The following is a 57,671-nucleotide window of genomic DNA, read 5'->3' as shown; positions in this document are numbered from 1 at the left end:
TAATGAACTGATTGATGACCTGATGGAGCACATCAGTCTGGAAAACAATGTACTATTCCCGCGCGCGCTGGCGGGTGAGTGATTTGTTCGACCAACGCACCTGGTTTACACAATCAGGTGCGTTTTCATATTACATTGCGTTATTCACCACTCTGGAGCAATCTTTTATATCTACTGGTCTGGAAAAATTCATTATTCAGCCAATAATAAGTTCCTTCAACGGTCATTAAGTCGCCATGCTCACTAATATAAGCCTTATTCATCTCCTGGGTTTCATTACGCCGCCGCCCACCATTTACCAAAGCATCATCAAGAAAATAGATATATTTATCATCATGTGCAAAAGTATCAGACACCTTCCCTCCGGGCGTTTTAAACCATGTTAATTTTCCTTTAAGCTCAAAGGTTGTAATCGTACCACCACCGATAAAGTACATATATTTATCGTCATACGCTAAACGTTTCGACAATTCACCATCAGCATTTTTAAACCACGTCCAATGTCCATTAATATCAAAAATAGTCACATCATCGCGCGCGATGAAATAAACTTTATTACCTATAATATTAACGCCTTCCTGTAATTCTTGTTGCGGGTCCGGTAAATGAATAACCGACAGTGTTTTTTCGACCGCAGAAACATACTTCACCAGATAGAGCGAATCTTGATATTGCGCCACATTCCCCGTCAGCGGGCGAAAATATTCCGGATCAACATCAGGAATGGTCGCTACCCGGCAGTCATTGCCGCGCCGGGAAGCATCTCGCGTCAACCATGTTACTTTATCCCGCTGTAGGTCAAACGTACTCCGGCAATCTTTACCGAACGCATAACGTTTCTCCCCGTCTTTATCGCGATAAATCAGCAGTGAACCGGCTATCCAGCGCACAATATGAAAGGTATCCGGATCGGCGTTAATGGCATCTCCGTTCACAAAGACCTGCGATTTTGTCCGCCAGATTGTATCCCAGGGTCCAGGATTACTTTTGCTTTCGCAGCTATTAGGTGAATAAATAATGGGACGACGTGTCCAGGGTTTAATGTCAAGAATAGAATACCCTTGCGCACTACCTAACCAGCGCCCCTGAAAGTAAATATTACGGCGATCTTTGAGCACATCTGCGGAATCACCTGAACGAACGCGTCCGCCAACTTGTTGCAGCGAATCCATATCGACCTGCTTTTCGCCGTGATTATCATCCGTGCGTTCGCCATCAAAATAGAGGCTGTCTTTATCGGCAGCAAAACGCCCCCATGCGCGGAATGTTGCGGCATCGACTTTCGGTGTTCCCGGCGGGTTCTGAACTATTTTCCCTGCCCATAAAATATGGCGGCCATCAGTCAGCCAGTCGAAACGCCAGCCACCGTTGGTTCTGATATAAGCGCCACCATCTACCCGCACAAAATCATTATTGATATCATCAGGAGAATCATATTCATCATCAGTGCCGTTGGGTACGCGGCGAAGTTGCTTAAACTTCACCTGCGGCAAATGAATATCCGGGAAATAGAGTCCGTAACCGTCACTATCTTCAACGATATATTTTGTTCCTTGCCCCCACGGTTGGTAGTAAAACGCAGCAGAAGGCACACCGGAACAGGCTAGTGAAGTGGTTGAAAATAAAGCCAGTGCGAGACAAACGGGTTTAATTGGCAACATAGCGTCATCCTGAAGCTGTTAGTGTGAAGAGGTTATTTAAATAAGGGTTTAAGCCCGCTCGGGGGTTGCTTCACCGATGACCATCCTCCCACACCCAGGTTATAACGCAGCCATTCACCTTGTTGGGCGTGCTCTTTCCCAATTCCAGTCGCTTGTTGAGTGTAAAGCTGCCCGTCTGTTGATATAAACGTGTTAGTTAATCCCCAACTACCACCTGCTTCAAGTGAGTCGGAGAGGTCCTCTGGCTTGAGATTAATCAACTCGCCTTCTCCCAGGGCATTGGTTGTGACTTTATAAATTTGGTTCTTATATAAACCAGTATTCCGAACAAACAGATAAAAATATTCCGGATCAACTCCCGCCAGTGTTTCATAAATACACTCACTGCCCGCTGGAGTGGCTTCATGTTTGAGCCAGGAAACATTATTCAGACCAATATTAAAAGGTGCACAGCGATAGCCAATATCCTCAAGCTCATAGTCATGCTCGCCGCTTTTATCGCGATAAATCAACCGTTCGCCAGGCATCCAACGTTTAATCTGAAAGGTTTTGCGATCGGTAGACAGTGGCTTGCCATTAACAAGCACCTGCGAATTTGTCAGCACAACAAATTGCAGGGAGGAATCATGCCGCAGGATTTGAAATCCATCGGCATGGCCCAGCCAGCGACCTTTATGCCAGAGGCTATTTTTATCACGCAGTAAATTCCAGATTTCTGTCTCTTCCAGCGTAGACATATCCACCTGCTTATCACCGCTATTATCATCGGTACGCTGGCCATCAAAATAGATACTGCGTTTATCGGCAGCAAAAGCGCCAAATGCCTGAAAAGTGGCGGCATCGACATTAGGTTTACCGGATGGATTTTTCAGGACTTTGCCAGCCCAAAGAACAGAGCGTCCATCGGTGAGCCAGGTATGCTGGCAATCCCCCTCATCATCGCAATCGAACTTATCGGGATTAAAATCAGACAGTAACCGGGTTTCGTTTTTATTAGCTAAATTGGCAATACGCCAAAGGCGGGAAAAATTAATATCCGGTAATTTGGAGAAGATCTCATCTTTTTTCCCCTTCTGTTCGGCAACGTAAACCGTGCCTTTATTCTGCTGGCGGTAATAAAAATCTGCGCCCCAGGAAGGTGAAATGGAGAGCGGTAATACGGCGATTAATAACCAACTGCGCTTAACCATAGTGAACTCTGCAACAAGCGGCAAAGATTCACGGTAAGCCCGCGCCTGAAGGCTGTCTATGACGGTAGTTTTTTTTAGGAATGTATAAAGACAAAGGAGATGCTGACAACGTGTGATTTGTTCATGCCGGATGCGGCGTAAACGCCTTATCCGGCCTACAAAAACACGCAAATTCAATATATTGCAGAGATCCCGTAGGCCTGATAAGCGTAGCACATCAGGCAATTTTACAGCCTGAAAGGCCCCCGTAGGAGCCTTACTTCGCCATGCGTTTTTTACCAATAAACAGCCAGCCCAGCCCCAGTACAATAAACCACAACGGGGTAACCAGCAGCGCCTGGCGGGTGTCATCTTCCAGCGTCAGCAGTACGATGACGAATACAAAGAACGCCATACATACCCAGCACATCAGTTTGCCGAGCGGCATCTTGTAGATCGACTTCTCATGCAGGTGCGGACGCTGTTTGCGATACACCAGGTACGAACAAAGGATAATCGTCCAGACGAACATAAACAGAATCGCGGAAACAGTCGTGATCATCGTGAACGCGCCAATCACGCTTGGATTCACATACAACATCACCACGCCGCCGAGCAGACAGATACAAGAGAAGGTCAGTCCTTTCGCCGGAACCGCGCGCTTAGAGAGTTTCGCGAACGCTTTCGGCGCGACACCTTCCTGCGCCAGACCAAACAACATACGGCTGGTAGAGAATACGCCACTGTTAGCAGAAGAAGCCGCAGAGGTCAGTACCACAAAGTTAATCACGCTTGCCGCCGCAGGCAGCCCCACCAGCACAAACAGTTCAACGAACGGGCTTTTCTCCGCGACCACCGAACTCCACGGCGTCACGGACATAATCACAATCAGCGCGAAGACGTAGAACATAATGATACGGATCGGAATGGAGTTAATTGCGCGCGGCAGTGATTTCTCTGGATCTTTGGTTTCCGCAGCAGTAGTACCTACCAGCTCAATCCCCACGAAAGCGAAAACCGCTATCTGGAATCCGGCAAAGAAGCCGCTTAAACCTTTCGGGAACCAGCCGCCGTCATTCCACAAATGCGCGAACGACGCTTCCACACCGGTCGGAGACTGGAAGTGCATCATCACCATGATCAGACCGACAACAATCAGCGACACGATGGCGACGATTTTGATCATCGCGAACCAGAACTCCATCTCACCGAACATTTTCACGGTAGCGAGGTTTAGAACCAGCAACAGTATGATCACCGACAGCGACGCCACCCAGTCGGAAAGCCCCGGGAACCAGAACTGCGCATAAGCGGTAATAGCGACAACATCCGCCATACCGGTAACTACCCAACAGAACCAATAAGTCCAGCCGGTGAAATATCCTGCCCACGGACCCAGCAGATCGGAAGCGAAGTCACTAAAAGATTTGTATTCCAGATTCGAAAGCAGCAATTCCCCCATTGCCCGCATCACGAAAAAGAGCATAAAACCGATGATCATATAAACGAAAATGATCGACGGCCCAGCAAGACTGATTGTTTTACCGGATCCCATAAACAACCCTGTACCAATGGCGCCGCCAATGGCAATAAGCTGAATATGTCGGTTTGTGAGATTGCGCCGTAGCGACTGTTCAGCCGGAGCCTGATCATCGGCAACGACTTTTACCTGATCTACCATGTTTTTTCTTCCTGTCTGTGTTGTTCAGGCTCTGCGGCCTTTTGTCAGTCTATGATACGACGAATCCGTATCGGGACTCATCGATATTAGGTAACAATACGCGGGATGAATACTAAGATTTAGATCTAATGTTAATTTTATGTTTAAACTGAGTGTCATATCACGGTGATAACGCGAAACAGCTCACAAAAATACACGCTTACGGGGTGTTTGCAACATAAAATATCGCCGATTGGCAAACTGAAGGGTTTATTGCTAAATGCCTGCTCCCCTCTGGCTCGAGGGGAACAGAATACGCTGCTTAGAGGATTTCCAGCAGCTCGACTTCAAACACCAGGGTGCTGAACGGAGGAATGGACGCGCCAGCGCCGCGCTCGCCATAGGCCAGTTCCTGCGGGATAGTCAGTTCCCACTTAGAACCTACCGGCATCAGAGTCAGTGCTTCAATCCAGCCTGGGATCACGCCGTTCACCGGGAATTCAGCCGGTTCGCCACGGGCAACGGAGCTGTCAAATACAGTGCCGTCGATCAATTTACCGGTGTAATGAACGCGAACGCGGTCGGTACGCGCAGGAATTGCGCCTTCGCCCTGGTTAATCACGCGGAATTGCAGGCCGGACTCGGTGCTGTTCACGCCCTCTTTTTTAGCGTTTTCTTCAAGATATTTAACACCTTCAGCAGCCATCGACTGGAAACGCTGACGACGAACAGCATCGGCACGTTCATGGATTTCACGCAGCGCGCGGTGCACCACATCAACCGGAACAGCCGGATGTTTGCCTTCCAGCGCGTCGGCAATACCTGCAACTAGCGCTTCTGGCAGCAGTCCTTCCAGGCCAGATTCACTCAGTTGCTGCCCTACCTGCAAACCAATGCCGTAGCTAGCTTGCGCTTCGATGGTGTCAAAAGTTGGGGTGGTCATCTTATTTCCTTCCTCAGGGTATAAAGTAACGGGCAGCATATCAGCCACACTTCCTTGGGTAAAACTTTGTCGCGAGAGTGATGACAAATCCCGGGGAAAAAGAAACAATAGCAATATCCCGTATGAATATAATAAAGGCGGGTTTACCACGGACATCATAGCGTTAGCTTATTCATAGGCTATGATTGAGGAACAAGACGCGGAGCAGGAGGAAACCATGCCCGGGCGCTTTGAACTAAAACCAACCCTGGAGAAGGTCTGGCACGCGCCGGACAACTTTCGCTTCATGGATCCGCTACCGCCGATGCATCGTCGGGGGATTATTATTGCCGCCATTATTTTGGTGGTCGGTTTTCTGCTTCCGTCTGAGGATGCTACCGACTCCCCCGTCGTGACGCGTGAAGCGCAGCTGGATATTCAGTCGCAATCTCAGCCGCCAACGGAAGAACAACTGCGGGCGCAATTAGTTACCCCACAAAATGATCCTGATCAGGTGGCTCCGGTCGCCCCTGAACCGATACAGGAAGGCCAGCCGGAAGATCAGCCACAAACTTCTCAAACGCAACCTTTCCAGCCAGATAGCGGAATTGATAATCAGTGGCGCTCTTATCGTGTCGAACCGGGTAAAACGATGGCGCAGCTGTTCCGCGACCACGGACTCCCCGCTACCGATGTCTATGCGATGGCGCAGGTAGAAGGCGCGGGCAAGCCGCTAAGTAATTTGCAAAATGGGCAATTAGTACAAATCCGCCAGAACGCCAGCGGCGTAGTGACGGGCTTAACCATTGATACGGGGAATAACCAACAGGTTCTGTTTACCCGCCAGCCAGATGGCAGTTTTATCCGCGCGCGGTAGATGAAGGGTCAACGAGAAGCCAGCTAAGGATCGTCTCTTTGATGACCTTACGTCTGGCTTCCAGCGCCTGGGGTGAAACCATACTGATGTGATAAACCAGGCCAAGCGTATGCTGGTTAATCAAATAATATCCTCCAAGCGCGGCAATATTAATATTCACCTGCAATGGGTCGATGTCTGGCTTAAAAATATTACGCTTCTTCCCTTCAGACAATAACGATTCCATTAACTGCAAATGCGCGTGGTTAATTTCCTGAAGACGCTGTGATTTTGCATAGTGCACACCTTTGCTTTGGTTTTCACTATGCACAACTTTTAAAAACCAGGGGTTAGAAATATAATAATCCCAGGTAAAGTCGATGATTTTTTCAATTGCTTTTTGTGGAGGAAGACCTGAAACATCAAGGGATTTTTCTTTTTGTCGAATATCGCTCCAGGTGTATTCTAGCACTTCGATAAATAAATTTTCTTTATTACCAAAATGGTGATAAACCGTCTGTTTACTACACCCCGCAGCCTTCACAATATTATCGACTCTGGCCCCTTCATAACCATATTCGGCAAATTCATTAACCGCGCATAATAATAGTTTTTCCTTCAGGCTTTGTACGTTGCTGGTATCAAGATACATAACGCTTCCCCATCTCCTCTTCATGATGTCTATCATAACCTGATTTGATTTCAGCTCCAGAAAAAAGGGCAAAAACTCGTACTTTCATCAGGTTATCAAATGTCCTGTGATCATTATCGCAAATCAACCAACCAGATGGTTGATCTTTCTTTCCGCGCATCGCAAGCTAATCGTCACTTAGGGAAATAATATTCAAAAGAGGGTTATTGTATGAAGTCCACTCGTTCTGTTGCCGTCATCACCGGAGCCGCACGTGGTATTGGAAAGGGCTGTGCGCTGGAGCTTGCTCGTAGTGGGTTTAACCTGCTGATTAACGATCGCCCCGATGCCGACAGCGTAGAAAAATTACATGCCACGCAACAGGAATGTATGGCGGAAGGCGTGGAAGTCATTTGCTTCCCTGCCGATGTTGGCGATCTATCCCTGCATGAAGAGATGCTCGATGCAGCGCAAAACCAGTGGGGACGTCTGGACTGCCTGCTCAATAACGCCGGAATTTCGGTGAAAAAGCGTGGTGATATTCTCGACCTGGAGCCAGACAGCTTCGACGACAACATTGCCATCAATACCCGCGCGCCATTCTTCCTCGCCCAGGCATTCAGTAAACGTCTGCTCGCACAACCAAAACCGGAAGCGGAGCTACCACACCGCTCGATTATTTTTGTCAGCTCAATCAACGCCATCATGCTGGCGATGAATCGCGGCGAATACACCATTGCCAAAACGGCAGTATCTGCTGCCGCCCGTCTGTTTGCCGCTCGCCTGTGCAACGAACAAATTGGCGTTTATGAAATCCGCCCAGGTTTAATCAAAACCGATATGACTATTCCGGCAACCGCCTATTACGATGAATTGATTGCCAAAGGGTTGGTACCGTGGGGCCGTTGGGGCTTTCCACAGGATATCGCCTCCACCGTACGCGCAATGGCGGAAGGTAAGCTGATTTATACCTGTGGTCAGGCGGTCGCTATCGACGGCGGCTTAAGTATGCCGCGCTTCTGAGGCTGAACCATGAGAGATCTGTTACAACGCCCTGATTTATTAAGCATTAATACCGCGACGCTAGGTTATAAAACGCCGCTGCCCGCCATTATTGATGCCTGTGCCGCACGCGGTATCGGCGCGATCGCCCCCTGGCGCAGAGAGTTGCAGGGCGAAGATCTCCAGCAGATCGCCTGCCAACTCACCGCCAGTAACATGCGTGTTTCGGGTTTGTGCCGCAGTACGTACTACACCGCGCCAACACTGGCGGAGCGCAAGCTGGCGGTTGACGATAACCGCCGGGCGCTGGACGACGCCGCCGAGCTTAACGCCGCCTGTTATATGCAGGTGGTCGGCGGACTGCCAACGGGTACAAAAGATCTGTATGAAGCGCGAGAACAGGTGAAACAAGGGATCCGCCAGTTGCTGCCACATTCGAAAGAAGTTGGCGTGCCGATTGCACTGGAGCCGCTGCACCCGATGACCGCTGCCGATCGATCCTGTCTGTGCACGTTACGCCAGGCGCTGGACTGGTGCGATGAACTCGATCCCGATGGCGAATTTGGCCTCGGCGTCGCGGTAGATGTCTACCACGTCTGGTGGGACCCGGATCTCGCCAGCCAGATCCGGCGTGCCGGAAAACGCATTCTCGCTTTTCATGTTTCCGACTGGCTGGTGCCGACCACCGATTTAGTCAATGACCGGGGAATGCCGGGAGATGGTGTAATCAATATTCCGTCAATTCGTCGACTGGTTGAAAACGCCGGATTTAATGGTGCTATTGAACTGGAAATATTCTCACCGTACTGGTGGCAGCAAGATATTAACAGCACGCTGGATATTAGCGTCGATCGCATTGCGCATTATTGTTAAGGAATAATCATGAGTGACCAACCCGTTCTGTTCAGCAGAGCGGCGGCTTCTTGCCGCCTGACATTGAACCGTGAAGATAAATGTCATGCTATTAACGAAGAGATGATTGAATCTCTCGACCATTATTTAAATGAAATTGAAAACGACACGGCATTACGATTAGTCGAATTAACCGCTACTGGTGATAAATTCTTTTGTGCAGGCGGCGATATTAAATCGTGGTCAGCCTATTCGCCATTAGATATGGGCAGAAAATGGATTAAACGCGGTAACGAGGTTTTTAATCGCCTGCGCAATTTACCCCAATTAACGGTTGCGAATCTCAACGGTCATACCATCGGAGGTGGGATTGAACTTGCCTTGTGCTGCGATATTCGTATCGCTCGCCCCCACGCGAAATTCTCTAATCCTGAAGTAATCCTCGGCATGGTGCCTGGCTGGATGGGCATTGAACGCGTGCTTAATCAGGTTGGCCCGGTGGTCGGTCGTCAGATGCTGATGCTGGGTAAACGCCTGACGGCGCAGGAAGCTCAGGCAGCGAATTTAATTGATGAAGTGGTGGAAAAAGAACAGGTGGAAAGCTGGATGGCGAACCAGTTCACCCAGCTGGAAAAATGTGGTCCAGTGGCGCTGGCGCACATTAAACAACTGATTCTGGCGCTGGAAAATAAACACGCCGATTACTCACACCAGTTACTGGCAGGGTTAATGTCTGCTACTCAGGATTGCCAGCAGGCGACACGCGCATTTGCCGAAAAAGGTAGTGTTAGCTTTTTAGCTTTCATAATCAATAAGGAAATTGTATGCGTAAGATATCAACCGCCGAGGCACTGGCGGCGCAAATTCAGGACGGGGCAACCATTGCTATTAGCGGTAACGGCGGCGGAATGGTGGAAGCCGACCATATTATGGCTGCCATTGAAGCGCGTTTCCTGCAAACCGGACACCCTCGCGGCCTGACGCTAATCCACTCTCTGGGCATTGGCGATCGCGACAGTAAAGGCACAAACCGCTTCGCTCATGCAGATATGCTCAGACGCATAATTGCCGGACACTTTACCTGGTCGCCCAAAATGCAGGCGCTGGTAAAAAATAACACTATTGAAGCCTACTGCTTTCCTGGTGGCGTAATTCAGGCATTGCTGCGGGAAATCGGTGCCGGACGTCCGGGGCTTTTTACCCACGTTGGGCTGGGATCGTTTGTTGATCCACGCAATGGCGGCGGTAAGTCGAACGAATGCACCACCGAGGATCTGGTAGAACTGATTGAAATTGATGGCGAAACCAAACTCCGCTATCGCCCTTTCAAAGTGGACTATGCCATTTTGCGCGGCACCTATGCCGATCCGCGTGGCAACGTCAGCCTCGAAGAAGAAGCGATTGATATGGATAGCTATTCGATGGCGCTGGCAGCACACAACAGCGGCGGCAAAGTGTTTGTACAGGTGCGCGATGTACTGGAAGCTGGCGCCATTGAACCTCGCATGGTCAAGCTGCCAGGGATTCTGGTCGATGGTATCGTTGAACACCGCGAACAACCACAAACCTATCTTGGCGGTTACGACCTGACCATCAGCGGTCAGCATCGCCGTCTGAGTTCTAACGACGCTATTGAACTGGTTAGCCATCCGGTACGTCGCCTGATTGCTCGCCGGGCAGCACGCGAACTGGTTGCCGGAGCTTCAACCAACTTTGGCTTTGGTATTCCGGGCGGTATTCCTGGCGTTGCGCTGCGCGAAGGCGTGCCTTACCAAAGTTTATGGCTAAGTGTTGAACAAGGCGTACATAACGGAATGATGCTGGATGATGCGTTTTTCGGCTGCGCCCGCAACGCCGATGCCATTATTCCATCACTCGATCAATTTGAGTTCTACAGTGGCGGTGGCATCGATATTACGTTCCTCGGCATGGGTGAGATGGATCAGCACGGCAACGTCAACGTTTCGCATCTCAACGGAAATCTGATCGGCCCCGGCGGCTTCCTCGAAATTGCACAAAACGCCCGTAAAGTGGTGTTCTGCGGTACGTTTGATGCCAAAGGCAGCAAGATTGATGTAACGCCAGATGGCTTGCATATCGCCCAGTCAGGTCAAATCCCTAAACTGGTTACCCAGGTGGAAAAAATCACCTTTAGCGCCGCCTACGCACAGCAAAGCGGTCAGGAAGTGCTGTACATCACCGAACGTGCGGTATTCCAGTTAATGGCAGAAGGCGTTGAATTAATTGAGATTGCTCCGGGCGTGGAGATTGACCGCGACATTCTGCCGTATATGGCCTTCCGTCCGATTATCAGGCAACCACGTCTGATGGAAAGCAGCCTGTTTACGCCGATGGAGGGTGCATGAGCCAGCTTGATGACGCCATCCTCGACACGCTGACGCACGTCACTTTTCCGAAGGGTTTTGCGCAGGCAGAGCCAACCGTGGTTGCTGCGGTGGACGGTGTAGATTATCCACTCTGGCAAGTTGATGCACTGGTCGTTGGTAGTGGCGCGGCTGGACTGCGCGCTGCAGTAGAACTAAAGCGTCGTCAGCAAAATGTGCTGATTGCGACCGCCGGGTTATATATGGGAACGTCAGCGTGTTCTGGTTCCGATAAACAAACACTGTTTACCGCCGCTACTGCGGGCAACGGCGACAACTTCGCCAAACTGGCGGAAGCACTGGCGAGCGGCGGCGCGATGGATCACGACACCGCTTATGTCGAGGCGGTCGGTTCCCTGCACACTCTTGGCGGTCTGCAACATCTTGGTCTGGAATTACCAGAGGACCGCTATGGCGCAATTCTCCGTTATCAGACCGATCATGACGAAGCCGGACGCGCAACCTCGTGTGGGCCGCGTACTTCTCGTCTGATGGTGAAAGTATTGCTGGAGGAAGTGCAGCGTCTTGCAATTCCACTACTGACCAGTGCAACAGTAATTAAGCTGCTGCATCAACGCGGTGAGAATGGCGAAGATCGCGTTGCGGGGGCTATCCTCGCAACCGGTTCCCGCGCCCATAACCCGTGGGGGCTGGCAATTGTGACTGCTCCCAATGTAGTACTGGCAACGGGCGGACCGGGCGAGCTTTATCGCGACAGTGTTTATCCGCATAAATGCTTTGGCTCGCTGGGGCTTGCGCTGGAAGAAGGTTTGACGCTAACCAATCTGACCGAAAGCCAGTTTGGTATTGGCACGCCGCGCAGCACCTTTCCGTGGAATTTATCCGGCACCTATGTGCAGGTGATCCCGTATATCTATTCTGTGGATACAGAAGGCAACGAGTATAACTTCCTTACGGATTACTATCGCACTACCCAGGAACTGGCTTCAAACATCTTCCGTAAGGGCTATCAGTGGCCGTTCCATGCCACGCGGGTGATGGATTTTGGTTCCAGCTTGTTAGATATGGCGGTGGCGCAGGAACAACAACGTGGTCGCCAGGTTTTTATGGATTTCAATCGCAATCCTGAAGCCGTGCCTGGTGATTTGCCGTTCTCATTAGAGCGACTGGATGCCGACGTCCACGCGTATCTGGAAAATAACGGCGCCCTGGTGCCATCGCCCATCGAACGCCTGCAACGGATGAATCCGCTGTCTATCTCGCTGTATAAGATGCACGGTTACGATCTCACTGCGCAGCCTCTGCAGTTCGCCATGAACAATCAGCATATGAATGGCGGTATTGAAGTGGATGTCTGGGGGCAAACCTCCCTGCCCGGTTGCTTTGCGGTGGGAGAAGTGGCCGGAACTCACGGCGTTACCCGACCTGGCGGCGCGGCACTGAATGCCGGACAGGTTTTTGCAGTGCGTCTGGCGCGTTTTATTGGCTGCACACAAAAGCGGTCTGTTGATGGAGATATTGCAAAGCTGGCAGCCTCGCCGTTGTCTACCGTCAGAGAGATCATCACTCAGGCGCTGGCAAACGAAAATGGAATGGCGCTGGTAACGGTGAAAGAAAAAATTCAGGCGCGAATGTCTGATTACGCCGGATTTATTTGTCATGCCGATAAAGTTCGTCACGCCGCCCGTGACGCCCTGCTGTTAAGTGAGTTTGTGCAACAACACGGTTTGACCATCAACCATGTTGGCGAAATTGCCGAGCTATTTATGTGGCGGCATATGGCGCTAACGTCTGCCGCCGTATTGACACAGTTGACACATTATATTGATGCAGGCGGCGGCAGCCGTGGAGCGAGGATGGTTATTGATCCACAAGGCGAATATCTACCACAAACTCGTCGCGGCGCAAAAGAAGAATGGCGTTTTCGCTCTGAACTTGCTGACGATAAAAATCACAAATTAACGATTCATTATTCACAAGACTCTTTTATTACTGAAGTGAAGTCTTTACGTGTGCTACCTCGTATTAATGGTACTTACTTTGAAAAAAACTGGCCAGAGTTTCTAAAGGGAGAGATTTACACACAATAATTTTTAATATGTTCTCTGTACCTGATTTTTATTAACTATTACACGGAATTACCAACAACCAGGGTTTATTAATATAATTAAAAGGTTTAAACATGAATAAAATAAAGAATTACCGGTGGCATATGATTGCCCTCGTATGCTTTATCACTGTAATCAATTATCTGGACAGAACGGCGTTAGGTATTGCGGCTCCAACTATTATGGAGACAACCGGAATAACTAAAGAGCAATATTCATGGATTGTCAGTGCATTCCAGTTGGCCTATACATTGGGTCAACCGATAATGGGTTTCTTTATTGATACCGTGGGTCTGAAGTTAAGTTTTGCGATATGTGCCGCAATCTGGGGCCTAGCGACAATGGGTCATGCACTTACCGGAACATGGTCAGGTCTGGCATTTATGCGCGCCCTGATGGGTTTCAGCGAAGCGTCGGCGATTCCGGCGGGTGTAAAAACCGCATCAACATGGTTCCCGGCAAAAGAGCGGGGCGTGGCGACAGGTGTTTTCAATATGGGCACCTCACTTGGCGCGATGCTTGCGCCACCGCTGATTGCCTGGTGCATTATGTTTCATAGCTGGCAATTTGCGTTTATTGTCTCAGGTAGTCTTGCTTTGCTCGCGGCTTTATTTTGGTTCTTTTGTTATAAAGATCCAAAAGATGCCAAACGCCTTTCTGATGAAGAGCGCCACTATATTGAATCAGGGCAAGAACAGCATCTTAAAACAGATAAGAAAGAAAAAACGTCAATCAAGCATATCCTCAGCCAACGTAATTTCTGGGGGATTGGCATCGCGCGTTTTCTCGCTGACCCGGCATGGGGAACCATTAACTTCTGGGTGCCGATTTTCTTTGTTGAAACGCTGCATTTTAGCCTGAAAGAAATCGCCATGTTCGTCTGGCTGCCTTTCCTGCTGGGCGACCTTGGCTGTTTAGCCAGTGGTTTTGTGGCGAAGTTCTTCCACGATCGCGGCGTGAGTTTAATTAACTCGCGAAGAATTACCTTCACTATCGCTGCCGTCATTATGATGACGATTGGTCTGGTGAGTATTGTCGAAAATCCCTACATTGCCGTGTTACTGATTAGTATTGGCGCGTTCTCGCATCAATGCCTTTCTACCGTTGCAGCAACTCTGGGCGGCGATCTGTTCAAAAAAGACGAAGTGGCTACCGCAGTGGGTATGGCAGGGGCATGTGCGTGGAGCGGTCAGTTGATTTTCAACCTGTTCATCGGGGCATTCGTTCACATTATCGGCTTCGCGCCGTTCTTTATTGCCCTGGCTTTCTTTGACATTATTGGCGCCATTGCGTTGTGGACGCTTATCAAAGTTAAAGATGAAGAACCGCAAGTACAGTTAGCGACAAGCTAATTAATAGATATCAGAGCGTTATACTACCAGTTGTAACGCTTTCGCTATAAAGCAAAACGCCGACCAATGGTCGGCGTTTTTACGTCTCGTTGAATAACGAATTATTCAGCTACTACGTTTACGATCACTTTCGCGAATACTTCGCTGTGAACCTGGAAGCTCACTTCGTGTTCGCCAGTGGTACGCAGAACGCCGTTCGGCAGACGAACTTCGCTCTTAGCCACTTCAACGCCAGCTGCAGTTACAGCGTCAGCGATGTCGCGAGTACCGATGGAACCGAACAGTTTACCTTCGTCGCCAGCTTTGGACGCGATGGTAACAGTTTCCAGTGCATTGATTTTCTCAGCGCGAGCATTAGCTGCTGCCAGAACTTCAGCCAGTTTAGCTTCCAGTTCAGCGCGACGTGCTTCGAAGAATTCAATGTTTTTCTTGGTAGCTGGAACAGCTTTACCCTGCGGTACCAGGAAGTTACGAGCATAGCCCGCTTTAACGTTTACCTGATCACCCAGGCTACCCAGGTTTGCTACTTTATCAAGCAGAATAACTTGCATTACCTTATCCTCTCAAAGTCGTATTAATGGACCGTGACCGATTACTGATGGCGATCAGTGTACGGCAGCAGGGACAGGTAGCGAGCGCGTTTGATAGCGCGAGCCAGCTGACGCTGGTATTTTGCACGGGTACCGGTGATACGGCTTGGGACAATCTTACCGCTTTCGGTGATGTAGTTTTTCAGCGTAGCGATATCTTTATAGTCGATCTCTTGAACGCCTTCCGCGGTGAAACGGCAGAACTTGCGACGACGGAAATAACGTGCCATATGGCTAGTCTCCAGAATCTATCAATTCAATCTGCTCGGCATGCAAAACCATTTTGCTCAGACCGTTCTTTGCCTTGTGGCATGAAATGAACCCCTGAACGGTTATGCGACTGCCGACCGTTATACTGTGAGTAATGGCCTGGTTTTCGTGTCCGCTAACAATAACGGGCATTTGGCACCACGCCTGCCGGTGAAAACCGGCTTCCTCCTGCACAGAACGATGCTCAAGCACGAACTGGCAGTGAGGAATTCCTGATGGACTGACCTTTCGAAGGGGCATCCTGCACACGGTGCCGGACAACACCAGACGGTTGGTCATCAGAAATTACTCTTCAGAATCCCCAGCTTCAGCATCATCAGCGGTTTCGTTTGCGAAATCATCGCGACGCTCACGGCGCTCGTCTTTCGCTTTAACCATCGGAGATGCTTCGGTAACGGCGTGCTTAGTACGCATTACCATGCTACGGATAACGGCGTCGTTGAAGCGGAAGGTAGTTTCCAGCTCATCGATCACTTCCTGCGGCGCTTCAACGTTCATCAGAACGTAGTGAGCTTTGTGCAGTTTGTTGATCGGGTAAGCCAGCTGACGGCGGCCCCAGTCTTCCAGACGGTGGATCTTGCCTTCTGCACCAGTGATGGCAGCAGTATAGCGCTCGATCATGCCCGGAACCTGTTCGCTCTGGTCAGGATGGACCATAAAAACGATTTCGTAATGACGCATCGAATTGCTCCTTACGGATTATTCAGCCTCCTGTCTGGGTCAACCGCAGCCCATGGAGGCAAGGAACGTGTTAAAGGGCGGCTGAAAAATGACGCGTTATAGTACTGGTATACCCCGCTAAACTCAAGGCCAGCCGACAAATAAATCTCATTTTTCGCCAAATCGTACTAACCCGCTGATTTGAAGTTCATCACATTCCATCACGGTGTTTTTTTGAACAACTGCATCAGAAATGGTCACCATCAACTTCTTTATCATTGATTAAAATTAAAGCAGAAGATCATCACAGAGGAGAGCACACAAAGTCAGCCGTTGAGGAGGTATCTATGTTCAGCCGTGTTTTAGCCCTTCTGGCTGTGCTTTTGCTAAGTGCAAATACATGGGCAGCCATTGAAATTAATAACCACCAGGCCAGAAATATGGACGACGTACAGAGCTTAGGCGTGATTTATATCAATCATAACTTCGCCACCGAAAGTGAAGCACGTCAGGCATTAAATGAAGAGACTGATGCGCAGGGCGCAACGTACTACCACGTGATTCTGATGCGGGAACCGGGGAGTAACGGCAACATGCACGCCAGCGCGGATATTTATCGCTAGCACCAGTATAACCAACGAAACATTGCCATAGTTAGCTTTGCCCCCTTCGCAGGGGGCTTTTTTACGCGGACATTCAACGAATAGCGACTTCCGGGTCCGGCTCATGAGTAATGCGATTACGTAAGTCGCGGCGCATTATTTCTATTATCCAGAACCAGAAAATATGCCCAAGAATTTCAGAGGCATATTCGTCAAAAGGCAATTGAGTGAGCGGCGGCGTTAAATTCAGCGCCGGACAAAATATGCCGTGAACTGCCACTGTCACAATAAGCCCTGCTAATATTCCCTGCCATAATTTCACTTTCGGGAAAATTTCCGCGACAACACAATACCCTATCGCAAAAACCAGTGAGAAGATGATGTGCGTTACCATTACCGGGTTGATGATATGTTCCGAAAATGTATACACCGTTTGTGTTGGGTCGATGCCTAAATAATCCCGTAAAAAGATATACGGCGGATTAAATTCATCACGACCACCGGAAAATGTGCGTGGCGGCAACGGAACTTCCGCGCCCCATTTAACAAATGCTGAAATAATTCCTGAAAGTACACCCACAAGTAACGCCACGCCATAGCGGCGACGTTGCGGATCCGTTCTGAAAAACAATCCGTTGATAGCCATAAAAACACCTGCTGTTTATACGATTTTTTAACTGAAGCGGCCCCGGAATCAGACCAATTACATCCCGCAGGAGGTAATAATTCCGGAGCGCACTGCTTACTTCTGCCCGTAATAGGCGTTGGGCCCGTGCTTACGCATGAAGTGTTTATTCATCAGGTAGCTGTCGATGGGATTAAGCTGCGGGTTAATGCCGCGAGCAATCCACGCCATTTTCGCCACTTCTTCCATCACCACCGCGTTATGCACCGCGTCGTGGGCATCTTTACCCCAGGCAAATGGCCCGTGCTGGTACACCACAATACCCGGTGTATGTAGCGGCTCGGCATCACCCAGCGTTTCGATAATCACTTTGCCAGTGTTCAGTTCATACTCGCCCTGTACCTCTTCTTCGCTTAATCCGCGAGTACACGGAATATCGCCAAAGAAGTAGTCGGCGTGCGTGGTGCCTAACGCCGGGATCGCCAGCCCCGCCTGCGCCCATGCGGTGGCATGAGTAGAGTGGGTATGGACAATGCCGCCAAGCGACGGGTAACGACGGTAGAGTTCGAGATGCGTCGCAGTGTCGGAAGACGGACGATACTCCCCTTCCACCACCTTGCCGCTCATATCGACCACCACCATATCGTCTGCTTTCATGGTTTCGTAGGCGACGCCGCTGGGCTTGATCACCACCAGCCCGCGTTCGCGGTCAATGGCGCTGACGTTGCCCCAGGTAAAGGTCACCAGCCCGTAGCGCGGCAGATCCATGTTGGCTTCAAATACCTGCTGTTTCAGCTTTTGCATTATGCCGCCTCCACCATGCCTGCTTTAGCCATGCGCGCTTTCACCCAATCACGCGCTTTCGCCACTTCCGCCGCCGGGTCTTCCGCCGTTTCGCTCCACATCTCAATCAGGTAAGGCCCGCAATAGCCACTCTGTTTGAGCGTTTCGAAGCAACGTTCGAAATCCACCACACCTTCGCCAAACGGTACGTTTTTGAAGACGCCCGGTTTGGTGTCTTTCACATGCACCGCGACGATGTGCCCTATTCCGGCCTGCAATTCCATCTGCACGTCGTTGTCCCACGCCGACAGGTTGCCAATATCCGGGTAGAGCTGGAACCACGGGTTGTTGAGATAGTGCGCGTAACCCAGCGCCTTGCTGATAGAGTTCATCAACGGATAGTCCATGATCTCCATCGCCAGCGTGACCTGCGCCCGGCTTGCCATCTCAACGCTCTCTTTCAGCCCGTCACGGAAACGACGACGCGTTTCGTTATTGGCTTCCTGATAGTAAACGTCATAGCCCGCCAGTTGGATCACGCGAATGCCGACGTCCTGCGCGAACTGGATAGCTTTACGCATGATCTCCAGCCCCTGCGCCCGCACTGCGTCATCTTCACTCCCCAGAGGAAAACGACGATGAGCTGAAAGGCACATGGACGGCACGCGCACACCCGTTTCAACAATCGCGTTGACCAGCGCCAGACGTTGTTCACGGCTCCAGTCAAGGCGCGACAGGCGAGCGTCCGTTTCATCCACCGACATCTCGACAAAATCAAAACCCAACTCTTTCGCCAGTTGCAGCCGTTTCAACCAGCACTCCCCGGCAGGGAGTGCTTTTTCATAAATGCCGAGCGGGATCTGTTTGGACAGCATATCCGCTCCTTAGCCCCACAGTTGGGCGATGGAACGTTTGAACTGACGCGCGGCTTCAACCGGAGACGCGGCGTCACGGATGCTGCGGCCAGCGATGAAGACATGAATCGGAATGCCTTTGAACAGCGGCAGATCTTCCAGCGCCAGGCCCCCGGTTACGGTCACTTTGAAGCCCATATCGGAAAGACGTTTAATTGCGGTGATATCCGCGTCGCCCCACGCCACGCCAGCGGCCTGCGCGTCACGGCTGCGGTGATAAACCACCTGCCCAATGCCTGCGTCACGCCACTGCTGCGCCTGTTCCCAGGTCCAGTAACCGGTCAGTTCGATCTGCACGTCGCCGTTAAACTCTTTTGCCACGTCCAGCGCACCTTTGGCGGTGTTGATATCCGCACAGCAAATCACGGTCACCCAGTCAGCGTTGGCTTCGAAGCACATACGAGAAAGGATTTTGCCCGCATCGGCAATTTTGGCGTCTGCCAGCACGATTTTGTGCGGGTAAAGCGCTTTCAGGTCACGAACCGCACGCACGCCTTCGCCCACGCACAGAATGGTACCCACTTCGATAATGTCGACTTCTTCGGCAATCAGGCGAGTGGTTTCGTAGGCGCTATCCATAGTCTGGTTGTCCAGCGCGACCTGCAACATCGGTAATGACATGTTCAATTCCTTCTTAAGCTGCCGCGTTGGTGCGGTCAATTAAATCCAGTACTTCCTGCTCGGTACGGCAGGCGCGTAAACGGTCGAAATTCTCTTCATCTTCAAACAGGTTGACTATCTGCATGATGCCCACTTCCTGGTGAGTGTTGGCATCGACCGCCGCCATGGTGATGAGGATATCCACCGGATCGTTGTCGTCGTGGTTAAATTCCAGCGGCTTTTTCAGCGTTACCAGAGAGAAACCTGTTTTCTTAACGCCCTCTTCCGGCCGCCCGTGCGGCATCGCCAGCCCCGGAGCGATAACGAAATAGGGGCCAAACTGTTCAACGCCATCCAGAATCGCCTGGTAGTAACGCGGTTCGACAACGTCCGCCGCCACCAGCAGGTCAACGCCGATTTTCACCGCTTCCTGCCAGGTATTTGCTTCGGCCTGCAGACGGATGGATTTATTTTCAGCCAGCGAATCACGTAATTTCATGGCGCGCCCTTACTTCACGTCCTGCGGGAAATGCTCTTTGATCACTTCCAGCAGTTTCGGGCCAAAGTCGGCAGGTGAGAGCATGTTGCGCACGCCAACCACATATTTGTTGCCGGTTACGGTGATTTCGCCCGCGATATGGGTAGAAGCGATGATGATATCCGCGCCGCTCAACTCACTTTTGTACTCGCCAACCGCGCAGCTGTTTACCGTGTGGTCGATGTTCGACTGGGTTAAAAACTGGTCCACTTTCATTTTCATGATCATGGAACTGCCTTGTCCGTTGCCACACACAGCCAGAATACGTACGGTCATAATCAAAACTCCTTATTAAGCAGACTGTTCTGCCAGTTGTTTTTCTGCATCTTCTTCTGCGCGCAGCGCGCGGCCAGCGAAGAACATATAAGCCAGTGCAATTACAATGATGACGGCCATAAAGGCGATACCGATGGAGAAGAAGCCCTGCATCATCGGCGGTGCCAGAATCGACCAGTCCGCCATGCCCATCCAGGCACTCATACCGGTGAGTTTCACCGCCCAGACGCAGCCGAAGATTTCAATCATCCCCATCACCAGACAAATTTTGAGTGCCGCACGCCAGCCGCCGAAGTGGTTAGCGAATACGCCAATAGTGGCGTTGGAGAAGAACATCGGAATAAAGCCTGGAATAATCAGAATGGAAGAGCCGCAGGCGACCAGAATGCCAACCGCAATCAGCTGACCGATGGTGCCCCACATAAAGCCCCAGACCACGGCGTTCGGCGCGAAGCTATAGATAGCCGCACAGTCAATCGCCAGAACCGCACCCGGGATCAGGCGCTGGGAGATACCGTTAAACGCTTCAGAGAGTTCCGCCACAAACATGCGCACGCCCTGAGTGATGATGAAAATCGCCACCGCGAAGGAGAAACCGGTTTGCAGGATGTAGACCGTCCAGTGCACTTTGCCCGCCATCGCCTGCACGGTGTCGATACCGAAGGAGAGCAGAATGGCGCCAAAGAAGATGGTCATTACAATCGCCGTGGAGACGATGTTGTCGTGGAAAATGTTCAGCCAGCCTGGCAGTTTGAGGTCTTCAACGCTCTCTTCTTTTTTGCCCAGGAACGGCGCGACTTTATAGGCAATCCAGGATGCAAACTGTTGCTGGTGACCGATGGAGAAACCGCAGCCGTCCGTCACTTCCTGAGTTGGCTTGTACATCATGTTGGAGGTGATGCCCCAATAGAGCGAAACCAGAATCGCGGTGCAGATAATGGTGGTCCACATGGAGTAGCCGAAAATAAACAGCGTAACGGCAATCAGCCCCGCCTGCTGGAACATAATGTGGCCGGTCAGCATGATGGTGCGAATGCCGGTAATGCGACGCAACAGCACGTAACAGATGTTCAGCGCCAGAGCCAGCAGTACCGCGTACCCCACCCAGCTATAGGCGTCACCCATGCGCTCGATAGTGGCCATCATGGAAGCGTAAGTATCTGAAATCGCACCGTTGATGCCGTAGACTTCAGACATTTTCGCCACCACCGGTTTGAAGGTGCTGGTCAGGATGCCGGACCCTGCCTGCAACAACATGAAACCAATAATGGTTTTTATCGTACCTTTGATAATTACACTGACACTTTTGCGCAGCAGGATGTAGCCCAGACAGGTCACAATACCCAACAACAACGGGGCATTGGTCATGACCTGGTTAAAAAACACGGTAAAGATGTTGTAGAGGATCTCCATAACGATCTCCTGAAGAAGAGGTAACCGAGTATTCCGCACACCCGGAATGTTGTGCACTCACTCTAATTTTCAAAAGTAATCACAACAAGATTATTTATGATTAAATGTGACGCGGCACGCAAATAATTCCATAACGAAAATACGGGATTCACACCAAGAAACATTTACTCATTTAAATTCATATAGTTAATTGAATTACACATTCCATTAAGTCTTTCCATACTCAAAATTCACAACAACTCCCCTGGCAAAAAGTCAAAAAATGGTCATTGCCTTCCTGAAAAAATAGTGTCAGGATTAATCAAAACCAATCACATATTGATTTGAATTGAACTATCATGAAGGTAAATGGCGATGAGTAAAGTGAAAAGTATCACCCGTGAATCCTGGATCCTGAGCACTTTCCCGGAATGGGGTAGCTGGCTGAATGAAGAAATTGAACAAGAGCAGGTCGCTCCTGGCACATTTGCGATGTGGTGGCTCGGTTGTACCGGGATCTGGCTGAAATCGGAAGGCGGCACCAACGTCTGCGTCGATTTTTGGTGCGGTACTGGCAAACAAAGTCACGGTAACCCACTGATGAAACAGGGTCACCAGATGCAGCGCATGGCTGGCGTGAAAAAACTGCAGCCAAACCTGCGCACCACTCCGTTTGTCCTTGATCCATTTGCTATTCGCCAGATCGACGCCGTACTGGCAACTCACGATCACAACGATCATATCGACGTCAACGTCGCTGCTGCCGTGATGCAGAACTGCGCTGATGACGTACCGTTTATCGGACCGAAAACCTGCGTGGATTTATGGATCGGCTGGGGCGTACCGAAAGAACGCTGCATCGTGGTCAAACCGGGCGACGTGGTGAAAGTAAAAGATATCGAAATTCATGCACTTGACGCCTTCGACCGTACTGCACTGATTACCCTGCCTGCGGATCAAAAAGCGGCAGGCGTGCTGCCAGACGGCATGGACGATCGTGCAGTGAACTATCTGTTCAAAACGCCGGGCGGTTCGCTGTATCACAGCGGCGATTCCCACTACTCCAACTACTATGCAAAACATGGTAACGAGCATCAGATTGACGTGGCTTTAGGATCGTATGGTGAGAACCCGCGCGGTATTACCGACAAAATGACCAGCGCCGATATGCTGCGTATGGGCGAAGCCCTGAATGCGAAAGTGGTTATCCCGTTCCACCATGATATCTGGTCAAACTTCCAGGCCGATCCGCAGGAGATCCGCGTGCTATGGGAGATGAAAAAAGATCGTCTGAAATATGGCTTTAAGCCGTTTATCTGGCAGGTGGGCGGCAAGTTCACCTGGCCTCTGGATAAAGACAACTTCGAGTATCACTATCCGCGTGGTTTTGACGATTGCTTCACCATTGAACCGGATCTTCCGTTCAAATCGTTCCTGTAATCTGTCGTTGATACCGGATAGCGTGAAGATGTTCGCGCTATCCGGCGTAGTATTTCCTGGCTATTTCAAATATCATCTAAAAAAATCAAATTTTATCGGAATAGCTCATGACTGAAGCACAAAGACATCAAATCCTCCTGGAAATGCTCGCACAATTGGGCTTTGTGACCGTGGAGAAAGTCGTTGAGCGCCTGGGAATTTCACCTGCTACCGCGCGACGCGATATCAATAAACTCGACGAAAGCGGCAAACTGAAAAAAGTGCGTAATGGCGCAGAAGCTATTACCCAACAGCGCCCACGCTGGACGCCGATGAATCTGCACCAGGCGCAAAATCACGATGAAAAAGTACGTATCGCCAAAGCGGCTTCACAGCTGGTCAACCCGGGCGAGAGCGTGGTCATCAACTGCGGCTCAACCGCGTTTCTGCTCGGGCGGGAAATGTGTGGCAAACCGGTGCAAATCATCACTAATTATCTGCCGTTGGCAAATTACCTGATCGATCAGGAACATGACAGCGTGATCATCATGGGTGGGCAGTACAACAAAAGCCAGTCCATCACCTTAAGCCCACAGGGCAGTGAAAATAGTCTTTATGCCGGACACTGGATGTTTACCAGCGGTAAAGGGCTGACGGCGGAAGGTTTGTATAAAACCGATATGCTGACGGCGATGGCAGAGCAGAAGATGCTGAGTGTGGTGGGGAAACTGGTAGTGCTGGTCGATAGCAGTAAGATTGGTGAACGCGCGGGTATGCTCTTTAGCCGCGCGGATCAAATCGATATGCTGATCACCGGCAAAAATGCTAACCCGGAGATTCTGCAACAGCTGGAAGCACAAGGGGTCAGCATTCTGCGTGTTTAAAGATGCTGGCGGAAAAACGCCACTGCGGCATCTAACGCCTCGGGCGTAATGCGGTGGCGCACACCTGGCTGCCATGAACAGGTTAATTGTTTATCCAGTCCCGCCTGTATTAATGCCTGCTGTAAACGAAGAGATTCATCGGCAGGCACTACGTCATCATCAAGGCCATGCCACAGCAATAAAGGTCTGTCTCCCAGGTCGTCCAGGTGGTTTGTCGCTTCCCACTCAGCCAGTGGCGCGATAATGTTATTAAATTCGTTTTGCTGTGCTGCGGTTTCAGGTATTAGCGGTGGAAACAGTGAACAGGCAAGCGATGTGAAATAGCCCGATCCCATCATGCTGGCGGTACATTTCACCGTTGAGTGGAGAGCGGTAATCCCCAGCGCCGTCATCGCGCCCATCGACGCGCCACCAACCGCCAGACGGTCATCAAGCAGCCAGTTTTCTTCAGCTATTGCCGCACGTAAAGTAGTGAATTCCTGCATACTTTGTAGCAAGATTTGCCAGAATTGATTTAACCGCCGCGCTGCGTCGCCACTAAAACGACTACCGTGTTCGGGCGCATCCGGCATGATCACCCGCAAACCAGCCTGCGCCAGCGCGACGGCAAAATAGCTATAAACCAGGCTGGATGAAGTAAAGCCGTGATAAAAAATCACGCACGGTAACGGGATATCTTTTTGCCCTACGGGGTAAGCGTGAAGAACGGGAATATCTGCCAGCACGCACGATTCTATTTCAATCATTTGTCACTCCTTTTTGTCTGGTATGACATGAAGAAATCCTTAGCACAAGTTTCTGCTGGCGGTATTAGTTCATAATGTTGAGATATGGATTACGCTTTCGTCACGTTTTCATTCGAAAATCGCGTACCAGGTAACAATTCGGGAACATTCCCCTCAAGTTAAATTAATAAGGCACTACACTATGGTTAGCAGGAAACGTAATAGCGTTATTTACCGGTTTGCCAGTTTATTATTGGTGCTGATGTTAAGCGCCTGTAGCGCACTGCAAGGTACGCCACAGCCAGCACCGCCAGTAACGGACCATCCGCAAGAGATTCGCCGCGACCAGACCCAAGGGTTACAGCGAATAGGTAGCGTAAGCACGATGGTACGGGGTTCTCCGGATGACGCATTAGCAGAAATCAGAGCGAAAGCTGTCGCTGCAAAAGCTGATTATTACGTTGTCGTAATGGTGGATGAAACCATCGTGACAGGACAGTGGTATTCACAAGCCATTTTATACTCTAAATAATTCGAGTTGCAGGAAGGCGACAAGCGAGTGAATCCCCAGGAGCTTACATAAGTAAGTGACTGGGGTGAGTGAACGCAGGCGCAGCACATGCAACTTGAAGTATGACGAGTATATACCGTAAATAAATCAGACAACTTATACAGCCAGCTTTACATTGCTTTGCGTCCCTATGCGTTTACCTGTGCACAATAAATTACCGGCGGGAAGCTCGGGCGTTTATTACCGCGATGGAATGCCCTGCCACATGTGGGGAAACGAAAAATGGAGCTGACGATGAAACAATTACTTGCCTCACCCTCGCTGCAATTAGTGACTTGTCCTGCGAGCGCCACGGCACAGTCTGCAGAATTCGCCAGTGCTGACTGCGTGACGGGCCTGAATGAAATAGGTCAGATCTCGGTTAGCAATATTTCAGGGGATCCGCAGGACGTGGAACGTATCGTGGCGTTAAAGGCCGATGAACAAGGGGCGTCATGGTATCGCATTATTACCATGTATGAAGACCAGCAGCCCGATAACTGGCGCGTACAGGCGATACTATATGCGTGAGTGGCATCAACAGCGAATGAACAATGCCGGATGCGGCGCGAGCGCCTTGTCCGGCCTACAATTTTCATATATTTCATTTGGTTAATCGAAACCAGCGTCGCATCAGCCGTATACGCTTACAAACACACACCGCCCGTCGCCCGCAGCAATAAATCATTCTGGATCTGCTCTGACAACCGCACGCTGCCGCGCGTATCTAACATCACCTGACACCACGCCTGCGCCATTGGCGGAGAAGCATATTTCAACATTTGCGCGCCGCAGCCCAGCAAAAATAATTGATGTGTTATCTCCCGTCCCAATTCTTCAGCTGGTTTGCGCAGTTGCTGTTGTAAGCGACGAACCGCACGGTCAAAATAACGATCTTGCCCTTTCACTTCTACAAACGCTTCTGTCAGCAAATCGTATACACCAGCCTGCTTATTGAGAACGCGCAGCACATCGAGGCACATAATATTGCCAGAACCTTCCCAGATGCTGTTTACCGGCATCTCCCGGTAAAGACGCGGTAGCTCGCTCTCCTCACAGTAGCCAATGCCGCCCAGCACCTCCATCGCTTCGGCCACAAACGGCATGCCACTTTTGCAAATCACAAACTTCGCCGTTGGGGTAAATAAGCGCGCCCACAGAGCTTCTTTGGCATCGGCGCGTCGATCCCACGCCCGCGCCAGACGAAACAGCAACGCTGTTTGCCCTTCAAGCTGAAGCGCCATGCGGCTTAAGACATGGCGCATAAGAGGCTGTTGGATCAACGGATTACCAAATACATGGCGTTGATGAGCGTGATAAATCGCCAGCGAGAACGCACGACGCATCATGGCGTGGCTGCCCAGAGCACAATCAAAACGCGTCATCCCGCCCATTTTCAGGATCAGGCGAATCCCTTCCCCTTCCTGACCCAACAACCAGCCAATGGCATCCTGAAACTCCACTTCGCAACTGGCATTGGAACGATTACCCAGCTTATCTTTCAGACGCTCCAGGCGAATCGCGTTGCGTTGCCCGTCGGGCAAAAATCGCGGCACAAAAAAGCAGGACAAACCGCCCGCGGTCTGCGCCAGTACCAGATGCGCGTCGCTTTGTGGCACCGAGAAAAACCATTTATGCCCCACCAGCCGATAAGACCCATCGTCCAGACGTTCGGCGCGAGTGGTGTTGCTCATCACGTCGGAACCGCCCTGCTTTTCCGTCATTCCCATGCCAATCAACAAGCCGCGTTTTTGCCCGCCTGGCAATAAGTGGGAATCGTAGCGATCGCTCAACAGCGGCGTGGTCCAGTCCTGAAACGGCGCTGGCAACATCTGTAACAGCAATGGCGTAGCGGCAAAGGTCATGGTTATCGGGCATAACGATCCGGCCTCAACCTGCGCGTGCAGCATAAAACGCGCCGCCCGCGCCACAAATGCGCCAGAACGAGCATCTTCTTCCCAGGCCAGGTTGTGCACCCGATTGGTACATAACGCCTGCATCAGCAGGTGCCATGCAGGATGAAAACGGACATCGTCCAGACGACGCCCCTGCGCATCGTAGCGCAATAATTCAGGCGGGTTTACATTCGCCAGCCGCCCCAGTTCAAGGGATTCAGCCGTTCCGAGTTGCTGACCAATACTGGCGAGAAAATCGCTATCCCAGCCAGCGCCTTCGCGCGTTACCGCTTCGCAGAGCGCGCCATCAGACAGGTATAAATTGCTGTTATTTAAGGGTATAGGTTGATTAAAAACAGTGTGAGTTTGCCAGTGCACAGTGTCTCCCTCCATCAATGGCAGTCACCATTAGTATGGTCACTGCCACGGATTCCCGACAGAAAGAGATTGCTAAAACATTCTTAACCCGCAATGTAGTGCGGAACAAAACGCGAAGTGTCCTTAGTGATCAGCGTGTTATCTTCGCGGATACCCATACCGCACGCTTCATCATCGACAATCCAGCTACCAATCAGCGTGTAACTATCGCCAAATCGCGGTAGCGGTTGAAACGCCTGGTAGATCATCGGTTCATCGGCGTAATCGCCATCTGCATGGTCAACGACGTTATTCTTGCCGTCAAAAATGGTGACGTTACCACCTTCACGCGAATAGATCGGTTTACGTACGTAGCTTTCGCCAGCGGCAATCTGCGGTGTCTCGCCATCGAACCAGGACGCCAGAAGATTAGGATGACCAGGAAAGAAGCGCCAAAGCAGCGGCATTAACCCTTTGTTGCTCAAAATACTTTTCCATAACGGTTCCACCCACTGTTCACGACGCTTGCGCAGCAGAGGACCGTTATCATCACGCATCATCCACTCCAGCGGATAAAGCTTAAATGCACGCTGGATGACGTTATCATCAAGATCGGTCAGCACGCCGCCGACGCCCAAACCGAGATCTTCAATGTAGATAAACCGAGACTCCTGCCCTGCCTGGTGGGCGCAGTCCTGCAAATACAGCACGGTAGTCCTGTCTTCGTCGGTATCCTGACAGCAGCAGAAATAAAACGGCTCCCGACTATAAAGCTCGCTAAAGCGCGAAATCAGGCATTCCTGAATGGCATTGTACTGATCGGCATCACGTGGAATAATGCCGTTTCGCCGGGCATCTTCCAGCCACAACCACTGGAAATAAGCCGACTCATACAATGAAGTTGGCGTATCGGCGTTGTACTCCAGCAACTTAACCGGCGCATTACCACACCAGGCAAAATCCATACGGCCATACAGCGAAGGATCGCGCGCGCGCCAGCTTTCAGCGATCACATCCCAGTACAGCGGTGGGATCGCCAGTTGCGTCAGGATCTGCTCATCTTTAACCGCGCGATCCACCACATCGAGGCACATCTGGTGCAGTTCCGCAGTGGGCTTTTCGATCAGCTCTTCAATCTGGCGCAGGGTAAATCGGTAGGCCCTACTCTCATCCCAATAGATTTCATTATCGATGATATGAAAGTCGAAACCGTTATTGGCGGCGATCTGGTCCAGATCCCGCCGTACAGGAACATCGTGTCTCAGCATGATTAGCCTCCCCAATGCCCGCGGGCACTGGACGAGCGACCATAGCCGCCGCGAGAAACAGTCGAGGCTTTTTTGGTGGTAAAACCACCAGTAGAGTAAGACTCTTTTTTACCAGAGCCGGAGCGCCAGGAGTAATCACCGGAAGTATTGCGCCAGACGGGTCGCGAAGCAAATGAGGATCCGCCGCTGTTATAGACGAACTGCTCATCGCGATCTTTACGAATAACCCGGCTTAACAAAAATCCAGAAACGACCGGGATCCAACTCTGTTCGATATTGTCGTAATAGCAATTTTGATACTTAGACTGACAATTTTGCTGAGTCATATTCTTCGGTACATCGGCATAAAATGCCGCTTTGGCGTTGTTCCAGCCACGCGCGCAAATGTCTGCATTATTACCGTCATCAATACAATCCTGCACTGTCGAATAAAACGTTCCGTCACCGTCGTTATCGACATCGCTACTTTCACTCCATCCTTTGATCACTAAAAAAACTGCGCCGCCCATAATCGCCAGCGTGAGATATTTTTGTGCGTAGCGATTGCGACGTGGCTCAAAAGGATTATTGGGTCTACCAATGCGACTGATCGCTCCGTGACCAATTTTACTGTTATTTCTTGATTTGCGTTTTCTGGCCATGATCGTCCATTACCATGTCATACAAGCTGCGTTAAAAATACCGCCAGCCAGCGCGGCGGTTCCCATAAACATTCCTGCCGCAGTGTTGTGATTAATAATTTTATCGCTTAATGCCGGCATATAAAGTCTGACGCCAGCAAAAACGAGTAACTGAATCACCAGAGCGATACCCCCCCAGGCGAAATAATCCGGGATGCTCACCGCGTTAATTGCCGCACTGGATAACGGGATCACGTAGCCCAACAATGTACCGCTGAACGCCAGCGACGCCGCAGTGTTATTATTCTTGATCAACTGCCATTCATTATGCGGAGTAATTTTGGAATAGATAAAAAGAAAAACAATTACCATCGCCACGCCGATAAAAAAATAGGCGCTAAAAGCAAGGAGTGAATCCAGTATATGCATTATAAACGTCCCTGTAATTAACCAATAATATGAAGTGATGTCAGTGGGATATCGACACCCAGAGCGCGCGAAAATAGCCACTCCGGCTCGCCGAGATCGTTAAAAGATTCCTCACCATTTAAAAGCAAATATTCGTAAGTATCTTCGGTCACTTGCCGTTGGTAGCCCATGGTAAAATTATGCACTTCCCATTTGGCATGGTTTTGATTTTCTACTTTTTCCAGCATGTAGACGGGTTCAATATTTCCCGATTCTTCGCTGTTAAAAAATCTCTGCCAGCATTTTTCCTGCCAGTTTAAGGTCACCGCCCCCATCGCTTTGGCGTTGATCGCCTCGCGCCAGTAACTCTCTTTGCTGATGCCGTAGCTCTCTTCGTAGACAAAGAGCTTGATATCATCAATGTCATCAATATCTTCGCCGCCAGTAGTATTGATTTGCAGAAATTCATCGCCCGAAGTGTAGTAGCGGAAAATCTGGCTACCACAGCCCAGATCGATGTGGCTGACGGCGGCCACTGTGTATTCTTCCCCCGGCAACGCAATCAGCAATTCATCTTCCAGTAAACGAAACGCTAATGTGTCGAGCGTAAAGCCACTATTGAGATGGAGTCCCAGCGGACCGCGAGTAATAGCAGGCTTATCATCCTTGCCAAACAGGCGCTGGAAAAAACCAGACATATTTTATCCTTAAAATAGTTGCCAGTCTTTTAGTAAGGCTGGCAAAAAAATTACTCGCCCTGTTGGCGTTGCAGTCTTGCCAGCACATCCTGGGCGCTGCTTTTATTGGTGCCGCCAATTCCGGCTTCCGCCAGCTTTTCGTCAAGGTCGCGACCGTCTGCGACTTTTTCCAGCTGTGCGGCGGCATCCAGTCGAGCCTGACGTTCAGCCTGACGCGTTTGCAGGCGTTTTAATGACTCTGCCGCTGTCGAAACGCTGGAAGAGGCGCCAACGGTCGAGGTCGTTACGGCCTGCTGCGCACGCTGCATGGCTTCAGTCGCTTTAACGACTTCCATTTGTTGCTCAAATTGGGCAATACGCTGTGCCGTCGCCGCAACGGCTTTTTCCACGCCATCACGGGAGACTTCCAGATTCGACAATACTTGTTCTTCAGCGGTAATGAGATTCTCAAGGCGGGCGATTTCTTCAGCGACCTCGTTAATCAACGACGGATTAACGTTCTTATTTAACGCTTCCAGCGCACGGGCTTCCAGACCAGCTTTACGTTCGCGTAAATCTTTCAGTTTGTCGTTGCTTAATTTCACTCGCGCCAGCAGATCGACGCGCGATTTTCCCGCTTTATCCAGTTCAGCTTTAGCGTCGCGAATATGTTGCTCCAGCATCCGTACACCCTGGGTTTCTTCAATGGATTCTTCTGCCTGAGAGATAAAAGATTTACCCAGCGTAAATAAACTTTTTAAAATCCCCATAAATACTTTTCCTTGTAATTAGTGTGAATATTCTTCAGTAATTTCAGCCAGATCCAATGCGTTATCCACCAGCGTGGTTATCTCCAGCAGGATGTCTTCAAGGGAAGATTTAAGCGATAACGCCCCGAAAACGATGTAATACTCTTCCTGTTGCACACTGGAGATCCCCACCGATGACAGCGGCATAATCTTCTGATTTCTTAATAAAAAGGTATTAAATTCATCCGGATTGCTGATACAACTTACCGGGCAAATAAAAGTTTCGATAATCATCTGGCGGGAAGTAAAAAGAATATTGATCTGCAAATCGCCATAATCATTCATTTTAATAATTAATGCGTTTTCGCTATTCGTTATATCAATATTTTGTTCAGGTACAGTTTGCAGCGCCGTCGCCAGCGCCAACGGATTCCATGTCATATATTATTCCATATAGATTAAAGCTAATTATTAATAAAATGAATATTTGTAGAGCGTAATTATCTTACCAGCTATAGATAAAAAAAAACCATCCAAATCTGGATGGTTTTTCTTAAATCAGAGGGATTAGCTGCGCTGACGCACCGCTTCAAATAAGCAAATTCCGGTCGCAACCGAAACGTTCAGCGAAGAAACGCTTCCGGCCATCGGGATGCTGATCAACTCATCGCAATGTTCACGGGTCAGGCGACGCATACCTTCACCTTCTGCGCCCATTACCAGCGCCAGGCGTCCGGTCATTTTGCTCTGATAGAGCGTATGATCCGCTTCACCTGCCGTACCGACGATCCAGATATTCTCTTCCTGCAACATCCGCATGGTGCGCGCCAGGTTAGTCACCCGAATCAGCGGAACACTTTCTGCCGCGCCGCAGGCCACTTTTTTCGCCGTGGCGTTGAGCTGTGCGGAGCGATCTTTCGGCACAATTACCGCATGAACGCCAGCGGCATCCGCGCTACGCAGGCACGCACCGAGATTATGCGGATCGGTTACACCGTCGAGGATCAGCAGGAACGGTTGATCGAGCGAAGCGATCAGATCCGGCAGATCGTTTTCCTGATACTGCCGTCCAGGCTTCACGCGGGCGATAATGCCCTGATGCACGGCACCGTCGCTTTTCTCGTCGAGATATTGCCGATTTGCCAACTGGATAACCACGCCCTGAGACTCAAGGGCGTGAATCAGCGGTAACAGACGTTTATCTTCACGGCCTTTTAAAATAAAGACTTCCTGAAAACGTTCAGGGGCGCGCTCCAGCAGGGCCTGCACTGCGTGGATGCCGTAAATCATTTCGCTCATTAATGTACTCGTTGTTTACGTTTTGCCTGATGCGCTACGCTTATCAGGCCTACATGATCCCTGCAATATATTGAATTTGCGTGATTATGTAGGCCGGATAAGGCGTTCACGCCGCATCCGGCATGAACAAAGCGCATTTTGTCAGCAATCTGACCCTCTTCTGTTTGAAGAGGGTATTGATCACTCTGCCACTTTTTTCTTCGCCGCACGCTTCGCTTTGGTCGCAGCGGCTATTTTTTGTGTTTTAGCCGATGGCTTTTTCGCTTTTTTCGCGTCTTTCTTCACCGCTTTCGGCTTCGCTTTTTTCTCACCACGGAAGGCGCTATCTGGCTCAAAGTTTACCTTTTTGCCTACCTGACGACGCTTACCGCCTTTTTTGCCGGCATCGCCTTTTTTCGCTTTCTCGCGCGCGGTTTTACCAACGTTACGTGGTGCGCGTTCACTGGAGATCAGACTAAAGTCGATTTTGCGCTCGTCCATATTAACCGCTTCGACGCGAACTTCCACGCGGTCGCCCAGGCGGTAAGTCTGACCACTGGATTCGCCCATCAGACGTTGACCCACCTGGTCAAAGCGATAGTAGTCGTTGTCCAACGAAGAGACGTGGACCAGACCATCAATGAACAGGTCATCCAGGCGGACAAAGAAGCCGAAGCCAGTAACGCTGGCAATCACGCCTTTAAAGACGTTACCTACCTGGTCGAGCATGAAGTCACACTTCAGCCAGTCAGCCACATCGCGCGTTGCTTCATCGGCACGACGTTCTGCCATCGAACAGTGCTGGCCCAGTTGCAGCATCTCTTCCATCGAATAATGGTAGCCACCGGTTTCAGTGGTGTTGCCCTGATGCCCCTGCTCTTTCGCCAGCAGATACTTAATGGCGCGGTGCAGCGTAAGGTCAGGATAACGACGAATCGGCGAGGTAAAGTGCGCATAGGACTGCAATGCCAGACCGAAGTGACCGCGGTTTTCCGGATCGTAAATCGCCTGTTTCATCGAGCGCAGCAGCATAGTTTGCAGCATCTCTGCGTCAGGACGGTCGGCAACAGACTCCAGCAGTTCCGCGTAGTCACGCGGTTCCGGCTTATTACCCCCCGGCAGTTCCAGCCCCAGCTCCGCCAGCACTGAACGGAAAGAGGTAATCGCTTCGGTGCTCGGCTTGTCGTGAATACGGAACAGTGCCGGTTCTTTAGCTTTCTCAACGAAACGCGCCGCCGAGATATTCGCCAGAATCATGCACTCTTCAATTAACTTGTGTGCGTCGTTACGCTGAGTCTGTTCGATACGCTCAATACGGCGTTCAGCGTTGAAAATAAACTTCGCTTCTTCGCTCTCAAACGAGATCCCACCGCGTTCTTCACGGGCTTTATCCAGCACTTTATAGAGGTTATGCAGCTCTTCGAGATGCTTAACCAGCGGCGCGTACTGCTCGCGCAGATCCTGATCGCCCTGCAGAATATGCCAGACTTTGGTGTAGGTCAGACGCGCGTGAGAGCTCATCACCGCTTCGTAGAATTTGTAGCCAGTCAGGCGACCTTTCGACGAAATCGTCATCTCGCACACCATACACAGGCGATCTACCTGCGGGTTGAGCGAGCACAGGCCGTTAGAGAGCACTTCCGGCAGCATCGGGATAACCTGTGACGGGAAGTAGACCGAAGTACCACGGTTACGCGCTTCGCTGTCCAGCGGTGTTGGCGGACGCACATAGTAACTGACGTCGGCAATTGCGACCCACAAACGCCAACCGCCGCCGCGTTTTTTCTCGCAGTAAACCGCATCGTCAAAGTCACGGGCGTCTTCGCCATCAATGGTGACCAGCGGTAAATCGCGCAGATCAACACGGCCAGCTTTTGCTTCTTCCGGCACTTCTTCTTTCAGCCCGGCAACCTGTTGCTCAACAGCCTGCGGCCAGATGTACGGAATTTCATGGGTGCGCAGAGCGATATCGACCGCCATGCCAGTACCCATGTTATCGCCAAGCACTTCGACGATTTTACCCACCGCTTTGGTACGGCGAGTCGGGCGTTGAGTCAGTTCGACAACGACCACAAAGCCCATCCGCGCGCCCATGATCTGATCGGGCGGGATTAAAATATCGAAGCTCAGACGGCTATCATCAGGAACCACAAAGCCGACGCCCGCTTCGGTAAAATAGCGGCCAACAATCTGGCTGTTTTTTGGCACCAGTACGCGGACTATTCGCGCTTCACGGCGGCCTTTACGGTCAGCACCCAGCGGTTGCGCCAGCACCTGATCGCCATGAATGCAGGTTTTCATCTGCTCGCTGGAGAGATACAAATCATCTTTACGTCCTTCAACCCGTAGAAAGCCGTAGCCATCACGGTGGCCAATAACGGTACCTTTCACCAGGTCGAGGCGTTCCGGCAGCGCATAGCACTGACGGCGGGTGAAGACCAGTTGACCGTCGCGCTCCATCGCGCGCAGGCGGCGACGCAGGCCTTCAAGCTGCTCTTCGCCTTCAATGTGCAGTTCTACTGCCAGCTCATCACGGCTGGCCGGTTTTTCACGCTTGGTTAAATGTTCGAGGATAAATTCCCGACTAGGGATGGGATTCGCGTATTTTTCAGCTTCGCGTTCCTGGAAAGGATCTTGTGACATCTCGGTTCCTCCGTTGTCATCTCTGATGAAGATTTTCGTCACTCCACCAGCAATAATTTATAAAGCGGTTGATTCTCTTCAACCAAATCGGCAAGCGTGTAGTTATCCAGTTCCGTAAGAAAACTTTGCACGGCCTTAGAAAGTGCCTGCTTCAACCGACAGGCAGGTGTAATGTGGCAAAACTCACTGCTGCAATTCACCAGCGATAAGGGCTCCAGCTCGCGCACCACATCACCAATACGTATCGCACTCGCCGGTTTACCAAGACGAATGCCGCCATTTTTTCCACGAACAGCAGTCACGTAGCCGGCACGACTAAGTTGATTGATTATTTTGACCATATGATTACGGGAGACGCCGTAGACGTCAGTCACTTCAGAAATACTGGTCATCCGCCCTTCTGGCAATGATGCCATATAGATCAGCGCGCGTAATCCGTAATCAGTGAAACTCGTTAACTGCACATCAACCTCAAAAAAGGGAAATCGGGAAAAAATACATTTATATTGATGATAAACCAGCCACAAGCTGTGTCGCTAATTTATTTCAGTTTGGGGAAGGAAAAAAGCGAGGATTTAACACTGTGTCGGATAGCGTAATAGCTTACCCGACACAGCAATGTATCACACTGTTAGCCCAGCAGGCAAAATATCTGCCGGGCGTACCAGAATTACGCGTCGAACGGGTCGCGCAGAATCATGGTTTCAGTACGATCCGGGCCGGTAGAGATGATATCGATCGGCACACCGGTCAGCTCTTCAATGCGCTTGATGTAGTTCAGCGCCGCCTGCGGCAGGCCGTTACGATCTTTCACGCCGAAGGTGGATTCAGACCAGCCCGGCATGGTTTCGTAAATCGGCTCTACACCTTTCCAGTCGTCAGCTGCCAGCGGAGTGGTCGTCACTTCGCGGCCATCCGGCATACGGTAAGCCACGCAGAGTTTCACCTCTTTCAGGCCATCCAGAACGTCCAGTTTGGTCAGGCAGAAGCCAGACAGGGAGTTCAGCTGTACTGCACGACGAACAGCAACGGTGTCCAGCCAGCCGGTACGACGACGACGACCCGTAGTTGCGCCGAATTCGTTACCCTGCTTGCAGAGGAACTCGCCAGTTTCATCAAACAGTTCGGTCGGGAACGGACCTGCACCTACACGAGTGGAGTAAGCCTTGAGGATACCCAGAACGTAATCAACATAACGCGGGCCCAGGCCGGAACCGGTCGCCACGCCACCTGCAGTGGTGTTGGAAGAAGTTACGTACGGATAAGTACCGTGGTCGATATCCAGCAGCGTACCCTGCGCACCTTCGAACATGACGAAATCGCCACGCTGACGCGCCTGGTCGAGCAGGTCAGAAACGTCAACCACCATGGAAGTCAGGATGTCGGCAACAGCCATCGTATCATCCAGAACTTTCTGGTAATCAACCGCTTCAACTTTGTAGTAGTTAACCAACTGGAAGTTGTGATATTCCATCACTTCTTTCAGTTTTTCAGCGAAGGTTTCTTTGTCGAAAAGGTCGCCAACACGCAGACCGCGACGTGCCACTTTATCTTCATAAGCAGGCCCGATACCACGACCCGTGGTGCCGATCGCTTTCGCGCCACGCGCTTTCTCACGCGCGTTATCCAGCGCAACGTGATAATCAAGGATCAGCGGACATGCTTCAGACAGTAGCAGACGCTCACGAACGGGGATGCCACGGTCTTCCAGTTCTTTCATCTCTTTCATCAGCGCAGCCGGAGACAGCACAACACCGTTACCGATGATGCTGGTTACATTCTCACGGAGAATACCTGATGGAATAAGATGGAGAACGGTTTTTTCACCGTTGATTACGAGAGTATGGCCTGCGTTGTGACCGCCCTGGTAGCGTACAACATATTTAGCCCGTTCAGTCAGAAGATCGACGATCTTACCTTTACCTTCGTCACCCCATTGGGTGCCCAGTACGACGACGTTGTTACCCATTTTTCAAAATCACCGTTTGCTTAAAAATGGATTCTACCATCGCTTTTTCAGAGTTACAGCACTTTTTGCATCCAAAAATGACCTTAGTCAGTCTATTTTTTGTTCAGCCAATCGTTTTCCTCAACATGTAGTAGACCACAACGCCCGCAACCACAAGTCCACCGCCAAAACGACGTAAAATATTATCGGGTAAATTAGTCATTGCAGAAATCATCTTCTTCCACGCCTGTGGGTAAAGCATCGGCCCTAAACCTTCCAGCACCAAAACCAGAGCAAGCGCCAGCCAGATTGTCGAATTCATTCATTATCCTTATAGAAAAAGAAAACCACCGACATCCCTGAGGATGCGGTGGTTTTATTCACCTGTACCGCGGTCGTTATCTTAACGCGTCGTGGAGCTCGGCGTCTTCATGTAGCGGAAGAAATCGCTGTCCGGGCTCATGACCATCACGTCCTGATTGCCAGAGAAGCTGTTCTCATAAGCACGCAGGCTACGAATGAACGCATAGAAGTCTGGATCCTTGCTGAATGCGTCTGCAAACAGCTTGGCAGCTTCAGCATCGCCTTCACCGCGCATGATACGGCCCTGACGCTCTGCTTCTGCCAGCGTTCTGGTGACTTCATAGTCAGCAGTCGCACGCAGTTTTTCTGCTTCTTCCTGACCTTGTGAACGATGACGACGTGCTACCGCTTCACGCTCGGCGCGCATACGGTTGTAGATCGCTTCAGACACTTCGGTCGGCAGGTTGATCTGCTTAATACGCACATCGACAACTTCAATACCCAGCGCCGCCATACTGTTCGGGTTGATGACCGGAACTTTGCCCTTCGTCTCAGCCGTCACGCGCTCTGCCGCTTCGGCAATGGCGTTATCTGCCGCAGGGGTAGTAACTTCATCTTCTGTACCCGCAGAACCGGAGTTCAGCGCGTCACGCACTTCCAGGGTCAGACGACCACGGGAATCGGTGACGATGTCTTTCACGTCCAGGCGACCAATTTCAGAACGCAGACGGTCAGAGAACTTACGTTTCAACAGCACTTCCGCTTGCGAAATGTCGCCACCGCCCGTTGCCAGGTAGTAACGACTGAAATCGCTGATGCGCCATTTGATGTAAGAGTCGACGATCAGGTCTTTCTTCTCTTTGGTCACAAAGCGGTCGGCCTGGTTGTCCATGGTCTGAATACGCGCGTCGAGCATTTTCACCGTTTCAATAAACGGTATCTTGAAATGCAGACCCGGCTCATAAACCAGAGGTTTGTTGTCATCGTCACGCAGTACCTTACCAAAACGCAGCGTAATACCGCGCTCACCTTCTTTGACGACAAAGACAGACATGTAAAGCACTACCAGCACGATGATGATAATCGCGATAACTGACTTACGCATCGTTATTCCCCCTGACGCTGGTAGTCGTTACGCTGCGCGTTGGCGCGGCGTTGGTCCATAATATCGCCCTGACTGGTGGACGACGTGTTGCTTGCTCCACTGGTTGTGGAGGAAGAGGCTGGCGGCAGACGCAGCAGGTTGCTGGCACCGTTGTCGCTCTTCGCCGCAGGCGCATTGCCGCCTTTCAGCATCTGGTCTAACGGCAGAACCATCAGGTTGCCACCTTTATCGTTAACCAGCACTTTGCGGGTGTTGCCCAACACTTTTTCCATCGTCTCGATATACAGACGCTCGCGAGTAATTTCCGGCGCAGCTTTATATTCCGGCAGAAGTTTAGCAAAGCGCGCCACTTCACCCTGGGCTTCCAGGATGGTCTGGGCCTTGTACGCACGAGCCTCTTCGAGGATACGTTGCGCTTGACCGTTTGCACGCGGCTGAACTTCGTTGGTATACGCTTCTGCTTCACGAATGTATTGCTGTTCGTTTTCACGCGCGGCAATCGCATCGTCAAACGCCGCTTTTACTTCTTCCGGCGGACGAGCTGCCTGGAAGTTGACGTCCAGCAGAGTGATACCCATGTCATACGGGCGGATAGTCTCTTCCAGTTCGCGCTGAGTATCGCTACGAATTACGGTACGACCTTCCGTCAGAATGCGGTCCATGGTGTATTTACCGATAACCCCACGCAGGGCGCTGTCGGTTGCCTGACGCAGACTGTCATCCGGGCTGGTCACGCTATACAGGTATTTTTCCGGATTAGTGACGCGGTACTGCACGTTCATCTCAACGCGCACCACGTTCTCGTCCGATGTCAGCATCACACCGGAAGCAGCCAGTTCACGCACGGCTTCCACGTTCACCGGTTTTACTTCGTCGATAAACGTCGGCTTCCAGTTCAAACCAGGTTCAACCAGATGGCTGAATTTACCAAAGCGTGTTACCACGCCGCGTTCGGCTTCTTTAATGGTGTAGAAACCACTGGCCGCCCAGATAATGACAATCGCTGCCGCTGCGATGGTAACGACACGACCGCCAAGCTGCGGGCGCGGGCCTTGCGATGAACTACCACCGCCAGAACCGCTGCCTTTACCGCCGCCCAGACCACCGAGTTTTTTGCTCAGTTTGCGGAAGATATCATCTAAATCAGGTGGCCCTTGATCGCGACCGCCTTTGTTTCCATTTCCCTCAGAGTTGCCGCCAGGTTTGCTGCTTCCCCACGGGTCGCGGTCTTGTCCGTTATTACCGGGCTGATTCCACGCCATGTTTGTGCTCCATATTTGTTATGCGGTGATCCCTGTTGTCTTTCGACGCCAGAGGATATGACTCCACGCTTCAGACACTTTGCCGGTTAGATCAGGTAATCGATCAACGCCGGTTCTTGTTTACAGAGGCGACGCCAGTCAACGATCGGCATACGAACCTGCAGACTTACACTGCCGTCCTCCTCCATCCACTCTTTTTCTATTGCCTGAAGCTGATAAAAACGACTTCTCAGACGCCCTTCCTGCGGCGGCAGACGCAATGTATGCTGCGCCACCTCACCGGAAAGCCGCTCCGTCAAAGCCTGAAAAAGCTGTGGTATCCCCGCTCCGGTCTGCGCGGAAAGCCAGACACGGATCGGTTTATTCTCTTCGTCCCGATCAATACGCGGTTCGAAATCTTCCAGCATATCGATCTTGTTCATCACCAGCAGAGTTGGGATCTCGTGAGCATCGATCTCTTCAAGAACCGTATTCACCGCTTCGATGTTTTCTTGTACACGCACATCTGCCGCATCAATCACATGTAGCAGCAGTGTGGCTTGCCGCGTCTCTTGTAACGTGGCTTTAAATGCCGCCACCAAATCGTGCGGCAAATGGCGAATAAACCCTACGGTATCCGCCAGCACGGTTTCACCGACATCTGCGACGTCAATACGCCGCAACGTCGGGTCGAGGGTGGCAAACAACTGGTCTGCCGCATAGACCCGCGCTTCGGTGATGCGATTGAAAAGGGTAGATTTACCGGCGTTGGTATATCCCACCAGCGAAACAGTAGGAACGTCGGCTTTGATACGCGATTGCCGCCCCTGCTCACGCTGCTTTTCAACTCTTTCCAGGCGCGACTGTATCTGTACGATGCGATTACGCAACAAACGACGGTCGGTTTCGAGCTGGGTTTCACCAGGACCACGCAAACCGATCCCGCCTTTCTGTCTTTCAAGGTGGGTCCAGCCACGCACCAGGCGCGTAGCCAGATGGCGCAACTGCGCCAGCTCAACCTGCAACTTACCCTCATGAGTACGCGCACGTTGGGCAAAAATATCTAAAATAAGGCCGGTGCGGTCGATGACACGACACTCGCACAAACGCTCCAGGTTACGCTCCTGCGCCGGGCTCAGGGCATGGTCAAAAAGAACGACCGAAGCACCCGTCGCTTTTACGGCTTCCGCAATTTCAACTGCTTTACCTTCACCTACAAAATACTTTGGGTGCGGCGCTTTACGGCTACCGGTAATCACCTGCAATGCTTCGACACCGGCGGAAGAAACCAGAGATTCAAACTCCTGGAGGTCTTCCATATCTTTGTCTTGCGTAAAATAGATGTGTACCAGTACCGCCTGCTCACCAGCATCATAACGGTCAAACAAGCGTATAACCCTCTAAATAGATCAGCGGGGAACGCAGGATCGCTGGCTCCCCGTGTAAAAAAAACAGCCCGAAACCTTATTCGGTTTCTTCGCTGTCCTGTTGCGCGGAAGTATTCTGCGCGCTGCTACCGTGATGGTAGTTACTGCTGGTACCGCCACCGGCGTTGTTACTGTGATGAGAAACCGGGCGAGACGGGACAACAGTAGAAATCGCGTGCTTATAAACCATCTGGCTCACCGTGTTTTTCAACAGGATCACGAATTGATCAAAAGACTCGATTTGTCCTTGCAGCTTAATACCATTCACCAAATAAATAGAAACTGGAACACGTTCCCGACGCAGTGCGTTCAGGAACGGATCTTGTAAAGATTGCCCCTTAGCCATTCTCTCTTTTCCTTATATGCTTATTTGTACTTTGAACCTTTCGATTCTGAAAAAATTGCGCACGATACGTCTCAATTGTACACATTCAGCCTGCGATAGCACCAACAACCTGTAATACTTCGTCACGCGCCTGTTCTGGTTTTTCACTGTCAAGCCAGTGAACCCCTTCCCAACCACGCAGCCAGGTTATCTGCCGCTTCGCCAACTGTCTCGTGGCGCAAACACCTCGATAAACCATTTCATCGTATGAGATTTCGCCTTCAAGGTAAGACCACATCTGGCGATAACCCACGCAACGAATGGAAGGCAAGTCCGTATGCAAATCTCCTCGGGCAAAAAGAGCCCGGACTTCTGCTTCAAAACCTGAAGCCAACATCTGATGAAAACGCTGCTCAATTCGTTGATGGAGCAGTTCACGGCTCGCCGGGGCGATGGCGAACTGATGCACCTGATACGGTAGAGCGTCTCCTGACGTTTGCGTCAGTTCCGTTAAAGTTTTACCCGAAATGAAAAAAACTTCCAGTGCTCGGGAAAGCCTTTGTGGATCATTTGGATGAATCCTTGCTGCCGCAACCGGATCTACCTCCTGAAGTTGACGATGCAATGACTCCCAACCTTGCTCTGCCGCCTGTTGCTCAATTCTGGCCCGTACTTCCGGGTCCGCCGACGGTAGTGGCGACAACCCTTCCAGCAACGCCTTGAAATACAACATCGTACCGCCCACTAACAGTGGGATTCGCCCCGCCGCCGTGATATCGGCCATCTCCGCCAGCGCATCGCGGCGAAAATCAGCGGCCGAATAAGCCTGTGACGGATCGCGAATATCCAGCAATCGGTGCGGCGCAGCGAGTAACTCTTCAGCGTTCGGCTTCGCCGTCCCGATATCCATCCCTTTGTAAATAAGGGCTGAATCAACGCTTATCAACTCTACTGGTAAAATTTTACGCAGCTCAATGGCTAACGCCGTTTTACCGGAGGCCGTCGGCCCCATCAAAAAAATCGCCTTAGGCAGGCTCGCCTTACTGATATCACTCATCTTTCAGGGCTTTTATCGCCGGATGTAAATCAACAGATTGTAACAGACCACCCGGCGGCGTTTTCACAAGCTGCGGACATAACCGTTCTACGTCCGCCAGCAGGGTAATGGCCTGTGCCATCGACCACTGCGCATGTTCGCTCATCAGATTTCGTGCAATCCACTGCGCAATATTGCCAGGTTCGAATACGGACTGCTTCGCCAGGTAGCCTATCAGTTCAGGAATCAAGATTTGTAAATTTTGTTGGCGTAAGGGTAAAGGCACGGCCCTGATGGTCACATGCTGCGCATCGGACTGAAATTCAATACCTAATTCCGCCAGTGCAGACTGCGCTTTTTCTAAGGCCGATCTTTCTTCACCAGAGACTTTTAGCCGCAGCGGAATAAGCAGCGGCTGGGCGCAGACCGGCACATCCCCCGGCGTTAACTGCGCCTGACGTAACCAACGTTCCGCCACCGGCAGGGCTAAAAGTGAAATGTTGCCGTCACGTTCCAGCAGCGCACAGTCCGAATGGACGATAGTCAGCACCCGACCAAAGCTTTGACCATTCGCAGCCAGCGTAAGTTCCTGCGATTCTTGTACTTTTGGTTTGTGCATCGGTGCAGGCGTTTGCAACAGCTGGCGATACACATCGCCTTGCTGTTTCTGGTAGCCCGGTTGCGCGTTCGGCCACGGGGCGGCCTGACGGCTACCACTACTTGTTGCGGGCGCAGGAGATGAAGACGGAGAGTAACGCGGAGCCACTGGCTCACGAACTGCCGGTTCAGCAAAGTGATTACGTCCTGCTGCCACGCGGTTTTCCGGTATATGGCGCGGTGCTGGCTGGGCGTTATCTTCCAACGGCAAAGGCGTTTCCAGTTGCTGTTGCAGCACACTCAGCACGCCCTGATAGATAAAATCATGCACCAGCCGCGACTGATGAAAGCGCACTTCGTGTTTTGCCGGATGGACGTTGACGTCCACCTGATGCGGGTCGATCTCGAGATACAGCACAAACGCCGGTTGCTGATCGGCGCCCAGTTTGTCTTCGCAGGCCTGGCGGATCGCGTGATTAATCAGGCGATCGCGCATCATGCGCCCATTTACGTAGCAATACTGAATTTCCGCCAGTGCGGGCGTGATGTGATTCGGATCAGCCACCCAGCCGCGCAGAGTGAGATCGCCGTGTTGCCATTCGATCGCCAGCGCGTGTTCGAGAAAAGCGGTGCCGCAAATCGCCCCTAAACGGCGTTCTTTTTGCCCGCCTTCCGGTACTGCGCGGTACTGGCGCACTATTTTGCCGTTATGCGACAGATTGATAGTGACGTCGAAACGCGCCAGCGCGATGCGGCGGATAATTTCATCAATATGGTTAAATTCAGTTTTCTCGGTGCGCAGGAATTTGCGCCGCGCCGGGGTATTGTAGAACAGATCCAACACCTCCAGCGTCGTTCCCACCGGATGGGCCGCCGGTTTCACCGTCACGTCCATATCGCGGCCTTCGGCATAGGCCTGCCAGGCTTCCTGCTGCTCCGCGGTACGCGAAGTGAGCGTCAGACGGGAAACTGAACTGATACTCGCCAGCGCCTCACCGCGAAAGCCCAGGCTGATAATAGCTTCGAGATCGTCCAGAGAGGCGATTTTACTGGTGGCATGACGCGCCAGCGCCAGCGCCAGCTCGTCTTTTTTGATACCGCAGCCGTTATCACGAATGCGGATGAGTTTCGCCCCGCCACGTTCGATATCAATATCAATGCGCGTCGCACCCGCATCGAGGCTGTTTTCCACCAGTTCTTTGACTACCGACGCAGGTCGCTCGACCACCTCACCTGCGGCAATCTGGTTCGCCAGTTGTGGCGGTAAGACCTGAATTGGCATCAATCTTCCTTAGTTTGGCAGCGTGCGGTCTGGCGTCGTCACCGTGCTGGCAGTTTGTGCCGATGCACCCTGCGGCGCAGACTGCATCGGATGCGCAAGGAAGTAATTGCGCAAGCCGTTGTAAATGGCTTCTGCCAGCTGTTGTTGGTAATCGTCGCTCGCCAGCAAACGTTCTTCGCTGTTATTGCTGATAAAACCAGTTTCGACCAGTACTGACGGGATATCCGGCGAACGCAGAACACCGAGACTAGCGTGTTCTGGTCGGCGTTTATGAATTTCGCCAATGCGTTGCAACTGACTGATCATATTGGTAGCCACATCATACCCTACCCGCTGGGAATGACCGAATTGTAAATCCAGCACCGCCTGGCTTAGGTACGGATCTGCCTGACTATTGGCCAGCACGTCACCCGCCCCGCCCAATAGCTCCGACTGCTTCTCATGCTGTTCCAGCCAGCTTGCCATTTCGCTGTTCGCACGACGGTTTGAGAGCACCCATACGGAAGCGCCGGTGGCACTACGGTTTGGTGCGGCATCGGCATGAATCGACACGAGGAAATTGGCGTTTTGCTTACGTGCCACATCACTGCGCCCCATCACCGAGATAAAGTAATCCCCGTCACGGGTTAAAACGCCCTTAAACATGGGATCGTTATTGAGCAAGGTGCGCAATTTACGTGCAATGGCGATGGTGACATTTTTCTCACGCGTGCCGCCGGGGCCGATAGCGCCAGGGTCCTGGCCGCCGTGTCCGGCATCAATAGCGATGACAATTTTATCGCCAGTGTTAGCCGTCGCGCGGGCTGCCGGACGCGTCACCGTATTGCTGCTGATAACGCCCGTAGTACGGTTGCTTTCCGTTTTAAACGGATTGCGCGCCGGTTCACTGACACGCGGGGCAACCACTGGCGGAGTCTCAACGCGCTTAGCAACCACAGGCGGCGGAGGGGGCAGTGGTGGCGCATCGGCGTTAATCGTAAAGACGACGGTGTAATTGCTGCCATTCTGCCGCTTCACCGCTTCGGTTTTGCCATTTTCGGTGAGATCGACCACCAGCCGCAGCGTTTGCGCATCTTTTGGTGTACCAGAGCGAATAGCTTTCACCAGGTTATTACCGCTGAACAACAACGGCAGCCCCTGAATCACACCGGTTTGTTTGATATCGAGCGCTACAGTACGTTTACCTTGATGGCTAAAGGCATAATCAGGATCGCCAATAAAACTCAACGTTATCCGCGCCTGTTGATTGCCGTTAGAAACCTGAATATCAGAGAGCGTAGCGGCGCCAGCCTGCGCGCACAGCAGCACCAACGTCGCTACCAACCAATTTCTGATGCGATACATCATCCCGCCACCTTTCAAAGGTTAACCGGCTAAACGCGCCAGCAACAATTCACCCGCAGAGGAGACAGCACTCACGCGCGCCTCACGGCCTTGTGCCTGATAATCAATGTGTATTTCGACGTCCGGGTCAGGAAGAACACCTGTACCTTGTTGTGGCCACTCCACCAGGCAGATGGCATCGTTGGCAAAATAATCGCGGATCCCCATAAACTCCAGCTCCTCGGGATCGGCAAGGCGGTACAAATCAAAGTGATAAACCATTAAGTTGTCGAGCGTATAGGGTTCGACCAGCGTATAAGTGGGGCTTTTGACATTACCCTGATGGCCCAGAGCCTGTAAAAAGCCCCGGCTAAAGGTGGTTTTACCTGCGCCTAAATCGCCGTACAGATAGATTACAGTCGCGCCTTCGCAGGCTTTCGCTACCCGCTCGCCCAGCTCTAATGTTGCCTGCTCATCAGGGAGCGGAATTACTCGATTCATCATGGTTTTTATCAGTCACTTCCGGGTTAACAATACGCTGTAGCGTGGAAAAGAGATCGGTTGCCAGCATTCCGCGCGTTCCAAAACGCGCCGCCAGTACGTCAGCTGCCGCACCGTGTGCGACACAGCCCGCGCACGCTGCATCATACGGCGACAATTTTTGCCCAAGCAATGCACCAATAATACCAGAGAGTACATCGCCCATGCCGCCGCTGGCCATGCCTGCATTTCCGGCATCAATAATACTTAAGGCGTCAGGATGCGCAGCGACCACGGTTCCGGCACCTTTAAGCACCGCCACGCCACCATAACGTTGTACCAGACGTTGTGCGCAATGTAAGCGGTCACTTTCAATTTCAGCGACGGAACAGCCTAACAACCGTGCGGCCTCGCCAGGATGCGGCGTGATCACGCGATTGTGACGCTTATCGGGATTGATTGCCAGCAGGTTCAATGCATCGGCATCCCACAACATCGGTTTGCGAAAGTTCTCAACTTTTTGCAGGGCTTTTTTCCCCCACTCTTGCTGACCCAGACCAGGGCCAATCACCACCACATCGGCCCATTCCAGGCTTTCGGTAAGAGAGTCCATAGTCAGTTCGTGCACCATCAATTCCGGGCGTGCAGTCAGCAGTGGCGCAATGTTTTCACTGCGAGTCAGCACTCGGACTAAACCAGCACCAGCACGTAGCGCTGCTTCGCCCGTCATGCGGATAGCGCCCGCCGTGCCGTGATCGCCGCCGATAATCACCAGTCGCCCGTGCTCGCCTTTATGCGATGTCGGGCGACGCGGTTTCAGCCAGTGAGAAAGTTGTTCAGCAGAAAACCGTTGAATTTTCGTCTCCTGACCTGCCAGCCAGCTATCCAGCCCCAGAGAGTCAAAATGCAGATGTCCGGTAACATCCCGCGCTTTCCCGGTGAGCAAGCCAGGTTTCAGAGCAATAAAGGTGATAGTGTGAGAAGCGTTGATCACCGCACCTGGCGTGGCGCCGGTTTCTGCCAACAGGCCGGAAGGGATATCAACCGCCACAATCGGCGCGGGATGGGTATTAGCATGGTCGATTAATTGGCTAATAGATTCACGAGGCGCTTGCTGCAATCCGGTGCCGAGCAGCGCATCAACTATCAGCTCCACCGACTCGGGCCAGACAATATTCGTCGCATGGATTTCGCCTCCCGCGTTTAACCATGCCTCGCGTGCCAGCGCGGCCTCTTCCGGTAACGGTTTGTCACTCTCCTGGGCCAGCAGCGTAACCTCAATGCCGAGCGCTTTTGCCAGCCGCGCGACCACGTAGCCATCGCCGCCGTTATTGCCATGGCCGCACAGCACCAGCCAGTGGCGGGCGTCAGGATAAGTCGAACGACACACCTGAAATGCGGCTTCGCCAGCGCGAAGCATCAACTCATAGAGTGTTAGCCCCATCGCATCGGCCGCCTCGCGTTCGCCGCGTCGGATATCATCGGCGTGCCAGACGGTGTGTGGTATACTTACGGGGTTTTTCTTCATTGTATGGTCCGTCATGTCAGAGCCCCTCGATTTCAATCAATTAGCGCAAAAAATTAAACAATGGGGGCTGGAACTGGGCTTTCAGCAGGTAGGTATTACCGATACCGATCTCAGCGAGTCCGAGCCAAAACTGCAAGCATGGCTGGACAAACAATACCATGGCGAAATGGACTGGATGGCGCGCCACGGTATGCTGCGCGCCCGCCCTCACGAATTATTGCCCGGTACACTGCGCGTAATCAGCGTACGGATGAATTATCTTCCTGCCAACGCCGCATTTGCCAGCACGCTGAAAAATCCCAAACTCGGCTATGTTAGCCGTTATGCGCTGGGCCGTGACTATCACAAGCTTCTGCGCAACCGACTTAAAAAGCTGGGCGAGATGATTCAGCAACATTGTGTTTCGCTGAATTTTAGACCGTTTGTCGATTCTGCGCCTGTTCTTGAGCGCCCGTTAGCTGAAAAAGCAGGACTTGGCTGGACAGGTAAGCACTCACTTATCCTCAATCGCGAGGCTGGTTCGTTCTTCTTTTTAGGTGAACTGCTGGTCGATATTCCGCTGCCTGTGGATCACCCGGTCGAGGAAGGATGCGGTAAATGCGTCGCCTGTATGACGATTTGCCCGACAGGGGCCATCGTCGAGCCATATACCGTCGATGCTCGCCGCTGCATTTCTTATCTGACGATAGAACTGGAAGGGTCAATCCCGGAAGAGTTACGCCCGTTAATGGGAAACCGTATTTACGGTTGCGATGACTGCCAGCTTATCTGCCCGTGGAATCGCTATTCACAACTGACAACTGAAGACGATTTCAGCCCGCGCAAACCACTACACGCACCGGAACTCATTGAGTTATTCGCCTGGAGCGAAGAGAAGTTCTTAAAAATAACGGAAGGGTCGGCGATTCGTCGTATTGGCCACCTACGCTGGCTGCGTAATATCGCCGTAGCATTAGGAAATGCGCCATGGGATGAAGCGATTCTGACGGCGCTGGAAAGTCGTAAAGGTGAGCACCCACTTCTCGATGAACACATAGCGTGGGCGATTGCGCAGCAAATCGAGAGACGAAATACCAGCGTGGTCGAAGTGCAATTACCGAAAAAACAGCGTCTGGTTCGTGTAATTGAAAAGGGACTGCCACGTGACGCCTGATTCATCCACAGCTTGTGAATAAAAATAAAAACGCATTGCAATTCAAGACGAATATCATCGTCAAGTGATCGATACGACAAAACGTAATCTTAATTTTCAACTTATATATCAACAAGTTAAAAAATTACTATTCACCGTGCGAAGTTTTTCTGAAATTAAGATTACGGCCCGGACCTGTGGATAACTCTGTTTACAAGAGTTTGTCAGAGACAACAAAAACCAGCAATAACGCATCGCGTCGCTGTGGATATTTTATTGGGAGAAGAATTTGGAGCGGGAAACGAGACTCGAACTCGCGACCCCGACCTTGGCAAGGTCGTGCTCTACCAACTGAGCTATTCCCGCTTGGGTGGCCTGTGCCTTTCAGCACTTTCAAATTTTGGAGCGGGAAACGAGACTCGAACTCGCGACCCCGACCTTGGCAAGGTCGTGCTCTACCAACTGAGCTATTCCCGCTTAATCTTCGTCTTTCGAAGCGCTACTGCCTTGGCTGCCTTCACTCACCTTAGTCACTTACTTTTGTAAGCTCCGAAGGATTCGTTCAGTTGCCGCCTTGTCGCAATTCGAAATACTGCGATTGGGTGGTCTGTGCCTTTCAGCACTTTTCAAATTTTGGAGCGGGAAACGAGACTCGAACTCGCGACCCCGACCTTGGCAAGGTCGTGCTCTACCAACTGAGCTATTCCCGCGTACTACTTAATTTTTGCTTTCGTAATTTCGCATTTCTGCGTCGTTACGGGAGGCGCATTATACGAGAAATCTTTCCCTCTGCAACCCCCCTAAAAAAAATTTTTTGAATTTTTATCTCAAGTGCTGAAATTATCAGCAAGTCGTTCAATTTAGCGTCAAAATCACGCCGCCGCAAGTGGATTCCGGCTGTTATGTGACCAGGAAAAATTTTACAGCTTGATAAAATGCTCGCGGTAGTAAGCCAGCTCCGCAACTGATTCGCGGATATCATCCATCGCCTGATGCGTCCCCTGCTTGGTAAAGCCATCAAGAATTTCCGGCTTCCAGCGGCGCGCCAGCTCTTTCAGCGTGCTGACATCGAGATAGCGGTAGTGAAAGTACGACTCCAGCTCCGGCATGTATTTGAACAGGAAGCGGCGATCCTGGCCGATGCTGTTACCGCAGATGGGTGATTTACCCGCAGGCACCCACTGTTTTAAAAATTCGAGCGTCGCCAGTTCTGCTTCTCGATCGCCCATCGTGCTCGCTTTCACGCGCTCAACTAGCCCGCTGGCGGTATGAGTACGCACGTTCCAGTCATCCATCAGCGCCAGCTGTTCATCAGACTGGTGTACTGCAATGGTCGGCCCTTCTGCCAGAATATTCAGGTTGGCATCGGTCACCAGCGTGGCAATCTCAATAATGCGATCGCGCTCGGGATCCAGACCGGTCATCTCAAGATCGATCCAAATCAGGTTGTTTTCATTGGCACTCATGCTATTTTCCACCCATTCACAGTGACTATATTGATCCACAATTGCGTGTATCATAGATGTTTTGCCCATCAGGGGCGACCAGGAGTCTGTACGATTGAGTAAAAATAAACTCTCCAAAGGCCAGCAGCGCCGTGTGAACGCCAATCACCAGCGTCGTCTTAAAACGTCTAAGGAGAAGCCCGACTACGACGACAATCTGTTTGGCGAGCCTGATGAAGGTATCGTCATCAGCCGCTTTGGCATGCACGCTGATGTGGAATCCGCCGATGGCGACGTTCACCGCTGCAATATTCGCCGCACCATCCGTTCACTGGTGACCGGCGATCGCGTAGTCTGGCGTCCGGGTAAAGCGGCGGCGGAAGGTGTAAATGTCAAAGGGATCGTGGAAGCGGTGCATGAACGCACCTCGGTGTTGACGCGCCCGGATTTCTACGACGGCGTGAAACCCATAGCCGCCAACATCGATCAGATTGTTATTGTCTCCGCCATTTTGCCGGAACTGTCGCTCAATATCATCGACCGTTACCTGGTGGCCTGCGAAACCTTGCAGATTGAGCCGATTATTGTGCTCAACAAGATAGACCTGCTGGACGACGAAGGCATGGCGTTCGTCAACGAACAGATGGATATCTACCGCAATATCGGTTATCGCGTATTGATGGTTTCCAGCCATACTCAGGATGGACTGAAACCGCTGGAAGAGGCGCTGACCGGGCGCATCAGCATTTTTGCCGGGCAATCTGGCGTTGGCAAATCCAGCCTGCTGAACGCGTTGCTGGGGCTGCAAAAAGAGATCCTGACCAACGATGTGTCTGACAACTCTGGTCTGGGCCAGCACACCACGACTGCCGCTCGGCTGTATCACTTCCCGCACGGCGGCGATGTGATTGATTCTCCGGGGGTACGTGAATTCGGACTCTGGCATCTCGAGCCGGAACAAATCACTCACGGTTTTGTCGAATTCCATGACTACTTAGGTCTGTGCAAATACCGCGATTGCAAACACGATACCGATCCGGGCTGCGCTATCCGTGAAGCCGTTGACGAAGGGAAAATCGCGGAAACCCGTTTCGAAAACTATCACCGTATTCTGGAAAGCATGGCGCAGGTAAAAACGCGTAAAAACTTTTCTGATACGGATGACTGACAATTAAGCTAACCGTCGTTAGAATCGTCCCCTTTTTTTTCAGGATCCGGCATGAACGTCGGATCAGGAACGACAAAACAATGGCCTGGAGGCTACCTTGTTAAATTCATTCAAACTTTCGCTACAGTACATTCTGCCGAAACTATGGCTTACTCGCCTGGCGGGTTGGGGCGCAAGCAAGCGAGCAGGATGGCTGACAAAACTGGTTATCGATCTGTTCGTTAAATACTACAAGGTCGACATGCAAGAGGCGCAGAAGCCAGACACCGCCAGCTACCGTACCTTTAACGAATTCTTTGTCCGTCCGCTGCGTGACGAAGTACGCCCAATCGATACCGATCCGAATGTTCTGGTCATGCCTGCCGATGGCGTGATCAGTCAGTTGGGTAAAATCGAAGAAGATAAAATCCTGCAAGCCAAAGGCCACAACTACAGCCTCGAAGCCCTGCTGGCAGGTAACTATCTGATGGCGGATCTCTTCCGCAACGGTACGTTTGTGACCACTTACCTCTCCCCGCGTGACTATCACCGCGTACACATGCCGTGTAACGGTATTCTGCGTGAGATGATCTATGTGCCGGGCGATCTCTTCTCCGTTAACCATCTCACCGCCCAGAACGTACCGAATCTGTTTGCCCGTAACGAACGCGTTATCTGCCTGTTCGATACCGAATTTGGCCCGATGGCGCAGATCCTGGTCGGGGCGACGATTGTTGGCAGCATTGAGACGGTCTGGGCGGGTACCATTACGCCGCCGCGCGAAGGCATCATCAAACGCTGGACCTGGCCTGCCGGGGAAAACGACGGCTCCGTGGCGCTGCTGAAAGGCCAGGAAATGGGCCGCTTTAAACTCGGTTCCACCGTTATCAACCTGTTTGCGCCGGGTAAAGTGAATCTGGTTGAGCAACTGGAAAGCCTGTCTGTCACTAAGATTGGTCAGCCGCTGGCTATCTCTGGCGAAACCTTTGTTGCGCCAGAAGCTGAACCTGCCCCGCTTCCTGCTGAAGAGATCCAGGCAGAACACGACGTCAGCCCATTGGTTGACGACAAAAAAGACCAGGTCTAATCCATCAAAGGAAACGCTGACGTGCGCCTGATTATCACTTTTCTGATGGCCTGGTGCCTCAGTTGGGGGGCGTACGCCGCGACGGCCCCCGATAGCAAACAAATCACCCAGGAACTGGAGCAGGCAAAAGCGGCGAAACCCGCGCAGCCGGAAGTCGTAGAGGCGCTCCAGTCTGCCTTAAATGCGCTTGAGGAACGAAAAGGTTCCCTTGACCGCATCAAGCAATATCAAGAAGTCATTGATAATTACCCGAAACTCTCCGCTACCCTTCGCGCACAGTTAAACAACATGCGTGACGAACCGCGCAGCGTATCGCCGGGAATGTCTACCGACGCGCTGAATCAGGAAATTCTCCAGGTCAGTAGTCAATTGCTGGATAAAAGCCGTCAGGCCCAGCAAGAGCAGGAACGCGCCCGCGAGATTGCGGATTCACTGAATCAACTGCCGCAACAGCAAACCGACGCCCGCCGTCAGTTGAATGAGATCGAGCGGCGTCTGGGAACGCTTACCGGCAATACCCCGCTCAACCAGGCGCAAAATTTTGCGTTGCAGTCAGACTCTGCACGTCTGAAAGCCCTCGTTGATGAACTGGAGCTGGCGCAACTGTCTGCCAATAACCGCCAGGAATTAGCGCGTTTACGCTCTGAGCTGGCAGAAAAAGAGAGTCAGCAGCTGGATGCGTATTTGCAGGCCTTGCGTAATCAGTTGAACAGCCAGCGCCAGCTGGAGGCGGAACGGGCGCTGGAAAGCACCGAGTTGTTGGCCGAAAGCAGTGCTGATTTGCCGAAAGATATCGTCGCGCAATTCAAAATTAACCGCGAACTTTCAGCGGCGCTGAATCAGCAGGCGCAGCGGATGGATCTTGTCGCTTCGCAACAGCGTCAGGCAGCCAGCCAGACGTTACAGGTCCGGCAGGCGTTGAATACGCTGCGTGAACAGTCGCAATGGCTGGGTTCGTCAAACCTGCTCGGTGAAGCGTTGCGGGCGCAGGTAGCACGGCTACCGGAAATGCCGAAACCACAACAGCTTGATACCGAAATGGCGCAGTTGCGCGTGCAACGGTTGCACTATGAGGATCTCCTCAATAAACAACCGCAACTGCGACAAATCCTTCAAGCTGACGGCCAACCGCTGACCGCCGAGCAAAACCGTATTCTCGAAGCACAACTGCGTACTCAGCGTGAGTTGCTTAACTCATTGTTGCAGGGCGGCGACACGCTGCTGCTTGAACTGACCAAGCTGAAAGTGTCTAACGGGCAACTGGAAGATGCGCTGAAAGAGGTCAACGAAGCGACGCACCGCTACCTGTTCTGGACCTCCGACGTGCGCCCAATGACCATCGCCTGGCCACTGGAGATAGCCCAGGATCTGCGCCGCCTCATCTCGCTGGACACCTTCAGCCAGTTAGGTAAAGCCAGCATCATGATGCTGACCAGCAAAGAGACGCTTTTGCCACTGTTTGGCGCATTGATTCTGGTCGGTTGCAGTATCTACTCGCGCCGCTATTTCACCCGTTTTCTCGAACGTTCGGCAGCGAAAGTCGGCAAAGTGACTCAGGATCACTTCTGGCTGACGTTGCGCACTCTTTTCTGGTCGATTCTCGTCGCGTCACCGTTGCCGGTGCTGTGGATGACACTGGGTTATGGCTTGCGCGAGGCGTGGCCTTATCCACTGGCGGTAGCGATTGGCGATGGCGTAACGGCCACCGTGCCGCTGCTGTGGGTAGTGATGATTTGCGCCACATTTGCCCGCCCTAACGGCTTGTTTATCGCCCATTTTGGCTGGCCACGCGAACGTGTTTCCCGCGGGATGCGCTACTACCTGATGAGCATCGGGCTTATCGTGCCGCTGATTATGGCGCTGATGATGTTCGATAACCTAGACGACCGCGAGTTTTCCGGTTCGCTGGGACGACTGTGCTTTATTCTTATTTGTGGCGCGCTGGCGGTGGTCACCCTCAGCCTGAAAAAAGCGGGGATCCCGCTGTATCTCAACAAAGAAGGTAGCGGCGACAATATTACCAACCATATGCTGTGGAACATGATGATCGGCGCACCGCTGGTCGCGATTCTGGCAGCGGCAGTCGGTTACCTGGCAACGGCACAGGCGCTGCTAGCAAGGCTTGAAACCTCAGTCGCCATTTGGTTCCTGCTGTTGGTGGTTTATCACGTTATCCGCCGCTGGATGCTAATCCAGCGACGCCGACTGGCTTTTGACCGGGCAAAGCATCGCCGGGCGGAAATGCTGGCGCAGCGCGCGCGTGGCGAAGAGGAAGCGCATCATCACAGTAGCCCGGAAGGGGCAATTGAAGTGGATGAAAGCGAAGTCGATCTCGATGCTATCAGTGCGCAGTCCTTGCGGCTGGTGCGCTCAATCCTGATGCTGATCGCCCTACTTTCAGTCATCGTGCTATGGTCAGAAATCCATTCCGCTTTCGGCTTCCTCGAAAATATTTCGCTGTGGGATGTCACCTCCACGGTACAGGGCGTGGAAAGTCTGGAGCCGATTACCCTCGGTGCGGTGCTGATTGCCATTCTGGTGTTTATCATCACCACGCAACTGGTGCGCAACCTGCCCGCCCTGCTGGAACTGGCAATCTTGCAGCATCTCGATTTAACGCCGGGTACCGGTTACGCCATCACCACCATCACCAAATATCTGCTGATGCTGATTGGTGGTCTGGTTGGCTTCTCGATGATTGGTATTGAGTGGTCGAAATTGCAGTGGCTGGTTGCCGCGCTTGGTGTTGGTCTGGGTTTTGGCTTGCAAGAGATTTTCGCCAACTTTATCTCTGGCCTGATTATCCTGTTCGAAAAGCCGATTCGCATTGGCGATACGGTAACGATCCGCGATCTTACCGGTAGCGTGACGAAAATTAACACCCGCGCCACCACCATCAGCGACTGGGACCGCAAAGAGATTATCGTGCCGAACAAGGCGTTTATTACTGAGCAGTTTATCAACTGGTCGCTCTCTGACTCAGTCACGCGCGTGGTGCTAACGATTCCGGCCCCTGCCGATGCCAACAGTGAAGAAGTGACGGAAATCTTGCTCACTGCTGCGCGCCGCTGCTCGCTGGTGATCGATAACCCGGCACCGGAAGTTTTCCTGGTGGATCTACAGCAAGGGATCCAGATTTTCGAGCTGCGTATTTACGCCGCAGAAATGGGCCACCGCATGCCGCTGCGCCATGAAATCCATCAACTGATTCTGGCAGGCTTCCACGCCCACGGTATCGATATGCCATTCCCGCCGTTCCAGATGCGTCTGGAAAGTCTGAACGGTAAACAAACGGGAAGAACATTAACTTCTGCGGGGAGACGTCGCCAGGCGGGAAGTCTGTAATGCATGAAGCTGCCGGAGTCGACTCTGGCAGCTTCAATCACCAACAAAACTGATAGCGCAGGAAAAACTGCCACAGCCAGTAGAAGAGGATTATTGCAATAACAAAATATTGCCAGAGAGAGCACTGCTTCCTCCAAATAACAGCATAAATGTATGGAATGAATAATGGTAAGGTCATTATAATACCAACTGGGCGAATATCATCATTCTCAAGGTATGTCATAACATCACAAATATTATTAATTCCTCTACCATCGACAAACCACTCTTTGTCTTGAACAGAAAGCATATCTATCCAAAATATGCTTATAAAAAACCAGATAAAGTTAAGGACAAATGATTTCCAGTTCATCATAGATTTTTCATTATTTTCATTAAGGCGATTTTCTTTTCAAGAATACGCCGACCATATTCACTGTATTCTCTCTGATGAGATCCTTTAGGTGCTGCTATGGAATCTATAATGTCTTGTTTATTTCTTTCAATACCACGGTTGTATCGGGAGCCAACTACAATTATCTGCTCATCGGTTAAATTAGTGGTATCACTTATTTCCGGATAGTCATAATGTATAAGGTCTCGTAAATGAAAGGCTACCACTCTAATGTTAAATCGGTCGTTTAGTAAGCACTGGGAAAGTTGGAACTGCTCAAAGGATGATAAAAGATCTGGTTGAATCCCCATAGTCCTGGCAGCAACTCCTAACTGTATTGCAACAGAACCTACTGAAGTAGAGTTTGAGTAGGTATTGCCTCCTCTCTTTGAAACAGCCTCCAGGATTTTTTTTAATTGTAGCACTCCCACTGGTTTAAGTCTTTCTGGCATTCCGCCAACCTCTGCAGCCGCAACACCCGCAAGTAATAATAAAGGAATTTGCGCCTCTTTGGCATATTGCCACAGCATATCACGGTGGTAAATCAACCATGATGTTTTATATAACCATAAGTGTGCTGTCCCCGTGCTGAACGTCCAGTTCGTCGGAAGAAAACGCCATCGAAAATAATCAATACCATTCCATTTAGGAAAGCCTAATTCATCAACCTGACAAAAAATAAGATTACTCATTTAAGGCCCCTCATTTAAATCATTCCCAGAATGAAGAGACAGTACTATCATCAGAAAAACTGATTTGTGATGGAACAGACAAAAAACGTTAAAAAAGACTTCAGCTTAATATCAGTAGGACAAAACATATATAAGGTGAATATTTATTGTTTTTAATATAATTAAAATCACTTACCCAACTTACAGAGTGACTGCAAGCTGGATAATATATACTTTATTACTCAGCCGCCCACTGCGGATTTTTTGCCACTCTACTGGTAAATCGCCATCGCTAACAGCGAGAAGAAGACAGGACCGCCAATCATCCACAATGTGCTGTCCCAGTCTCCGGCTTCAACCACTGGCTGGATGATGGTGAAAACGTTCGCAAACGTCACCACCAGTACCACCACCACTGTCGCGATCGTTGCCGACATGTGTGTTTTGAAAATCACAAATGGTCTGTCGAGATCCTGACGTGCTTTAAAGAATGGGAAAGCCAGCGCGAGGAACAGATAGGGAAGCGTCATAGAAACGTTCGCCATCAGCGTCAGCTTGTTAAAGAACGCCGATGCGGTACCACCGCCAAACGAAA

57 protein-coding genes, 3 tRNA genes and 2 pseudogenes (2 of these 62 running past the window's edge) are annotated in these 57,671 nt (G+C 51.4%); 17 read left to right on the top strand and 45 right to left on the bottom strand.

Annotated features, from left to right (window positions below; genetic code table 11):
• Positions 1-82, top strand: partial view of an iron-sulfur cluster repair protein YtfE gene (gene ytfE / locus A9180_RS02370; RefSeq protein ID WP_064525840.1) — the 3' end only. 581 nt of this gene lie to the left of the window's left edge; the window shows 82 of its 663 coding nt (coding positions 582-663); the start codon falls outside the window, past its left edge; it ends in the stop codon at positions 80-82.
• Between the two features lie 58 nt (positions 83-140).
• Here ytfE and A9180_RS02365 read toward each other — a convergent pair whose 3' ends face one another.
• The 4 genes from A9180_RS02365 to fklB all read right to left on the bottom strand — a co-directional run bounded on the left by A9180_RS02365 (position 141) and on the right by fklB (position 5,433).
• Positions 141-1,661: a hypothetical protein gene (locus tag A9180_RS02365; protein WP_064525838.1), complete on the bottom strand. Its 1,521-nt coding sequence runs from the start codon at positions 1,659-1,661 to the stop codon at positions 141-143.
• A gap of 32 nt (positions 1,662-1,693) precedes the next feature.
• Positions 1,694-2,851 (bottom strand): hypothetical protein, encoded by a 1,158-nt coding sequence (locus A9180_RS02360; RefSeq protein WP_064525835.1) that lies wholly within the window; start codon positions 2,849-2,851, stop codon positions 1,694-1,696.
• Positions 2,852-3,107: 256 nt separating this feature from the next.
• On the bottom strand, positions 3,108-4,511 hold the full coding sequence (cycA, locus tag A9180_RS02355; protein WP_064525833.1) for a D-serine/D-alanine/glycine transporter: 1,404 nt from the start codon (positions 4,509-4,511) through the stop codon (positions 3,108-3,110).
• 301 nt (positions 4,512-4,812) lie between these two features.
• The gene (gene fklB, locus A9180_RS02350; protein ID WP_064525832.1) at positions 4,813-5,433 is read right to left on the bottom strand and encodes an FKBP-type peptidyl-prolyl cis-trans isomerase; all 621 of its coding nucleotides are present in this window, start codon (positions 5,431-5,433) and stop codon (positions 4,813-4,815) included.
• Between the two features lie 217 nt (positions 5,434-5,650).
• Here fklB and ytfB point away from each other — a divergent pair, with 217 nt between their 5' ends.
• Positions 5,651-6,289 carry a cell division protein YtfB gene (gene ytfB, locus A9180_RS02345; RefSeq protein WP_064525830.1) on the top strand — a complete coding sequence of 213 codons (639 nt, stop codon included), beginning with the start codon at positions 5,651-5,653 and terminating at the stop codon, positions 6,287-6,289.
• Here ytfB and A9180_RS02340 read toward each other — a convergent pair.
• The gene (locus A9180_RS02340) at positions 6,273-6,920 is read right to left on the bottom strand and encodes a TetR/AcrR family transcriptional regulator (protein ID WP_064525828.1); all 648 of its coding nucleotides are present in this window, start codon (positions 6,918-6,920) and stop codon (positions 6,273-6,275) included. The genes ytfB and A9180_RS02340 overlap by 17 nt on opposite strands.
• Before the next feature lie 210 nt (positions 6,921-7,130).
• Between A9180_RS02340 and A9180_RS02335 the strand changes: the two genes are divergently transcribed.
• The 6 genes and pseudogenes from A9180_RS02335 to A9180_RS02310 all read left to right on the top strand — a co-directional run bounded on the left by A9180_RS02335 (position 7,131) and on the right by A9180_RS02310 (position 14,558).
• On the top strand, positions 7,131-7,922 hold the full coding sequence (locus A9180_RS02335) for a 3-ketoacyl-ACP reductase (protein WP_064525826.1): 792 nt from the start codon (positions 7,131-7,133) through the stop codon (positions 7,920-7,922).
• A 9-nt stretch (positions 7,923-7,931) separates the two neighbouring features.
• Positions 7,932-8,774 carry a sugar phosphate isomerase/epimerase family protein gene (locus A9180_RS02330; RefSeq protein WP_064525824.1) on the top strand — a complete coding sequence of 281 codons (843 nt, stop codon included), beginning with the start codon at positions 7,932-7,934 and terminating at the stop codon, positions 8,772-8,774.
• A gap of 9 nt (positions 8,775-8,783) precedes the next feature.
• Positions 8,784-9,548 (top strand): annotated as a pseudogene (locus A9180_RS02325) (enoyl-CoA hydratase/isomerase family protein); the annotation flags it as partial.
• 29 nt (positions 9,549-9,577) lie between these two features.
• Positions 9,578-11,119, top strand: coding sequence for an acyl CoA:acetate/3-ketoacid CoA transferase (locus A9180_RS02320; RefSeq protein WP_064525822.1), 1,542 nt, complete (start codon positions 9,578-9,580; stop codon positions 11,117-11,119).
• Entirely contained in the window at positions 11,116-13,188 is a 2,073-nt protein-coding gene (locus A9180_RS02315) for an FAD-binding protein (protein WP_064525821.1), read from the top strand. The genes A9180_RS02320 and A9180_RS02315 overlap by 4 nt, the downstream gene beginning before the upstream one ends.
• Before the next feature lie 92 nt (positions 13,189-13,280).
• Positions 13,281-14,558 carry an MFS transporter gene (locus A9180_RS02310; protein WP_001033607.1) on the top strand — a complete coding sequence of 426 codons (1,278 nt, stop codon included), beginning with the start codon at positions 13,281-13,283 and terminating at the stop codon, positions 14,556-14,558.
• 101 nt (positions 14,559-14,659) lie between these two features.
• On the opposite strand, the gene rplI is transcribed toward A9180_RS02310, so the two are convergent.
• The 4 genes from rplI to rpsF are packed head-to-tail and all read right to left on the bottom strand — an operon-like array spanning position 14,660 to position 16,099.
• Complete coding sequence (gene rplI, locus A9180_RS02305; RefSeq protein ID WP_001196062.1) at positions 14,660-15,109, bottom strand: 50S ribosomal protein L9; 450 nt, start codon at positions 15,107-15,109, stop codon at positions 14,660-14,662.
• A gap of 41 nt (positions 15,110-15,150) precedes the next feature.
• Positions 15,151-15,378: a 30S ribosomal protein S18 gene (rpsR, locus tag A9180_RS02300; protein ID WP_000135199.1), complete on the bottom strand. Its 228-nt coding sequence runs from the start codon at positions 15,376-15,378 to the stop codon at positions 15,151-15,153.
• A gap of 4 nt (positions 15,379-15,382) precedes the next feature.
• Complete coding sequence (priB, locus tag A9180_RS02295; protein ID WP_064525818.1) at positions 15,383-15,697, bottom strand: primosomal replication protein N; 315 nt, start codon at positions 15,695-15,697, stop codon at positions 15,383-15,385.
• 6 nt (positions 15,698-15,703) lie between these two features.
• Entirely contained in the window at positions 15,704-16,099 is a 396-nt protein-coding gene (gene rpsF / locus A9180_RS02290) for a 30S ribosomal protein S6 (protein WP_001216676.1), read from the bottom strand.
• Between the two features lie 326 nt (positions 16,100-16,425).
• Between rpsF and yjfY the strand changes: the two genes are divergently transcribed.
• The gene (gene yjfY, locus A9180_RS02285; protein WP_000492914.1) at positions 16,426-16,701 is read left to right on the top strand and encodes a DUF1471 family protein YjfY; all 276 of its coding nucleotides are present in this window, start codon (positions 16,426-16,428) and stop codon (positions 16,699-16,701) included.
• Between the two features lie 73 nt (positions 16,702-16,774).
• Here yjfY and A9180_RS02280 read toward each other — a convergent pair whose 3' ends face one another.
• The 7 genes from A9180_RS02280 to ulaA all read right to left on the bottom strand — a co-directional run bounded on the left by A9180_RS02280 (position 16,775) and on the right by ulaA (position 21,829).
• Positions 16,775-17,326, bottom strand: a complete 552-nt coding sequence (locus A9180_RS02280) for a YagU family protein (protein ID WP_064525816.1) — start codon at positions 17,324-17,326, stop codon at positions 16,775-16,777.
• Positions 17,327-17,422: 96 nt separating this feature from the next.
• Entirely contained in the window at positions 17,423-18,109 is a 687-nt protein-coding gene (gene ulaF, locus A9180_RS02275; RefSeq protein WP_064525814.1) for an L-ribulose-5-phosphate 4-epimerase UlaF, read from the bottom strand.
• The gene (gene ulaE / locus A9180_RS02270) at positions 18,109-18,963 is read right to left on the bottom strand and encodes an L-ribulose-5-phosphate 3-epimerase UlaE (protein WP_064525813.1); all 855 of its coding nucleotides are present in this window, start codon (positions 18,961-18,963) and stop codon (positions 18,109-18,111) included. Before ulaE ends, ulaF begins: the two co-directional genes overlap by 1 nt.
• 9 nt (positions 18,964-18,972) lie before the next feature.
• On the bottom strand, positions 18,973-19,623 hold the full coding sequence (gene ulaD / locus A9180_RS02265; protein ID WP_064525811.1) for a 3-keto-L-gulonate-6-phosphate decarboxylase UlaD: 651 nt from the start codon (positions 19,621-19,623) through the stop codon (positions 18,973-18,975).
• A 13-nt stretch (positions 19,624-19,636) separates the two neighbouring features.
• Positions 19,637-20,101 carry a PTS ascorbate transporter subunit IIA gene (ulaC, locus tag A9180_RS02260; RefSeq protein ID WP_000776520.1) on the bottom strand — a complete coding sequence of 155 codons (465 nt, stop codon included), beginning with the start codon at positions 20,099-20,101 and terminating at the stop codon, positions 19,637-19,639.
• A 9-nt stretch (positions 20,102-20,110) separates the two neighbouring features.
• Positions 20,111-20,416, bottom strand: coding sequence for a PTS ascorbate transporter subunit IIB (ulaB, locus tag A9180_RS02255; protein ID WP_000218362.1), 306 nt, complete (start codon positions 20,414-20,416; stop codon positions 20,111-20,113).
• Between the two features lie 15 nt (positions 20,417-20,431).
• Complete coding sequence (gene ulaA, locus A9180_RS02250) at positions 20,432-21,829, bottom strand: PTS ascorbate transporter subunit IIC (RefSeq protein ID WP_001355100.1); 1,398 nt, start codon at positions 21,827-21,829, stop codon at positions 20,432-20,434.
• 354 nt (positions 21,830-22,183) lie between these two features.
• On the opposite strand from ulaA, the gene ulaG reads away from it, so the two are divergent.
• Complete coding sequence (gene ulaG, locus A9180_RS02245) at positions 22,184-23,248, top strand: L-ascorbate 6-phosphate lactonase (RefSeq protein WP_001295191.1); 1,065 nt, start codon at positions 22,184-22,186, stop codon at positions 23,246-23,248.
• 107 nt (positions 23,249-23,355) lie between these two features.
• Positions 23,356-24,111: an HTH-type transcriptional regulator UlaR gene (gene ulaR / locus A9180_RS02240; RefSeq protein ID WP_000133631.1), complete on the top strand. Its 756-nt coding sequence runs from the start codon at positions 23,356-23,358 to the stop codon at positions 24,109-24,111.
• Here the strand turns inward: ulaR and yjfP are convergent.
• Entirely contained in the window at positions 24,108-24,857 is a 750-nt protein-coding gene (yjfP, locus tag A9180_RS02235) for an esterase (protein ID WP_064525809.1), read from the bottom strand. The two genes, ulaR and yjfP, sit on opposite strands and share 4 nt — an antisense overlap.
• A gap of 181 nt (positions 24,858-25,038) precedes the next feature.
• Between yjfP and bsmA the strand changes: the two genes are divergently transcribed.
• Both bsmA and yjfN read left to right on the top strand, forming a co-directional pair.
• The gene (gene bsmA / locus A9180_RS02230) at positions 25,039-25,368 is read left to right on the top strand and encodes a biofilm peroxide resistance protein BsmA (protein WP_064525807.1); all 330 of its coding nucleotides are present in this window, start codon (positions 25,039-25,041) and stop codon (positions 25,366-25,368) included.
• A 273-nt stretch (positions 25,369-25,641) separates the two neighbouring features.
• Positions 25,642-25,917, top strand: a complete 276-nt coding sequence (gene yjfN, locus A9180_RS02225; protein ID WP_001517630.1) for a DUF1471 family protease activator YjfN — start codon at positions 25,642-25,644, stop codon at positions 25,915-25,917.
• A gap of 116 nt (positions 25,918-26,033) precedes the next feature.
• Here the strand turns inward: yjfN and A9180_RS02220 are convergent, their stop codons facing one another.
• The 21 genes from A9180_RS02220 to nnr all read right to left on the bottom strand — a co-directional run bounded on the left by A9180_RS02220 (position 26,034) and on the right by nnr (position 47,891).
• Positions 26,034-27,659, bottom strand: coding sequence for an isovaleryl-CoA dehydrogenase (locus A9180_RS02220; RefSeq protein ID WP_064525806.1), 1,626 nt, complete (start codon positions 27,657-27,659; stop codon positions 26,034-26,036).
• An 83-nt stretch (positions 27,660-27,742) separates the two neighbouring features.
• Positions 27,743-28,906, bottom strand: a complete 1,164-nt coding sequence (locus A9180_RS02215; protein WP_064525804.1) for a glutathionylspermidine synthase family protein — start codon at positions 28,904-28,906, stop codon at positions 27,743-27,745.
• 2 nt (positions 28,907-28,908) lie between these two features.
• A complete protein-coding gene (locus A9180_RS02210; RefSeq protein WP_064525802.1) occupies positions 28,909-29,547 on the bottom strand; it encodes a DUF1190 domain-containing protein in 639 nt (212 codons plus the stop codon).
• Between the two features lie 9 nt (positions 29,548-29,556).
• Positions 29,557-29,955, bottom strand: coding sequence for a DUF350 domain-containing protein (locus A9180_RS02205; protein WP_064525800.1), 399 nt, complete (start codon positions 29,953-29,955; stop codon positions 29,557-29,559).
• Positions 29,956-29,972: 17 nt separating this feature from the next.
• Entirely contained in the window at positions 29,973-30,632 is a 660-nt protein-coding gene (locus A9180_RS02200; RefSeq protein ID WP_064525798.1) for a YjfK family protein, read from the bottom strand.
• 50 nt (positions 30,633-30,682) lie between these two features.
• Positions 30,683-31,381 (bottom strand): PspA/IM30 family protein, encoded by a 699-nt coding sequence (locus A9180_RS02195; protein ID WP_064525796.1) that lies wholly within the window; start codon positions 31,379-31,381, stop codon positions 30,683-30,685.
• A gap of 18 nt (positions 31,382-31,399) precedes the next feature.
• Positions 31,400-31,801 carry a YjfI family protein gene (locus A9180_RS02190; RefSeq protein WP_064525794.1) on the bottom strand — a complete coding sequence of 134 codons (402 nt, stop codon included), beginning with the start codon at positions 31,799-31,801 and terminating at the stop codon, positions 31,400-31,402.
• Positions 31,802-31,927: 126 nt separating this feature from the next.
• Positions 31,928-32,659, bottom strand: a complete 732-nt coding sequence (rlmB, locus tag A9180_RS02185; RefSeq protein ID WP_001293282.1) for a 23S rRNA (guanosine(2251)-2'-O)-methyltransferase RlmB — start codon at positions 32,657-32,659, stop codon at positions 31,928-31,930.
• A 180-nt stretch (positions 32,660-32,839) separates the two neighbouring features.
• Positions 32,840-35,281 (bottom strand): ribonuclease R, encoded by a 2,442-nt coding sequence (rnr, locus tag A9180_RS02180; protein ID WP_064525793.1) that lies wholly within the window; start codon positions 35,279-35,281, stop codon positions 32,840-32,842.
• A gap of 38 nt (positions 35,282-35,319) precedes the next feature.
• A complete protein-coding gene (gene nsrR / locus A9180_RS02175) occupies positions 35,320-35,745 on the bottom strand; it encodes a nitric oxide-sensing transcriptional repressor NsrR (protein ID WP_001177639.1) in 426 nt (141 codons plus the stop codon).
• Between the two features lie 206 nt (positions 35,746-35,951).
• Positions 35,952-37,250 carry an adenylosuccinate synthase gene (purA, locus tag A9180_RS02170; protein WP_064525791.1) on the bottom strand — a complete coding sequence of 433 codons (1,299 nt, stop codon included), beginning with the start codon at positions 37,248-37,250 and terminating at the stop codon, positions 35,952-35,954.
• 103 nt (positions 37,251-37,353) lie between these two features.
• Complete coding sequence (locus tag A9180_RS02165) at positions 37,354-37,551, bottom strand: DUF2065 domain-containing protein (protein WP_001089300.1); 198 nt, start codon at positions 37,549-37,551, stop codon at positions 37,354-37,356.
• An 81-nt stretch (positions 37,552-37,632) separates the two neighbouring features.
• Positions 37,633-38,637: a protease modulator HflC gene (hflC, locus tag A9180_RS02160; RefSeq protein WP_064525789.1), complete on the bottom strand. Its 1,005-nt coding sequence runs from the start codon at positions 38,635-38,637 to the stop codon at positions 37,633-37,635.
• A gap of 2 nt (positions 38,638-38,639) precedes the next feature.
• Positions 38,640-39,899 carry an FtsH protease activity modulator HflK gene (gene hflK / locus A9180_RS02155; RefSeq protein WP_001517623.1) on the bottom strand — a complete coding sequence of 420 codons (1,260 nt, stop codon included), beginning with the start codon at positions 39,897-39,899 and terminating at the stop codon, positions 38,640-38,642.
• 86 nt (positions 39,900-39,985) lie between these two features.
• Entirely contained in the window at positions 39,986-41,266 is a 1,281-nt protein-coding gene (gene hflX / locus A9180_RS02150; RefSeq protein ID WP_000460360.1) for a ribosome rescue GTPase HflX, read from the bottom strand.
• 76 nt (positions 41,267-41,342) lie between these two features.
• Positions 41,343-41,651, bottom strand: a complete 309-nt coding sequence (gene hfq, locus A9180_RS02145; protein ID WP_001051883.1) for an RNA chaperone Hfq — start codon at positions 41,649-41,651, stop codon at positions 41,343-41,345.
• Between the two features lie 85 nt (positions 41,652-41,736).
• Positions 41,737-42,687 (bottom strand): tRNA (adenosine(37)-N6)-dimethylallyltransferase MiaA, encoded by a 951-nt coding sequence (gene miaA / locus A9180_RS02140; protein ID WP_001280345.1) that lies wholly within the window; start codon positions 42,685-42,687, stop codon positions 41,737-41,739.
• Positions 42,680-44,545, bottom strand: coding sequence for a DNA mismatch repair endonuclease MutL (gene mutL / locus A9180_RS02135; protein ID WP_064525788.1), 1,866 nt, complete (start codon positions 44,543-44,545; stop codon positions 42,680-42,682). The genes miaA and mutL overlap by 8 nt, the downstream gene beginning before the upstream one ends.
• A gap of 9 nt (positions 44,546-44,554) precedes the next feature.
• On the bottom strand, positions 44,555-45,892 hold the full coding sequence (gene amiB / locus A9180_RS02130) for an N-acetylmuramoyl-L-alanine amidase AmiB (protein WP_064525786.1): 1,338 nt from the start codon (positions 45,890-45,892) through the stop codon (positions 44,555-44,557).
• Between the two features lie 18 nt (positions 45,893-45,910).
• A complete protein-coding gene (gene tsaE / locus A9180_RS02125) occupies positions 45,911-46,372 on the bottom strand; it encodes a tRNA (adenosine(37)-N6)-threonylcarbamoyltransferase complex ATPase subunit type 1 TsaE (protein WP_064525784.1) in 462 nt (153 codons plus the stop codon).
• Positions 46,344-47,891 (bottom strand): bifunctional ADP-dependent NAD(P)H-hydrate dehydratase/NAD(P)H-hydrate epimerase, encoded by a 1,548-nt coding sequence (gene nnr, locus A9180_RS02120; RefSeq protein ID WP_074399411.1) that lies wholly within the window; start codon positions 47,889-47,891, stop codon positions 46,344-46,346. Before nnr ends, tsaE begins: the two co-directional genes overlap by 29 nt.
• On the opposite strand from nnr, the gene queG reads away from it, so the two are divergent.
• Positions 47,890-49,029 (top strand): tRNA epoxyqueuosine(34) reductase QueG, encoded by a 1,140-nt coding sequence (gene queG, locus A9180_RS02115; protein WP_064525783.1) that lies wholly within the window; start codon positions 47,890-47,892, stop codon positions 49,027-49,029. The genes nnr and queG overlap by 2 nt on opposite strands.
• A gap of 269 nt (positions 49,030-49,298) precedes the next feature.
• Here the strand turns inward: queG and A9180_RS02110 are convergent.
• The 4 genes from A9180_RS02110 to orn form a co-directional block, all read right to left on the bottom strand.
• Positions 49,299-49,374 (bottom strand) — tRNA-Gly (locus A9180_RS02110).
• 35 nt (positions 49,375-49,409) lie between these two features.
• A tRNA-Gly gene (locus tag A9180_RS02105) sits at positions 49,410-49,485 on the bottom strand.
• Between the two features lie 157 nt (positions 49,486-49,642).
• Positions 49,643-49,718: transfer RNA gene (locus tag A9180_RS02100), tRNA-Gly, on the bottom strand.
• Positions 49,719-49,928: 210 nt separating this feature from the next.
• Positions 49,929-50,474 (bottom strand): oligoribonuclease, encoded by a 546-nt coding sequence (gene orn, locus A9180_RS02095; RefSeq protein ID WP_064525781.1) that lies wholly within the window; start codon positions 50,472-50,474, stop codon positions 49,929-49,931.
• Between the two features lie 94 nt (positions 50,475-50,568).
• On the opposite strand from orn, the gene rsgA reads away from it, so the two are divergent.
• The 3 genes from rsgA to mscM all read left to right on the top strand — a co-directional run bounded on the left by rsgA (position 50,569) and on the right by mscM (position 56,032).
• The gene (rsgA, locus tag A9180_RS02090) at positions 50,569-51,621 is read left to right on the top strand and encodes a small ribosomal subunit biogenesis GTPase RsgA (RefSeq protein WP_064525780.1); all 1,053 of its coding nucleotides are present in this window, start codon (positions 50,569-50,571) and stop codon (positions 51,619-51,621) included.
• Positions 51,622-51,718: 97 nt separating this feature from the next.
• On the top strand, positions 51,719-52,687 hold the full coding sequence (gene asd, locus A9180_RS02085) for an archaetidylserine decarboxylase (RefSeq protein ID WP_064525778.1): 969 nt from the start codon (positions 51,719-51,721) through the stop codon (positions 52,685-52,687).
• A gap of 21 nt (positions 52,688-52,708) precedes the next feature.
• Entirely contained in the window at positions 52,709-56,032 is a 3,324-nt protein-coding gene (gene mscM / locus A9180_RS02080) for a miniconductance mechanosensitive channel MscM (protein ID WP_064525776.1), read from the top strand.
• A gap of 37 nt (positions 56,033-56,069) precedes the next feature.
• Here mscM and A9180_RS02075 read toward each other — a convergent pair whose 3' ends face one another.
• The 3 genes and pseudogenes from A9180_RS02075 to yjeM all read right to left on the bottom strand — a co-directional run.
• The gene (locus A9180_RS02075) at positions 56,070-56,384 is read right to left on the bottom strand and encodes a YjeO family protein (RefSeq protein WP_064525881.1); all 315 of its coding nucleotides are present in this window, start codon (positions 56,382-56,384) and stop codon (positions 56,070-56,072) included.
• On the bottom strand, positions 56,384-57,097 hold the full coding sequence (locus A9180_RS02070) for a hypothetical protein (protein ID WP_064525774.1): 714 nt from the start codon (positions 57,095-57,097) through the stop codon (positions 56,384-56,386). Before A9180_RS02070 ends, A9180_RS02075 begins: the two co-directional genes overlap by 1 nt.
• Before the next feature lie 217 nt (positions 57,098-57,314).
• Positions 57,315-57,671: pseudogene (gene yjeM / locus A9180_RS02065) on the bottom strand (glutamate/gamma-aminobutyrate family transporter YjeM) (it continues 1,135 nt past the right edge of the window).

Source organism: Escherichia sp. B1147, from assembly GCF_001660175.1.
In the GTDB taxonomy this organism is placed as follows: domain Bacteria; phylum Pseudomonadota; class Gammaproteobacteria; order Enterobacterales; family Enterobacteriaceae; genus Escherichia; species Escherichia whittamii.
Note: the sequence above shows the minus strand (reverse complement) of the source record. Positions and strands in the feature narration are given on the sequence as shown.

Coding starts and splice junctions, on each gene's coding strand:
- A9180_RS02205 (WP_064525800.1), bottom strand. CDS start 29,955: ATGCATATACTGGATTCACTCCTTGCTTTTAGCGCCTATTTTTTTATC.
- ulaB (WP_000218362.1), bottom strand. CDS start 20,416: ATGACCGTACGTATTCTGGCTGTGTGTGGCAACGGACAAGGCAGTTCC.
- nnr (WP_074399411.1), bottom strand. CDS start 47,891: ATGACGGACCATACAATGAAGAAAAACCCCGTAAGTATACCACACACC.
- ulaR (WP_000133631.1), top strand. CDS start 23,356: ATGACTGAAGCACAAAGACATCAAATCCTCCTGGAAATGCTCGCACAA.
- amiB (WP_064525786.1), bottom strand. CDS start 45,892: ATGATGTATCGCATCAGAAATTGGTTGGTAGCGACGTTGGTGCTGCTG.
- tsaE (WP_064525784.1), bottom strand. CDS start 46,372: ATGATGAATCGAGTAATTCCGCTCCCTGATGAGCAGGCAACATTAGAG.
- yjfP (WP_064525809.1), bottom strand. CDS start 24,857: ATGATTGAAATAGAATCGTGCGTGCTGGCAGATATTCCCGTTCTTCAC.
- priB (WP_064525818.1), bottom strand. CDS start 15,697: ATGACCAACCGTCTGGTGTTGTCCGGCACCGTGTGCAGGATGCCCCTT.
- hflC (WP_064525789.1), bottom strand. CDS start 38,637: ATGCGTAAGTCAGTTATCGCGATTATCATCATCGTGCTGGTAGTGCTT.
- A9180_RS02330 (WP_064525824.1), top strand. CDS start 7,932: ATGAGAGATCTGTTACAACGCCCTGATTTATTAAGCATTAATACCGCG.
- A9180_RS02320 (WP_064525822.1), top strand. CDS start 9,578: ATGCGTAAGATATCAACCGCCGAGGCACTGGCGGCGCAAATTCAGGAC.
- A9180_RS02360 (WP_064525835.1), bottom strand. CDS start 2,851: ATGGTTAAGCGCAGTTGGTTATTAATCGCCGTATTACCGCTCTCCATT.
- A9180_RS02335 (WP_064525826.1), top strand. CDS start 7,131: ATGAAGTCCACTCGTTCTGTTGCCGTCATCACCGGAGCCGCACGTGGT.
- ulaA (WP_001355100.1), bottom strand. CDS start 21,829: ATGGAGATCCTCTACAACATCTTTACCGTGTTTTTTAACCAGGTCATG.
- ytfB (WP_064525830.1), top strand. CDS start 5,651: ATGCCCGGGCGCTTTGAACTAAAACCAACCCTGGAGAAGGTCTGGCAC.
- A9180_RS02195 (WP_064525796.1), bottom strand. CDS start 31,381: ATGGGGATTTTAAAAAGTTTATTTACGCTGGGTAAATCTTTTATCTCT.
- hfq (WP_001051883.1), bottom strand. CDS start 41,651: ATGGCTAAGGGGCAATCTTTACAAGATCCGTTCCTGAACGCACTGCGT.
- A9180_RS02365 (WP_064525838.1), bottom strand. CDS start 1,661: ATGTTGCCAATTAAACCCGTTTGTCTCGCACTGGCTTTATTTTCAACC.
- A9180_RS02075 (WP_064525881.1), bottom strand. CDS start 56,384: ATGAACTGGAAATCATTTGTCCTTAACTTTATCTGGTTTTTTATAAGC.
- A9180_RS02340 (WP_064525828.1), bottom strand. CDS start 6,920: ATGTATCTTGATACCAGCAACGTACAAAGCCTGAAGGAAAAACTATTA.
- queG (WP_064525783.1), top strand. CDS start 47,890: ATGTCAGAGCCCCTCGATTTCAATCAATTAGCGCAAAAAATTAAACAA.
- rnr (WP_064525793.1), bottom strand. CDS start 35,281: ATGTCACAAGATCCTTTCCAGGAACGCGAAGCTGAAAAATACGCGAAT.
- A9180_RS02210 (WP_064525802.1), bottom strand. CDS start 29,547: ATGGCCAGAAAACGCAAATCAAGAAATAACAGTAAAATTGGTCACGGA.
- A9180_RS02310 (WP_001033607.1), top strand. CDS start 13,281: ATGAATAAAATAAAGAATTACCGGTGGCATATGATTGCCCTCGTATGC.
- A9180_RS02280 (WP_064525816.1), bottom strand. CDS start 17,326: ATGGCTATCAACGGATTGTTTTTCAGAACGGATCCGCAACGTCGCCGC.
- ulaE (WP_064525813.1), bottom strand. CDS start 18,963: ATGCTGTCCAAACAGATCCCGCTCGGCATTTATGAAAAAGCACTCCCT.
- rpsF (WP_001216676.1), bottom strand. CDS start 16,099: ATGCGTCATTACGAAATCGTTTTTATGGTCCATCCTGACCAGAGCGAA.
- ulaF (WP_064525814.1), bottom strand. CDS start 18,109: ATGCAAAAGCTGAAACAGCAGGTATTTGAAGCCAACATGGATCTGCCG.
- A9180_RS02200 (WP_064525798.1), bottom strand. CDS start 30,632: ATGTCTGGTTTTTTCCAGCGCCTGTTTGGCAAGGATGATAAGCCTGCT.
- A9180_RS02315 (WP_064525821.1), top strand. CDS start 11,116: ATGAGCCAGCTTGATGACGCCATCCTCGACACGCTGACGCACGTCACT.
- hflK (WP_001517623.1), bottom strand. CDS start 39,899: ATGGCGTGGAATCAGCCCGGTAATAACGGACAAGACCGCGACCCGTGG.
- yjfY (WP_000492914.1), top strand. CDS start 16,426: ATGTTCAGCCGTGTTTTAGCCCTTCTGGCTGTGCTTTTGCTAAGTGCA.
- A9180_RS02165 (WP_001089300.1), bottom strand. CDS start 37,551: ATGAATTCGACAATCTGGCTGGCGCTTGCTCTGGTTTTGGTGCTGGAA.
- rplI (WP_001196062.1), bottom strand. CDS start 15,109: ATGCAAGTTATTCTGCTTGATAAAGTAGCAAACCTGGGTAGCCTGGGT.
- ulaC (WP_000776520.1), bottom strand. CDS start 20,101: ATGAAATTACGTGATTCGCTGGCTGAAAATAAATCCATCCGTCTGCAG.
- ulaD (WP_064525811.1), bottom strand. CDS start 19,623: ATGTCATTACCGATGTTGCAGGTCGCGCTGGACAACCAGACTATGGAT.
- orn (WP_064525781.1), bottom strand. CDS start 50,474: ATGAGTGCCAATGAAAACAACCTGATTTGGATCGATCTTGAGATGACC.
- rlmB (WP_001293282.1), bottom strand. CDS start 32,659: ATGAGCGAAATGATTTACGGCATCCACGCAGTGCAGGCCCTGCTGGAG.
- rpsR (WP_000135199.1), bottom strand. CDS start 15,378: ATGGCACGTTATTTCCGTCGTCGCAAGTTCTGCCGTTTCACCGCGGAA.
- A9180_RS02215 (WP_064525804.1), bottom strand. CDS start 28,906: ATGCTGAGACACGATGTTCCTGTACGGCGGGATCTGGACCAGATCGCC.
- cycA (WP_064525833.1), bottom strand. CDS start 4,511: ATGGTAGATCAGGTAAAAGTCGTTGCCGATGATCAGGCTCCGGCTGAA.
- yjfN (WP_001517630.1), top strand. CDS start 25,642: ATGAAACAATTACTTGCCTCACCCTCGCTGCAATTAGTGACTTGTCCT.
- fklB (WP_064525832.1), bottom strand. CDS start 5,433: ATGACCACCCCAACTTTTGACACCATCGAAGCGCAAGCTAGCTACGGC.
- bsmA (WP_064525807.1), top strand. CDS start 25,039: ATGGTTAGCAGGAAACGTAATAGCGTTATTTACCGGTTTGCCAGTTTA.
- A9180_RS02190 (WP_064525794.1), bottom strand. CDS start 31,801: ATGACATGGAATCCGTTGGCGCTGGCGACGGCGCTGCAAACTGTACCT.
- ulaG (WP_001295191.1), top strand. CDS start 22,184: ATGAGTAAAGTGAAAAGTATCACCCGTGAATCCTGGATCCTGAGCACT.
- mutL (WP_064525788.1), bottom strand. CDS start 44,545: ATGCCAATTCAGGTCTTACCGCCACAACTGGCGAACCAGATTGCCGCA.
- miaA (WP_001280345.1), bottom strand. CDS start 42,687: ATGAGTGATATCAGTAAGGCGAGCCTGCCTAAGGCGATTTTTTTGATG.
- purA (WP_064525791.1), bottom strand. CDS start 37,250: ATGGGTAACAACGTCGTCGTACTGGGCACCCAATGGGGTGACGAAGGT.
- A9180_RS02070 (WP_064525774.1), bottom strand. CDS start 57,097: ATGAGTAATCTTATTTTTTGTCAGGTTGATGAATTAGGCTTTCCTAAA.